The following is a 56,530-nucleotide window of genomic DNA, read 5'->3' on the forward strand; positions in this document are numbered from 1 at the left end:
GGACAGATTGTAGAGGTTTCGGCCGCGCAACAGCATTTCGCCGCCCAGTTGGGCGCTCTGCTGAAAGCGGCCACCGGCGCCGCCCTGCTGATTGACTACGGCCGTGATCAGGCGGAAGCCGGTGACACGCTTCAGGCGTTGTACAACCACCACAACACCGACCCGCTGACCGCGCCGGGCGAGCATGACCTGACGGTCTGGGCGGATTTTCCCGCGGCCACTGACGTTGGAAAAACATTTGTAAAACTTAGTAAAATCAAAACGCAATCCGAATTTTTGCATAGGCTCGGCATCTTGTCTCGTCGCGAAGCCTTGCAGGCAGCTCACCCCTCCCACGCCGAAAAACTGCGGCGGCAATACGACCGTTTGACCGCACCTGACCAGATGGGCACGTTGTTCAAGGTAATTGGCATGGCCTGGCCGGCCGCCCTGCCCCTTTTCGCGCTTGAAGACTGACCGTCTGGGGTCTACATCGCCGCCATGGCCGCACTTCCTCCCCGCATCCTGCACCCGCTGCTTGACCTTCCCGGCATCCAGCATGGCTTTTTTACCCGCCAGGGCGGGGCGTCGTCCGGCGTCTATGACTCGCTGAACATAGGCCTGGGTTCGAAGGACGATCCCGCCCTGGTTCAGGAAAACCGCCGCCGCGTTGCCGCCGCCTTCGATCGACCGGCCGACCACCTGCTCAGCCTTTATCAGATCCACTCCGCCACGGCGCTCGACGTCTCCGGTCCGTGGACGACCGACCGCCCCGAAGCCGACGGCCTGGTTACCACCACCCCCGGCCTGATCCTGTCGGCCCTGTCGGCCGACTGCGCCCCGCTGCTGTTCGCCGATCCCGATAGTCGCGTCGTCGGATCGTGCCACGCAGGCTGGAAAGGCGCGCTTTACGGTATGATCGAGGCTACGCTCGACCTGATGCAGGCCAAGGGCGCCGATCTGGCGAACATCCGCTGCGTCATTGGCCCCTGTATCGCGCAGGCGTCATACGAGGTCGGGGCCGACTATGCCGGGATTTTTGCCGACCACGATCCCGACAGCCCGCCCTATTTTGTGGCAGGGGCTACGGCTGACAAGCGCATGTTCGACCTCCCAGGCTATTGCCTGATGCGGCTGAAACGCGCCGGCGTGACGCAATGCGCCGCCACCGGCCACGACACGTGCGCCGATGAAGCCCTGTTCTTTTCCAACCGGCGCAATTTCAAGCGGCAGTTGCCGGACTATGGTCGCCTGATCTCGGCCATCATGCTCAGAGCATAAAATTACATAATTGCGACGTTTCGCCCTTGAACCCTGTCGAACCCCTGCTAAAAGCCGCGCAAGTTATTAACGGGACATCGCCATGAAACTGCTCGCCGCCAACTCCAACCGGACCCTGGCCCAAGCCATCGGCGACTATCTCGACATGCCCTTGACCAAGGCGCGCGTGCAACGGTTTGCCGACAAGGAAATCTTCGTCACCATCGACGAAAACGTCCGCGGCGAAGACGTCTTCGTCATCCAGTCGACCAGCTATCCCGCCAACGACAACCTGATGGAACTGCTGATCTGCATCGACGCCCTGACGCGGGCCTCGGCGCGACGCATCACCGCCGTCATCCCGTATTTCGGCTATGCCCGCCAGGACCGCAAGACCGGCGGCCGCACTCCGATCTCGGCCAAGCTGGTGGCCAATATCATCACCCGCGCCGGCGCCCACCGTGTCCTGACCATGGATCTGCACGCCGGCCAGATCCAGGGCTTCTTCGATATCCCGACCGACAACCTGGTCGCCATTCCCTTTATGGCCAAGGATATCCAGGCCAACTACCAGGCCCCCCAGGAATTGATGATCGTCTCGCCTGACGTCGGCGGCGTTGTCCGCGCCCGCGCCCTGGCCGACCGCCTGGGCGGCGACCTGGCCATTGTCGACAAGCGCCGCCCGCGCGCCGGTGAATCCGAAGTCATGAACATCATCGGCGACGTCACCGGCCGCAACTGCATCCTGTTCGACGACATCGTCGATTCCGCCGGCACCCTGTGCAACGCCGCCAAGGCCCTGATGGACCGGGGTGCTTCGTCGGTCTCGGCCTATGTCTCGCACGGCGTGCTGTCGGGCGAAGCGATGAACCGGGTCGACAAGTCGGTGCTCAAGGAACTGGTCATCACCGACTCCATTGAGGCGACCGACATCATCCGCGACCATGCCAAGATCCGCATCGTCGGCGTCGCGCCGCTGATCGGTGAAGCCATCCGCCGCATTGCTAACGAAGAGTCCGTGTCGAAGCTGTTCGATTGAAAAAACGACAGAATCGCCATCAAAACTTTTTGATCACCTGCCGATAAAGAAGCCATAAATATCGCGGGTGCGGTAAGCTTTTGTCTTTCCACGATTTTGTAGTGCACGCTTCCGGCGAGGCGTCGCAGTTTGGCGACTTTGCGGCCACAATTTGGGCAAATTTTTTATCGATCACTTATGGCCAAGGCGTTCGCCTTGTGATGTAAAGACTTTGACGTCGGCGGGCGTCACGTTTCACAACAAAATCAGCATATTCTCCGAAGACGCGATGATCTCTGGACGCGCCTTCGGCACCTCGGGTAAAAAAGGGAGTAGCGTATGAAAATGGCAGTTGCGAAGGGCTCTGGCCTCAGCCTGGTTGCCCTCACTGTCGCCTTGGTTCTGGCCGGCTGCGCCACCGATGCGCCGCCACCACCGCCACCTCCCCCGGCCCCCGCCCCGGCCGGTCCTCCGGTTGCCTTGGCGACCCAGGTTTCCGACGCCGCCGCGGTCTATGTCGACTACATCACCACGGCGCGCAACATGCGGGCCAATTTCAGCGATGCTCAGGTCGTCCAGACCAAGCTCCAGGAAGGTGCGACCTACCAGCCGGACCAGCTGGCACGTGGCGTCGTCGCCTATGCCGCCATCGTCGCCATGCAGGAGCCCAGCTTCCGCTCGTCCCTGCGCGCCTACGCCGCCGATGAAACGGCGCGTGCAGAGCTGGTACGCAGGCTGACCTCCGACTACAATTACGCCGCCAGCCTGCCGTCAGCCGATATCGCCGCCCGCCGCGTCATCCTGGCACTGAGCTCGGACGGCCAGTCGGTCTACAATTCCGGCGCCGGCGTCAAACGCGCCGCCTATGACGTTCAACGCCAGAAGTGGTCCAAGGAAAAGGTCGCCGACCGCGATGGCCGCCTGGCCCAGACCAAGCAAAATTCGGTCGCCCTGCGCAGCGTCCACAGCGACGAAAGCTCCCGCCTGCTGGCCGCCGCCCTGACCGGCACCGGCCTGACCACCCAGGCGACGACCGGTCAGTCGACTGGTGGCTATGTCATCCAGGGCGATGGCGTCACCTTCACACCCGAGACCGAGACGGCCGCCACCACGACGGACGATCAAAGCGCCGTCACCGTGCCGGCGACCAAGAAATTGGCTAGCGCGCCGGCGGCGACCGACTCAGCGGTGCCGGCAGCGACCTTCGCCTCGACGACCAATGTCTTCGACCGCCCGGACCTGTTCAACACGCCCTATACCGGCGCCGTCAACCGCGCCCTGACCATCGCCGCCCTGGCCATATTGGGCGAAGCCGGCGACAGCCGCACCGAATACCTCAACTACCTGCTGGATGAGGTCGAGGGCGAACGCTGCTTCGACATGAGCAAGCTGAACCTGTATCAGTGCCTGGCTGTGGCGACGCCGCATTTCGAGGACGTCTTCTGCCTGGGTCAGCACGTGCTGATGGATACCGGCCAGTGCCTGGGCAAGATGTCGAGCAATGCGCTCAGCTTTGAGCCGGCCAAGATCGCTGCGACCTACGCCACCGCCGAGCCCTATATCAAGCCGGCTCCGGTCAAGAAGCCGGCCAAGAAGAAGGCGACCGGCAAGCACAAGAAGCGCAGATAAGGGAATCCCGCGAAGCTGCGGCCGTATGCATTTTCCCGGTTTTGCCGGTTGCATACGGCAGCGGCTTCGTGTATCACCCGCGCTCTTAAAAGTTTCCCTGCCGTGCCCAGGATGGATGCGCGGCCTTTTTATGTTCGAGGAAGAGGCTGATGGCCGAGATTGTTCTGGATGTCGAAGTGCGTGAACGCACCGGTACGGGCGGCGCCCGTGCAACCCGCAACGAAGGCAAGCTGCCGGGCGTTCTGTATGGTGGCGACAAGGGCCCCGTGCCGATCGCCGTCAACCTGAACGCCTTCCGCAAGTCGCTGTCGACCGGCAAGCTGAACGGCCACCTGGTCACTCTGAAGTACGGCGACGAGACCCAGAAGGTCATCGCCAAGTCGATCGACTTCCACCCGGTCACCGACGTGCCGGTCCACTTCGACCTGTACCGCGTCGACGAGCATGCCAAGATCCGCATCTCGGTTCCGGTGCACTTCAAGAACCACGAACTGTCGCCCGGCCTGAAGAAGGGCGGCGCCCTGAACGTGGCTTTCCACGAACTGGAAATCCAGGTTCCGGCCGACCACATCCCGGAAGACATCATCGTCGACCTGACGGGCCTGGAAATCGGCCAGTCGGTTCACATCTCCGACCTGAAGCTGCCGTCGGACGTGACCGCGGTTGCCAAGGGCGTGACGGTTGTGGCCTCGGTCACCGCTTCGGGGGCCAGCAAGAGCAGCGACGCCGAAGGCGCCGAAGCCTAAGCTTCCAGGCATTTCTGATACTGAAAACCCCGCGTCATCGACGCGGGGTTTTTGTTTTTAGCGGGTCTATTTCAAACTCGTCGGGCGGCGCTTTTTCCAGCTACCCTGGATGTGCTCGCGCATGGCCCGGGCCGCGCCCTCTCCGTCACGCTTCATGATGGCGTCATAGACCTGTTTGTGCGCCGCGTGGGTATCGCGGACATGGTCGACGTTCAGCTTGCCGGAATAGTTGATGTTTTTCAGCGCCTTGCCCTGGATCGAATTGATGATCGCCTCGGACAGGCGGTCCCCCGAGATGCGCATGATGATGTCGTGGAACTTCACATCCTCATGGACATAGCCCGCCGGCGTCCCCAGCAGACCGTCCAGTTTTTCCAATTGCGCCGTCAGTTCAGCGGCATCGTCCGCCGTCAGCCGTTCCGCCGCCTTGGCCGCCATTGAGGCCTCCAAAGCCGTGCGGATTTCGATCAGGTTGTCGAGGTAGTTGAGGCCGTCGTCGCGTTGGAACAGGGCTGCCAACACCATAGGGTCCAGCAGGCTCCAGTGCGCCGAATCCTGGACGATCGTGCCCCTGCCCTGCTGCGAAACCACAAGCCCTTTTTCGGTCAGAGCGGTGGTCGCTTCGCGGATCACGGTGCGGCTGACCTCGAACATGTCGCACAGCACGTTTTCTGGCGGCAGGGCCGAGCCCGCCGGATAGACCTCGGTGACGATAGCGGTCACCAGGTCCTCGACGACGGCGGCGGCCAGGCGGGGACGGCGGCGGGCATTGCGGGCGGAAAGAGCAGCGGAAGCGGTCAAGCGCGATAGTCCTTATGAAGTCAACGAATCCCGGGCGTTCACAGGCTTCGCGTGGCCAGTATGGGACGAACGCCCCACCGGCGCAAGTAGCGCTTGTCATGCCGGATGCCACATGATAGCATCATCATACATATTATCAATTTGAGTCACAAAGCGCCCGCGTATGAAGATCACCGGCTACCGCAGCCTCACCACCGTCAATAACTGGGGCCGGCCGATCGGCGATGTCAACGGCATCGTCAAATCCGGCGTCACGGACGTGCCGATCCTGTTGCTGACCACCGATTCGGGCCTGACCGGGGTCGGTTTGGGCGCCCATGGCGATATTGAGCGGATTTTTCCGGCGGTCGAAGGTGAAGATCCGCGCGCCGTCACCGCACTGTACGATCGCATGCTGGCTCACGTGTTCAAAAGTGGCCATGCCGGCGCGACCTTCGGGGCGATCGGCGCGGTCGACATGGCGCTTTGGGACCTGAAGGCCAAGATGGCCGACGAGCCGCTGTGGCGGACCCTGGGCGCCCGTGACCGGTTCGTACCGGGCTATGCTTCGGGCTTGTGCCAAGGGCTGGCTGATGATCAACTGGTTGATTTGTATAGCCAATGGGCCGACCTGGGCTTTACCGGCGCCAAGCTGAAAGGCGGCCGCGACCTCGACCGCGACCTGCGCCGGTTGATGGCCGTGCGCGACATCCTGGAGCGCAACACGCCGCGACCGGCCATGATGTTCGACGTCAACGAATCGTGGTCGCGTAAGCAGGCCATTCGCCATCTCGCCGAAATCGAGCGTCACATCGACCTGACCTGGATCGAGGAGCCGGTGCGGCGCTGGGACGCCGAAGGCCATGCCACCATTGCTCGCGCGTCGAAATGCGCCGTAGCGACCGGTGAGAATTTGACGGGGCTGGATCAGTATCTGCCCTTGTTCGAAGCCAAGGCCGTCGACATCGTGCAGGCCGGAATGGTGTGGGGTGTCACCCATTTCCTGCGGGTCGCCAACGCCGCCCACGCCCATAATCTGCCAGTCTCGCCAGTGGGTTATAACTGTAATCCGGTCGCTCATGCCGCCGCGGCCGTGCCCAACCTGCTAACCGTCGAAGTTCAGGATTTCAAGCCGCCTGTCGGGTTGAAGCTGGACCAGCAACTGGCGGATGGCGGCATCGTTTTGGGCGATACGCCGGGCCTGGGCATCGAAGTCGACGAGGCCCTGATCCTCAGCGAACGCCAGTCCGGGCAATGGTCTGTGCCCGGCGGACCGCATGTCCGGCCGGCGCGGGCCGGGCTGCGCCTGGTGCCCGAAGCCTGAACCATGCAGACCACCCGCCTCCCCCATGATGGGCCCGAGATTTCCGTGCTGGCGCTGGGCGCCGCCTCGCTGGGCAGCGTCTATTCCGAGGTGTCTCAGGCCAATGCCGACGCTACGGTGCAGACTGCGCTGGGCCTGGGCGTGTCGCTGATCGATGTCGCGCCCTATTACGGTTTGACCAAGGCGGAAACGGCGTTGGGCCTTGCTTTGCAGGGGGTTGAGCGCAGTCGCTATACCCTGGCGACCAAGGTCGGCCGCTATGGCGACAAAGCTTGGGACTTCTCGCGCGACGCCACATTGCGCAGTCTCGGTGAGTCGCTGGGGCGGTTGAAATGCGGCCATGTTGATGTCCTGCAATGCCACGATATCGAGCACGGCGACCTGAAACAGTTGGTCGACGAAGCCCTCCCTGCCCTGCGTGAGTTGAAGGCGCAAGGTGTGATCCGCTATGTCGGAATTACGGGTTATGACTTGGCCGTGTTGGAAAAGATCGCGGTCGAGCAGCAGGTCGATACGGTCATGGCCTATTGCAGTTTTACCATGCAGGATCAAAGACTTGGTCCGGTGGCGCAGCGGTTGAAAAGCCATGATATCGCCGTGTTCAATGCTTCGCCTCTGGGTATGGGATTACTGACGCGGAAAGGCCCGCCCGACTGGCATCCGGGTCATGAGACGGTCCATAAGGCGGCGGCGGAAGCGGCGCGAATTTGCGCCGAGGCGGGGTCGGATATTTCGCGGCTGGCGGTGCAGTGGGCATTGCAAAAGGCGGCGGAGCAAGGGATTGCGTCGACCGTCATAGGGTCGTCCAGCGCTGTTAATATGAGCGATAACGTGGCGGCATTGAATGTGCCGATTGATGCGGAATTGCTGGCGCGGGTCGAGGCTGTGCTGGCGCCGGTTCGGGATCTGGGGTGGGATGTGTTGCCCGGAAATGGCGGCAAGGCGGGGTCATGATCGACGCGCACACGCACTTCTGGGACCCGGCACGGCTGAGTTACGACTGGCTGAAACATGTGCCCGAAATCGCTCATGCCCACCTGCCGGAACACTTCGCGTATGCTGGAAGTGTTATTTTCGTCCAATCGGACTGTAGGCCCGATCAGGCTTTGCAGGAGGTCGATTGGATCCGACAGTTCGCAATAACGGGAACTGTAGCTTACGCGCCGTTGGAACTGGGTGCTGAGGTTCGTCCGTATCTGGCTGAGTTGGTTCGGCGGCCGTCGGTAAAGGGTGTTCGCCGTAATGCCCAGAATGAGGCCGACGGCTTTATGTTGGGCGCCTATACGGACGGCGTGGCCGCGGCAGCGGATGCCGGGTTAAGCATCGACATGTGCATCCGGGCGCACCAGATGGCGGAACTGGCCACTGTGTTGAAGGCCGTGCCGGAGGCGACGGTCATTCTCGACCATCTCGGCAAGCCCAATATCGCCGGTAGCGAATTCGATAGCTGGGAATCGCAGTTGAGCCGACTCGCGGAATTTCCAAACCTTTATTGCAAGCTGTCGGGGTTGCCGACCCAGGCCGACTGGAAGAGTTGGAAGCCGGAGCAATTGCTGCCGTACCTGGCGCATGCGATCGAGGTGTTCGGGCCGGAACGGTGTCTGTTCGGCGGCGACTGGCCTGTCGTGAATCTGGCCGGCGGTTATGAGCCATGGCGGAAGACGGTCGAGGCGGCGGTGGCCGGACTAAACGAAGACCAACAAGAACGGATCTGGTCGGGTACGGCCCGCGCCGTCTATAAATTATAACAAAGGAGACGCCATGACCGAACATGCACAGGGCGCCCGGCGCTGGACCTTGCTGATCTCGCTGCTGGTCAATAATTTCGTCTTGCTGGCGCTGTATTGCGGCGTGTTGGGCGTGCTGTTGCCCAACCAGATCGCCGCCATCGATCCCGACAACAAGACCGACAACCTGGCTTTGGTGTTTGCGGTGACCTCGATCTTCTCGACCCTGGCGACGCCGATCGCCGGTGCGCTGTCGGACCGGACACGGTCGCGCTGGGGCCGGCGGTCGCCGTGGATCGCCATCGGGGCATTGGTCGGCGCAGCGGCTCTGTTCGGCGTGTCGTTCATGACCTCGCTGGTGGCGATCACCGTGTTGTGGGTAATGGCCGCCATCGCGTTGAATTCGATGCAGCCGGCCTTGACGACTGTGGTGGCGGATCGTTTCCCCAAACAGGCGCGCGGCGTGGCTTCGGGCTTTGTCGGCGCCGGCATGACGGCCGGGATCGCGGCGGGCACCTGGGTGGCGGGACAGTTGGCCGATGATATGGTCGCGGCCTATGGTCTGTTCGCGGCGGCGATTGCCGCCTGTTGTATCGTGTTTGTAATTGTGAACCGTGAGGCGCCGTCGACAGGGCTGGTCGTAGAAAAATTCGACTTCGGCAGTTTCTTCGCCGGGTTCGCCCGGCCGTTCAAGTCGCTCGACTTCACCTGGGCGTTTGCGGGGCGGTTCACCATCTATCTGGGGTATCAGGGGATTGCCACCTATCTGCTGTTTATCCTGCAGGACTATATCAAGCTGTCGACCGGCGACGCCAACAAGATCATCGGCAATATCGCCGTCATCAACTTCGTTTTTGTCGTATTGTCGTCGCTGGTGGGCGGGTTGGCCAGCGACTGGCTGGGGCGGCGCAAGCCGTTCGTCTTCTTCGCCAGCCTGGTGATGGCGGCCGCCATGGCCGTGCCGTTGTTCCTGCCGACGATCGAGGGCATGTATGTTTATGCGGCATTGATAGGCATCGGGTATGGGGCGTTTATGAGCATCGACATGGCTTTGATGACCCAGGTCTTGCCCAAGACCGTTCAGGGTGACGCCGGTAAGGATTTGGGTGTTTTGACCACGGCGATCAATATCCCGCAGATCATCAGTCCGATCATGGCGGCTGTGTTGTTGAAGATGTCTGGCACCGACTATCGGGTGTTGTTCGTGGCGGCCATCGTCTTTGTGTTTGCCGGGTCGTTCTTTGTGTTGCCGATTCGATCCGTGAAGTAAGGAAGATACCCCTCCGCCGGCTTCGCCGGCACCTCCCCACTTCGTGGAGAGGAGGACTTATACCAACGACGGTTGGTTTTGACTCTTAAGAAAGGGCCCCTCCGCCAAACCCCATAAATGGAGAGGAAGACTTATATTTCAGCCGCAGAGTCAGATGACTCTGCGGCTTTTTCGTGCTTGGAGCTTTATTAACTCAGACAATTCATGTTTGATAGCATCATTTTTCATCATCAAATGATGTGTTTTCTCATTTTCAGATCACGATTGTGTTGAATCGATCACAGCGGAAGACGCCCGTTATCGTTGCAGGCCAAACCCTTTGGTGATATAGGAATGCGTTTTCCTCTCCCTCACCGTCAATCTTTTCGCGTCCGTTGACATGAGGTGATCCAAGGGGCTTAATCGTCTTTGAGGCATGAGCCGGTCCACCGGCCAGACAAGAATAAGAACGGTTACAGGGACTTACCAACTTACACTGGGCATCAAACCGGCTTTCACGGTCGGACTCTCCCATCCAGGCACCAGGATGCGAAAAGAAGCGGCATATTGTCAGACATATGATGATCATTTGACACACATATTACCATGCCGTAAAAACGGGTCATCAGCGCTCAAAATAGGGCGTAGACATAAGGAAGGAAACTCATGTCCCGGAAACTGATTCTACTGGCCGCCACAGCCATGACCGTCGCTACGCTGGCGCCTCACATGGCCGCCGCGCAGGACACCACAACCACCGCCGCCCCTGCCGCCGAAGACACTGTCGTCGAAGTTCGCGGTATCCGCCGCGGCATCCGCCAGTCGCTGGATATCAAGCGCCAGTCGATCGGCGTCGTCGACTCGATCGCCTCGGAAGACCTGGGCAAGCTGCCCGACCAGAACGTCGCCGAGTCGCTGCAACGCATCCCCGGCGTCACCATCGAACGTAACCGCGGCGAAGGCCGCTACGTCTCGGTCCGCGGCTTCGGCCCCAAGTTCAACGCCGTCACCGTCAATGGCCGCACCCTGGCCACCGACAATAACGGCCGTGAATTCTCCTTCGACGTCATCCCGTCGGAGGTCATCTCGGGCGCCGATGTCTACAAGTCGCCCCAGGCCAATGTGAACGGTGCCTCGATCGGCGCCACCATCGACGTGCGCACCCTGCGCCCGCTGGATCAGCCCAAGGCCTTCTCCGCCGCCGCCTCGATCGGCAGCACCTACGCCGAACTGGCCGACAGCTGGAACCCGGAAGCCGCAGGTGTGGTGAGCTGGCGTAATGACGCCCGCAACTTCGGTGTCGCGGTTGCCGCCACTTTCGCCGACCAGGAGGTCCGCGACGACGAATTCAACATCGGCGCCGGCCACGTCAAGCGCTCGTCGACCGACAGCTATTACAATGCCGGCGGTGTTGCCGGCGCGCGTATCGGTCCGAACGTCGCCCCCTTCTCCGGCATTTCGATGCCGTCCAACCTGTCGCCCTTCTTCTTCGTGCGGCAAAAGTCGATGGCCGGGTTGAACGGCGCGTTGCAGTGGAAGCCGACCGAACGCCTGACCATCGGCGTCGACGCCCTCTATGCCAAGGCCGAGATCACCGAAGACCAGACCGGCCTGGCCTATGACTTTTCGGGCGGCACGCTGGTCGAACAGGTCGTCCAGGGCAAGGAAGCGGTGTATCAGCGCTACCAGGGCGGTTTCGTCGACCAGATCCTGCAGCACGACACCCGCAACGTCACCACTACCTTGTTGGGCGTCAACGCCAATTACCGCGCCACCGATACCCTGACCCTGTCGTTCGACCTGTCGTCTTCGAAGGCGGAGCGCCGCGGCAAGGAAAACAACCACTTCACCACCATTCGCCGCAAGAACATGAACCTGTGGTTCGACCGCCGAAATGGTTCGCCGATCTATGACTACGGCTTTACGTCGCCGAATTACGACAACGCGTCGACCAACCCGGCCGGCATCACCGCCCACTACTACATCTGGGGCGGCGGCTCGGACATCGACGACAAGATCGACGAAGCCAAGTTCGACGCCAAGTGGGCGCCCGAAGGCGATGTCACCCTGTTTGCCGGCATCGCATCGCAAAAGCGCGTGAAGACCATCACCGCCTTCTCTACCCCCGGCGGCGAACAATGCGCCTATTGCGGTTCCGACCGGGTACTGCCGCAGTCGCTGTTCTTCAACACCGACATGAACTTCTTCGCCAGCCACGACGGCAATATCATCCGTGACTGGGTCGGCTATGATCCCCTGGCGGTGATCAAGCAGGTCGACGCCTTCGCCGCCCAGGACGGCAAGGCCTTCGATCCGGGCCGCTTCGATGCCGCCGGTTCGTCGGTCGTCGATGAGAAGGTCACGCTGGCCTACATCATGAGCGATATCCGCACGGACCTGGGCGGCATGCCGCTGTCGGTCAATGCCGGTATCCGCGTCGAAGACACCAAGTACACCTCGTCCGGCGCCTCGCGCACCGTGCTGTCGGCCGTGCCGAACGGTGCTGGCCAGAACATCATCACCTTGTCGCCGGTCATCCCGGTCAGCTTCGAAGGCAAGTATACCGACATCCTGCCGTCGCTGAACGCCAAGCTGGGCGTCACGGATGATCTGCTGCTGCGCTTTGCCGCCTCACGCGTCATCACCCGTCCGACGCTGTCCGACCTGTCGCCGCGCCAGACCATCCAGACCAACCCGGGCAACGAGACCATCCGCCGCGGTAATCCGGACCTGCAGCCCTTCCGCGCCTCGCAGATCGAAGGCGGTGTGGAATGGTACTTCGACCATCTGTCGCTGCTGTCGTTCGCCGCCTTCTACAAGAATATCGACAGCTTCGTGACCTTGACCACGACGCCGCAAAAGGTCGACCAGGTGACCTTCCAGGTGACCGTGCCGACCAACGGCAAGGGCGCCACGGTGAAGGGTTTCGAACTGGGTTACCGCCAGGTGTTCGGCAACCTGCCGGCGCCGTGGGACGGCCTGGGCGTGCAGACCTCGTTCACCTATGCCGAGTCGAACGCCAACTACACCAATGCGGTGGCCAATGTGTCCTACGGCCTGGAAGGGTTGTCGAAGTACAGCTACAGCCTGATCGGTTTCTATGAAAAGGGTCCGGTCCAGGCCCGCCTCGCCTATACCTGGCGCGACAAGTTCCTGGCGGTGGCTTCGGGCCGCAACGGCGAGCCGGAATATTTCGACGCCTACGGCCAGCTGGATGCCGGCGTTTCGTACGACGTGACGAGCAACTTCACGGTCTATCTGGACGGTCTGAACCTGACGGATACGAACGAGTTCATCTACTCGGTCACGCCTGACCGCACCAAGGAATACCGCACCACCGGCAAGCGGATCTCCGCGGGTGTCCGGTACCGGTTCTAAGTCCTGCCTGCTGTTATGTAACCCTGCCGGACCCGCATTTACCCGTTTGGGGGCCCGGGCGACAGTAAGCGTCTTGACCCGCAGTTCCTTCACCCGGAACTGCGGGTTCTTTTTATGGCTTGCCAGCGAGGCCGACAGATTGGCGGAAATACGGCTATGGCAGATGAACACACCGTTGGCGCAGGGGTGATGTTGAGCTATTTCAATGGCCGGTTGCCTGACCAACGAATCGAAGCTATGTTCCACATATGTTCACACCTTGCGACCGCTGGCTATTGTTCCTCACAACACCCAAACGACTAACTCCATGAAGCCGGTCCATATTGCCCTGCCTGACAATGTCATCAACCCGCACAGCGTGGTGATAAGGTCTGAACAGGCGGCCATGCCTGAACGGGCGCGGCATTATCCGGAGCTGCGTTACATGGGTTCGAAAACCCGTCTGCTGCCTTGGATTTTCGAGGTGCTTAGTCTGTATGATTTTGAAAGCGCGCTGGACCCATTCTCTGGAACAGGTAGCGTGTCCTATCTGCTAAAATCGATGGGACGCCGAGTTGCGTCGTCCGATTTTCTCAATTTCACGAGCACCGTCGCCCGTGCGACGATTGAGAATAACCACGTCCATCTCGAAGAACCGGCTGTCAAGCGCCTCCTAGCCCCCTACCCTGATGGTAGTCGTTTCATAGAGACGACGTTCAAAGGCGTCTTTTACAAGCCGGATGACTTGCGCTTCCTCGATCGCGTGTCGGGCAATATCCGGCAACTTCAAAATCCTCATCAGCGAGCGCTTGCTTACGCAGCCTTGTTCCGGTCCTGTCTGAAACGCCAACCGCGCGGGGTTTTCACAATTTCCGGCGACCTGTCTCACTACGACGACGGTCGTCGGGATCTTCGATTGTCCCTGGAGGAACACTTCCTGGAGCAAGTCGAAGTGTATAACGCTGCCGTATTTGACAACGGCCGGAAGAATCAATCCTTACAGTCGGACGTTTTTGACCTTCCACGGGAAAAAGTCGATCTGGTGTATCTGGATCCTCCGTATGTTCCCCGTTCCGATGACAATTGCTACGTCAAGCGCTATCACTTTCTCGAAGGACTATCCCAGTACTGGGAAGATTTACCGATAGATACATCTACAAAGGTGAAGAAAATCGCCAAGAAATATACGCCCTTCAGTTATCGACGAACGGCTGTAGATGCTTTTGATAGTATGTTTGAGCGTTTCAAGGATAGCAAAATTGCCTTGTCATACAGCTCAAATGGCTATCCGGATCTCAACATACTTGAAAGTCTGATGCAAAAGCATAAGAAAAGAGTGCGCACTTTCGAAAAGCCGCATCGCTATCACTTCGGCACGCATAAAGGCGTTGAGCGGGCTTCCGTCACAGAATATCTAATCGTCGGCTCCTGAATGCTGCAGAAATACCAGACGCTCGAGGAAGTGGTAGACGGCTTGAGTCCGCTAAATGTCGACTGGATGGACGAGATTGCAGCCAGCGCGATCGCGCGGCTAAGTGACTTGCCCAAAAAGGAGAGTTATGGACGCGAAGACATAGCCGCCCTTCTCAGTGGCAATTTTGACGAAGGCATACTCTGTGCCCGCCTGTTTTTGGCTCTGTCGAAAGATAGTATGGAAACTGAGCTCAAAAGCGAGCTGGGAGCAGGCGGAATAGGTGTCAAGCGCTATCAGTCAGAGCCTGAAGATTACCTCGCCGCACTGGAGCGGCTGCGCCTTCCCGAAGCCATGGCCAGCACCATCAACTACAGGCCCGTGTGGAGCGATATTCTTGCCGAACGTTTGCGGTCGGGCCGCGGCTCAGCCATTTCCGGTCAGCGGCGCGGCCGTGGATTGGAGGATTTCGCCGAAGCGATGGTCCGGGAAGTCTTCGAAGACCAATACGAAACCCGTTGTTCCTTTACAGGAGCAGACAACAAGACTGCCAAGTGCGACGTAGCTGTCCCCGACCGGATGCGGCCACGGATCGTTATTGAGGTGAAAGGGTATGGCGCGACAGGCTCCAAAATGACAGATATTATCGGCGACCTCGATGCCATCATCGATGCTATGCGCCGGGACACCTGGTTGCTCTTTGTCACCGACGGCATGACCTGGAAGTCGCGTCTCTCCGATTTGAAGAAAATCGTTGAACGTCAAAATCAAGGCAAAATTGCACGCATTTACACGACCAGCATGCGCGAGGAATTTCTCGCCGATTTGCGCAGCCTGAAACACATCATTGGTTAAGGCGGCTCCAACGTCTCAGACGTAAAGCTTTGGGGACTGGAATACAGGGTACGAGGACAGGAGCGCTATTCCCCACAAATTCGAAACCTGTGCTCGGCGGACTTGGAATGCCTTGGCGTTGTAGTCGTCTACTTTAGGGCCGGTTCATGCGACCAAGGCTCGAGTTCGATCGCAATATGGCTCGCCGTCATGAAACCTTGAACGCCCCAGGCTCCGTCCAAATCGAGTCGGTACACATCACCGGTCTTAGTGATTTCCAGGCCCATCAAGGCGTTCTGGTGGTTCCAGCCTTCAAGTTCGACGTCCTGGACGCCGGATAAGGTGAAGGTCACAAGACAGTGCAGGTCCAGGCGAAAATAGCCCTTCTCGTCCGTGTCGGCGTTCATTCGGAACGCACGGAGGCGAATAACGGAAGGCAACGGATCGCGACGCAGGTCGATGCTGACGACTTCGGAATCGTGGAACCCGGGCACATGCCCAAACCATTGAACAACCGGCGTCCAGTCAATTTCGTTCGTTTCTGTCACGCGGTTCCCTATGTCCGTTTTCCCAAATGATACCCACGCTCGCGAAAGCTATACTTTCGCTGCGCTTGCGCCGTAAACGGGATGGCAAATAAAGGTCAAGCCGAATTATGGTTGGCCTGAGACTTCGATGGTACCAAGACGTTTCCATCTCCGCAATTGGCGCCAGGAGGCTCAATACTGGTGCAAACGTGCATGGCAGGCTATTCATGCGCAGACGCGCACATTGATTGCAGCCACATGGGCAGTGTTTGATGAAGGTAAAGTCTTTCAGCGATTGGATCGTGGCCGCTCTCTATTGGCCGGTTGTAATCGCCGCGACTGCGGAGGTTGTGGGACTGCCGGTATGGCTCCTGTCCAACGGGCCTGATCGAGACCTTCTTTGGCTGGCGGTCAAGGGGCAGTTCGGTCTCGCCGCGATCCTGTTTGTACTGGCTTTATGCGACGGTGAAACACGTCGCGCCGTCAACCGCAATAATGCCATAGCTCACAGCGAGCGAAAGTCGCTCCCATGGTGGCGACACATCTTCCACCGCATCGGAGACCGCCGACTGCAGATATGCGCATTCAGCCTCTGGTGCGTTGTCATTATCACCATGTTTGTCAGGGATGAGGTTTATCGGACCTTGGCAGGCAGTGGCTTTTTCGTAACTCTTTTGATGATCCTGCTTACCCTCAAGTACCATCTGCCCGACGAGGACACGCAGCCAGTATAGCCGCGGCGCACGCGCGACATTCTGGCCGGCCGTGACGGTCAGGCTTTGTTGGCCGAGGGCAAGGTCTTCCAGCCCCACGGATCGCCGGACCGGGTTATGTAGTGCGAAACGACATAGCCCCAGGGGACGGCGGCATAGATAATGACCACAAGGCCGCACGCGAAGGCCGTCTCAGCCGTGGCTTTGTCCATCGCTCCACTCAGCCACAGAGGTATGGCCACCACAATCAGCCAGATCGTCTTCCAGACGATTTCCCAGAGCAGCAACGGCAGCATAAGGAGCGGATAGCGCAGGCCAAATGCGGACAAGGCGGTCAGCGCCCCCATCATGCAAATCACCACGCCTTCATTCATCCCCCACGCCTTGTCATGATGCAGGATCAGCGGCCAGATGTTCAGCCCCTGCGCCACGGTAATCAGAAGATAGATCGCCCGCAGCAGATACAGACGGAACCCGGACACATTGCTCATTATATTTCCCCTGGTACTTTCTTTGGGATTTGGATCGCCGCGACAAGCGGCGGTTATTCGACGTCTTTCAGGACCTTTTCGACCGCGGCCAGTTTCGTCTGGATCGCCGTCAGGGTATCGCCATAGGTCGAAAGTGTTTTCGCTGCGTCGGTCTGGGCAGCGATCGCCTGTGCCGCCAGCGCGCGATAGGCTTCATCCTGGGCAAGGCGAACACGCGCCTGAAGGATTTCGGAGACGTATTTCATAAAGAAAATTAGAACACCTGCCGCGGCGGGAAAGAAGAAGGCGGCATAAAAAACGTTTTCGGACATGGGAACCTCTAGGTTTCGGAATTGGATGTAAGGGAAAGCGCGGCCTGAGCTATTGTCTGCGGCGTTAGGACGAGGGCAAAATCGGTGACTTCGTAGTAGTTCAGCGCCTTGCCATCGCTCGACAGCTCAAGCTTGCTGGTGATCAGGCCGCTGCTTTCCAGTTTTTGGAGATGGAGGTGCATCAAGGGCCGGCTGATGCCGGCGTCCCGCGCCATCTGGCTGACGAAGTTTCGCCCGCCGGACGCCAGCGCCGCGATGATGCGCAACCGATGCGGATTGGCGAGCGCCGCCAGGGCTGCGAGTACCTGATCGCCATCAAGGACAGGCTTGTTTTCCGGCACAGGCACTATTTCACCACCATCGGCGGAAGGGCTTTGAGATCGACCTCCATGGCCGCCAGCTTCTCATCGGTGATGTAACCCTTCGAGTGCTTCTGGATTTGCCGCAGTGTCATCCCCCGCGCCATCCATAGCTGGCCGCTGTTGGCCACATACGGCAGATGCCTGACAAAGATCGCCTTGGCGGCCGGATTATCCAGCAACTGCCCGATCTTCGTGGTCTCAACGGACCATGCGACGGCTTTTACCGTTGCGGCGGCGATCGCCGGAGCGACCGGCAGCAGGACCGGAACGGACGTCAGCACAAGGGCAATCGAGAAGAGGGCTCGGCGTTTCATGAGGCTTCTACCTGTGAATGTCTGAGACGCTGTGCTGTGTGTTTGCGGCCCACAGCGCCACGGCGCGTCAGCCCTCACGACACACAACAAGTTGTCATGTGTAAGAAATATCTTACACATGAAAGCCTGTCAATAGACATTCCGTCTCGTGACAACGAGCGGTCGCAAAAAGTGGCAGAGCCACGATCCGGCATTTTCGCAGGGCGATGGACCTTCGCAAATTTATGTAGCGGCAATCTTACCAGAGGCCTTATCCGGCAACGGTTCGAGCACTATCGAAATATGACTGGCGGTTATGATGCCATCAACGCCGTAGGCCCCCTCCATACTGAGTTGGTGGGCGTCACTGACCTTCGGGATTTCCAAGCCCATCAGGGCATTCTGGTGGTTCCAGCCTTCAAGTTCGACCTCCCGAACGCCCTAATAGCCGAGCCCATGTTTCTTCACTTCATCTCGTAGAGCCGGGCATTGTCGATCTTCAGCTTCGGCAGTTCGGCTAAAACGGCTATCCGGGCGGTAGCGACATCGGGCACGATGCAAAAGATTTCCATGCTGCCGGAACCGGTCGATCCTCCGTCGACATGACCGAGACCAAGCCACCCAAGGCAATTGTCGAAGTAGGTTTGAAGCTTGTGACGGACATCGATGTCATCTTCGGCGCCGAAGCCGTCGATCGGCAACTCGATAACCAGTTGTCGATGGCGGGAGCGCGGCAGGGATGAAAATCCGGCCTGGCGCGCTCGGCGCTTTATGGCCTCCACGATTTTGTTTCCGGCCGTCAGGCTGTCGTAGTGATGAAGCAGGCTATCCCCTTCATGGCCGCACACGCCCCAATGTTCCGTAAGCTCACCGTCATGGGCCCAGGCTTCTTGATAGTGCAAGGCTTCGCCGTCGCGACGATACAGCTTGAAGGGACGCGGGCTTTCCGGCTCCCGTTTGGGCAGGCTTGCCGCGACGGCGGCGACGTTCTGCGGCAGCACCAGGATCGCGTCGGTCGACACGGCGAGGCCGATTGGCGGCTCTACGTCGAAGGCGATGGCCGGCCTGAGGCTGTCCTCGCTATACATCAGCTTCACCGGCTTCAGAGGCTTCAGATTGTCGGGCGGTGATCCAGAAACCGTCTCCTCCAGATGGTCGATCAGGCCCAGAATGGCTGTGCGCTCCGCCTCAGGCAGGCGCGTCTTCGCCACGCGTCCGATGGCGTCTTTCATGGCCGCAGCATAGCTCTGCGTTCGATGGTGCCAGTCCGGAACGACCCATCGATCGTAGTCGGCATTGGCGGCTATATAATATGTGCCCGTCGGTTTGTCATAGCTACCACGCCCGGGGTGCTGATCGCCTGCCAAAGGATTGCTGAGGCGAATGGAGACGACAAGGTTTCCGATGCGGCTGAGGCGAGTTGGCGCGTTGGCTGAGGCGTCGCCAAAGGCCTGTTCGACTTGGTCGAGCGCATCCCTCGTGTCGGGAAAGTAGGTGAAATTTCTTATGTCCAGCATCATTCCCCCTTTGGCAGCATGACCGAGCGTTCACCCATAAACGAGGCGAGCCAAGACAGGTCAAGCCAAACTTAAGAAGACCCCTCCGTCTCGACGCGTTTCGGCCCATAAGGGGCCTCACTTGCTCGCCACCTCCCCATCTTCGATAGGGAGGAGAAGAAAGAAAAGCCATTCGCGCTAACGGTTAAAGGCCAATGCCGTTTGTATAGTACGGGCCTAATTTAGCGGCGAGTAGTCCGTCGGTCTCATCTCGACCGAAACAACGCCGCCGGTGGCGGTGAGGATCGGGCCGTCCACCTGGCTGTCGGCGGCGACCTTCTTCCATGCCTCGTCAGCGCCAAAGGCGGCCCAGGCCGCGTTGCGCGCGGCCTTGTCGGGGTAGGCCATCAGGTAGACCAGCTTGTTGTCCATAGCCGGCTGGTCAGCGGTCGGGCGCCAGTAGAGCATGTTGGTCATGCCGTGTTTCGCGAAGAGGCCCAGCGTATGGTCGCGGAAGCGGGTGTGGAGATTTTCCAGCTTGCCGGGATTGGTGGTGTAGGTCCGTAGCTCGAAATAACGCGGTGGCGCGGCCGAGGTGAGGTCGAGGGCCGGAGAGTAGTCGGTCGGCACCAGGAACAGGCTTTCGATTTTGCTCGTGAGCGCGCCGTGGGCCTCGCTGGCGCCGCGCACTTCGCTCCATTCGGGGGCGGTGGCGAAGGCGCTCCATGCGGCGTCGCGCGCGGCGCGGTCCTTGTAGCCCATGAGATAGATAAGGCGGTGGTCGTCGGGATTTTCGGGATGGAAGAAGGCGATCGGCGTCATGCCGTGCTTGCGGAAAAGCCCGATCGTGTGATCGCGGAAGCGGGCGTCGAGCTCGGACATCTTGCCGTCGGCGGCCGTGTAGATGCGAAGTTCGTACAGGCCGACCTGAGGCGACGGGACGCTCTCACCGCGGGTGGCGCAGGCGGCAAAAAGGGCGATGGCCGCGACGATAATGATGGCGGCGGCGTGGCGCACGAAACGACCGCGACGTGGTTGGGTAAGGGACGTCATTTCCACCTGTCTTTCGGCCCGCATATGGGCCTTTGGTGGCCTGGACCGTCATCAGGGTTTCTAACGCAAAACCTGCACGCCGCATACAGGCTCGGTATCAGGCTGCAAAACGACCGGAATGTTCCGCCTCAAGGTCGGACGACAGCAGAATGATCAGGAAATTATCGCGCCGTGACGCCAGGTCCAACACCCGGGCCAGCCGCGAAACGACATCCTTGAGATCCGCGTATCCGAAGATATAGGCCATCAGGTTGAATTCAACATACCCGGTAAGCATTTCGATGCGGCGGCCGGAAAAGAAGCTGGGCCAGGTGGCGCGGCTGATGTCCACGAAAACCTGCGTGATGGCCGGATACGGGGCGCGCTCCGCGTCCAGGTCCGCCAGCAGCTGGGCAATAAGATTCTTTGTCACGGCATTCACCTGCACGGTAAAACAGAGTTAGGCCGGTGCAAGATTGGCGCCGGCGGTCAAGGATGATTTGCGCGAAAGATGGGCGGACAAAAACCCGTCAGCCGTCGCATCGCAGCCAGTTACCCTAAAATGGAGGCGCTTTATTACCAGGAACTTAAGAGATTCTTACGGTGCGGTCGTGATCGGTGTTCGCGGGCCACGATTTTGCAATTTGCCCTGTCACAAGGTAGAGCTGACCGCGTCTGTTTCCAGTCTGGCGCAAGATGCGTTTTGGCAGTATCAAAACCCCGTTCCAGATTGTTGTTTTGACGCGCAATTTTCCGAAAAGTGCTGCACACTTTATCGGATTGCGCTTTAGAGAGTCTGCCCAATATGCCGTCCTATGTTCGTACCCGCCTGCTGGCTGCGCGTGAATTTGCCATCGAGGAACTGGCCGAACTTCGGATGCATCATCCGGCCTATGACCAGGCGATCATCGAAAGCCTGCGCAAGATCATTCCGTTCGACTATTTCTTCTTCAGCGGGGTCGATCTCGACAATTGCCACACCGGCGCCAACATGGTGCTCATGAGCGACATGCCTGCGGCCGGGATCGCCGCCTATCACGCCTCCGGCCTGGTGCGCGCCGACCCGCTGCTGACCCTTGTGACCGCGGACAGGCCCGACCTGTCGTGGTTCGATGTGCCGGCGGATGTGAAGGCACGACCGGAGGTTCGCGCCTTGATGCGGTTGCTGGACGACCATCATATTCCGCCGCGGGTTATATTTTCACAATGGAATGCCGCGGGGGAACTTTATGGGACCGCCGGATACGCCCGCGCGGCGGCGTTCTCCGAAGAGGAAATGACGATTCTGAGCTGGTTTTCCCGCAGGTTTCACCTGGATTTGTGTGAGCCGGTGCTGGATGGCTTCAATCAGCAGATCGGGCTGACCTCCGGGGAGAAGGCCTGCCTGGACCTGGCCTCCCGCGGGCTGACGAGCGAAGAGATCGGCGAAAAGCTGGACCTCACGACCGAAACCGTGAACAGCTACATGAAGCTCATTACCCGCAAGCTGGGCGCGCGCAATCGCGGGCAGGCCATTGCCGATGCCTTGCGGCTGAACCTGATTCGATAGGGCCCAGTTTACCGGCCGCAGGGTTTGCAGAATTTTACAATGCGCCGACGCAGATCGTAATTTATCCTGAATATATTCGCATTTGCAATTTTTGCACGCAGACATACTTCGCTAAGCTTGCATTCACTATGCCCGTCAATGAATGTTACAACGGCGTAAGCATCAATTTACAAACGATTAGGAATTTACCCCCCATTTTCGAAGGCCGCGTTGGCAAGGCGCCGGCAGGGTTGAAAAAGGCGACGGGGCAAAATGTTTCGATTTCTGGACGGCTTTAACGCGAGTTTGAGCGTTGTCACACGTATGCGCGTTCTCAGCGTCATCGTGCTGGTCCCCGTTTGTGTGACGGCGTGGTTCCTTATCCAGGCGCACATGGCGGTTATGACGTTTGCTTCCAGCGAGCTGACGGGCACCGAAGCGCTGGTGCCACTGTGGAAGATGGTTGCGGCCGGCGCGACGGACGACTCCGTTCCGGCTTCGGACCTTGCGGCGCTGAAAAGTTTCGCGGACAAGCACGCCGATATAGCCGATGCCGGCGCGGTCTCCGAATTGGAAAACGCCAGTGGCCAGGCGCTCATGCAGGCTGGACACGACCTTATCCATCGGGTTGCCGACGGCTCCAATCTGACTCTCGATCCCGACCTCGACAGCTTTTACATGATGTACGTGCTGACGGCTAAGCTGCCCGACGTCATGATGGAAGGCTACAAACTCCGTAGCGCCGCGCCAGGAACGTCCGGGGACAGCAGCGCATTCCACAGCGCCGTCGGCGAGGTCATGGAAGACGCGGAAAGGTCCTCCAAGGGCCGGATGTACGGCAAGCCCGACGCAGACTTCGAAGCAAAGCTGGCGGCGTTTGACGCGGCAGCCAAGGCGTTCGAGACCGATAAGGGCGACGAGGGCTGGACGCGACTGGTCGCGGCTTCGGGCGAGCTTTTCGTCAGCGGCAACGCCGAACTCAGCGCTTTGTTGAACGCACGGATGGCGCGGACGAAAGCAACCATGTCGCTGCAACTCGGCTTTTCGTTCCTCGCCCTCCTGACGGCGGTGGGGCTTAGCCAGTTGATCGGCACCGGGCTGGCCAGGCGGCTGACCATTCTGTCCGGCCTGATGCAGAAGCTGACGCGCGGCGAGGACGTCGCGACCGTTCCCTTTCAGTCGGACCGGCATGAAACCGGCGTGATCGTACAGACGCTGTCGGCCTTCAAGGACACACTCGCCCAAACCGAACGGATGCGTTTGATCCAGCACGAAACCGAAGAGGCCGGTATCAATGCTCGACGTACCGCTATGTTGAACCTGGCTGACGAATTCGAGCGGACGCTGGGAACGGTCGTCGAGCGTCTGGCGCTATCGGCTCAAAGTCTGACCGGTTCCGCAGGCGAGTTGACCAGCGACGCCGATACGACGTCGCGTCGCAGCGCCGCGGCCGCGTTGCAACTGGAAGCCACCAGCATGAATGTTCAGTCGGTGGCTAGCGCGACCGAGGAAATGTCCGCATCTTCACAAACCATTGCCGCGCAGGCGCACATCGCCGCAGAGGCTGCCGACGTCGCTGCCGGTGAGGCCGAAGCCGCCATGCGCGTGGTTGACGAAATGAAGGTGGCGGCGGACCGCATCGGGAGTGCCGTCAGTCTGATTTCTACCATCACTTCGCAGACCAATCTGCTGGCGCTTAATGCAACGATCGAAGCCGCCCGAGCCGGCGAGGCCGGACGGGGCTTTTCCATTGTGGCGGCCGAGGTCAAGGCTCTGGCCGCGCAAACTGCCCGTGCCACGCAGGAAATCAACCTCCAGGTCAAGGGCGTGCAGGACGCGACAGCCCACGCGGCGGAGGTCATGGTCATCGTGTCCGATGGCGTTCTGCGGCTAAAAGAGATTTCGCAGGGCATCCTGGATTCCGTCGGTCAGCAATCCGCCGCCGTCAACGAGATATCGCAATCGACCCAGGAGGTTGCAACCTCGACGCGGGACATCGCCGATACGGTCGGGGACTTGTCCAAAATCGCCGGGCATACCGGTTTGAAGGCCGGCGAGGCACTCAACGAAATTCACCGTCTGTCTTCGCAGATGCAGGATTTGCAAGGCGCAGCCGGTGGCTTCCTCAACGGGATTCGCGCCGCATGACGGACAAATTCATACCTTCGACATCCTCCCCGGACACCGAGCCTCATCCGGTCGACGTCCACGTGGGCCAAAGGGTTCGCCTGCGCAGAAAGGCGCTGGGCGTCTCGCAGCAAGGTCTGGCGGCCCGTCTGGGGGTCAGTTTTCAGCAGTTGCAGAAATATGAGCGCGGCGTCAATCGCATCAGTGCGTCAAAACTTTATGAGATCAGCAAGGCGCTAGGTGTGCCGATTGACTATTGCTTCGAGGGGCTAACCCGCGGTTCAGCGCCCCTCACCACGGCATCGGATATGGAAACCAACACTGTTCTAACCGAGGAAGCGCAACTGCTCGACCACTTCCGCGGCCTGAAGGCCGAAGAGAGAAAATTTGTCATGAACGCCGTGCGGCGCATCTCTCGCCGAAAGGGCTAAGCCCAGAGCGAGCTGCATTCCCGCGTAAACGTGCTTTGCTTTCGGCGGACGCAGCCCATCCGAGGGCCACCTTTCGAAGTCTTCGCCGAATCCGGTCTTGCGCACCTCCAAATCTTCAGATAAATACTGAACCAAATGGTTCAGCATGTGACTCTCCTCGATGCCTCGTTCGCCGCGCTGTCGGATCACACCCGCCGTGGCGTGCTGGAGCAGCTCGGCCGGTCGGATGCCTCGATCACCGATCTGGCCGACCGGTTTCACATGACCCTGACGGGGATGAAAAAGCACGTCAGCGTCCTGGAAAAGGCCGGGCTGGTCACCACCGAAAAGGTCGGGCGCGTGCGGACCTGCCGGCTGGGGGGGCGCGCCATGGCGGAAGAAGCGGCCTGGATCGAGCGTCACCGCCAGATTTGGGCGCAACGGTTCGACGCGCTGGATGAGATTGTCGAAGAATTAAAGCAAGCGGAGAGACACCATGACCGACAAGGATAACCGCACGACAGCTGAACGGATCTCGGATCGCGAGTTCGTCGTAACGCGGACCGTCAACGGCCCGGCGCATATCGTCTTCAAGGCGTGGAGCGATCCCGAACTGTTCAAACGGTGGTGGACGCCCAAGTCGTTCGGCATGACCATATTGTCGTGCGAAATGGATGTGCGGACCGGCGGCGGCTACCGCCTGGTGATCAGTCACCCTGCCATGGGAGAGCCGATGGCCTTCTTCGGCAAGTATCTGGATGTCGTGCCGAACGAACGCATCGTCTGGACCAATGAAGAAGGCGACGAAGAGGGCGCCGTGACGACGGTGACATTTGAAAGCGGGGGCGATCTGACCCTGGTCACCTGGCACGACCTGTATCCGACCAAGGAAGCACTCGATGAGGCCCTGGTGTCCGGCGCCACAAGCGGGTTCGACGAACAGTTCGGTCAGCTGGAAGAGGTGCTGGGGACGTTCGGGACCGAGGCCTAGGTTCGGAGACCAGCAAACAAGTGCATGACGTGGTTCAAGGCGCGTCGTATAGTCTGAGGCATGACCCACCGGCGAAAAGCAAAGGGGAAACAGGATGCGGACGACAGGATGGGTGGCGGTCTTATGTTGTCTGGGCGGTTGCGCGACCGGGCCAGGGGACGCCGCCAAAGGCTTTCATGGGCTGTTCCTGCATGATGCCTGCGTCGGCGAGAATACAGCGCAGCCCGATACCTGTCTGCACGACCGGCGTCATGAGAGCTCGTTCGTCTTCGGCGGCAAGACCGGCGCCAGTTATGACGTGACCCTGCGCGTGCGCGGTCTCTTCGAGCCGACGACGATGGACGGCGGCGCGGTGGTCGATCCGGCGCATCCGTATTGGTATACGGGAGGACAGACCCGCACGCCGGATTATTCGCAATGGCGCATCGATGTGTCATCACCGCAGCAGAGTTATACGCTGAACAACTATCCGTCGGTGTCGCATACGATCTACAAGGAAGACTTTGAGGCGGTCATTCGGGTGGATGCGGGGGCGACCGTCACGGTCCTCGCCATCGACGGCAATGACCGGCAGATCGATAATGGCGCGGAGGGCCGGGCCGACCGACAGCAGGTGATCGAAGGCGTAACGGATACGCCCCTGCCCGGCCAGATGGTCAGGCTTGATGTGGTACGGGTGGAAGCACGATAAGCAGCGATGCCCGTTATTCGCTAGCTGAAAGATACCCCTCCGCCGGCTTCGCCGGCACCTCCCCACTTCGTGGAGAGGAGGGAGGTGGAGAGGAGGGAGCTTGTGCTTCAAGCTGCGATGGTCCTGCCATCAGCTGTCATAAAACTGTCATAAATCTAATCGACTCTTTGGGGCCGACCTGTCAAAGAAGCGCACCTTTCGTCGCCACGAGACGCACATGTTCGACGCTTCGACACAGACCGAAAAGCTGGCCCCCGCCCGGCAGGACCGACCACCGTCCAATGTCTGGATGTCGGGCGCCATCTTCCTGGTGCCGATCGTCCTGGGCCTGCTCTATGTCGGGTATAGCGTCCACGAAGACGCGCTGCGCATCGGCCAGCCCATCGCCATCGGGGCCTTCCTGTTCCTGGGGGTGGCGCTGCTGATCGCCTTCGGATTCGAGTTCGTCAACGGGTTTCATGATACGGCCAACGCCGTCGCCACCGTCATCTATACCCACTCCATGAAGCCGTTGACCGCCGTCGTCTGGTCGGGCGTCTTCAACTTTCTGGGCGTGATGGCATCGACCGGCGCCGTGGCCTACGGCCTGGTCCTGCTGCTGCCGGTCGAGCTTATCCTGGCCGTCGGCACGGCGGCCGGCTATGCCATGATTTTCGCCCTGCTGATTTCGGCCATCATCTGGAACCTGGGCACATGGGCGCTGGGGATTCCCAACTCGTCGTCGCATGCCCTGATCGGGTCGATCATGGGCGTCGGCATCGCCAACCAGCTGATGACTTCGGTCGTCAACGCCACCTCGGGCATCGACTGGAGCCAGGCCGCCAAGATCGGCAAGGCGTTGGTGTTTTCGCCGCTGATCGGGTTTGCCGCCGCGGGCCTGCTGCTCATCTGCATGAAGCTGCTTATCCGCATTCCCAAGCTTTACGAGGCTCCGGTTGGCGATGCACCGCCGCCGTTCTGGATCCGCGCAACGCTGATCGCCGCCTGCACCGGCGTGTCCTTCGCGCACGGCGGCAATGACGGCCAGAAGGGCATGGGCCTGATCATGATCATCCTGATCGGCGTAGCGCCCGCCACCTATGCGCTGAACCGTGGCCTGCCGGATGCGCGCCAGCCGGCCTACATGGCGACACTTCAGGCCGGCGAAGCCACCTTCACCGCCCATGCCAAGGGCACAAGCGTGCCGACGCTCGACATCGCCCGCAGCGCCGTCAATGCCGCGGTGCGCAACCGGCGGATCGACACGCCCGATCTGTTCGCCTGCCTGGCCATGATGACCGGCCAGATCGAGACGCAACTTCGCGCGCACGGTTCTTTGAAGAACGTGCCGACAGCGGAAATGTCTCAACTGCGCAACGACATGTACCTGGTCAACAGTGCGCTGGGGATCGTCAAGTCCAGCAAAACCGCCTTGCCCGCCGCCGAGGTCCGGGCGCTGGAGGGGCTGCAGGGGACGCTGAACGACATGACGCGCTACATACCGGACTGGGTCAAGGTCGCCACCGCCCTGGCACTGGGGCTGGGGACCATGGTCGGCTGGCGGCGGATCGTCGTCACGGTGGGCGAAAAGATCGGCAATTCGCGCATGACGTATGGCCAGGGGGCCGCCGCCGGCATCGTTTCCGCCGTGACCATCTTCGCCGCCGAGCGCCTGGGGCTTCCGGTATCGACGACCCACATCCTCTCGGGCGGCATAGCCGGTACCATGACAGCCAACCGCGCCGGGCTGCAGTGGGGCACGATCCGCGGCATCGCCCTGGCGTGGGTGCTGACCCTGCCGGCGACCATCGTCATTTCGGGCCTGCTGTACGTCCTGTTCCGGTATCTGTTCTGATGAATATGCCTTATCTCCAGGTCGGCGCCCTGCCCTATCGCGCGGACAGCGATGGCGGCGTCGAACTGCTCCTGGTCACGTCGCGCGGGACCGGACGCTGGATCATCCCCAAGGGCTGGCCGATGGAAGGGCTGAGCGATGCCCAGGCCGCCGCGCGCGAGGCCTATGAAGAAGCCGGGCTGATCGGGGAGATCGATGAGACGCCGGTCGGCAGCTTTACCTATGACAAGGTGCGCAAGGGGGTGGAGGCGCCTTCCCTGGTGAAGGTCGATGTCTATCTGCTGCGGGTCGAGCGGCAGTTGGCGTACTGGCCCGAAGCCGGCCAGCGCACCTTCGTGTGGGTGTCACCCGAGCAGGGGCTGACGATGCTCAGCGACGCCGGTTTGCGGGATTTGGTCGGCGGATTGCAGTTTCCGCTGACTTAGAGCGCGTTTCGACCCGGAAGAATCGGATCGGCGCTCTAAGTTTCTGTTTTGACGCGCATCTTTATCCAAAAAGTGCGTCACACTTTTTGGGATGCGCTCTAAAAGCAGGGCCTCCGGCGGCAAGGGGGCTAGCCCCCTTGACCCGAAACTTCGCGCCGGTGCCACGACCAGCCCAGGGTCATGCCGGCGGCGGCCAGCAGGATCACAGCCGCGCCCAGCCACTGCGTCCAGACAAGGCGGTGGCCGAAGGCGAGATAGTCGACGATGATCGCCACCACCGGGTAGATGAACGATAAAGTGCCGGCCAGGGTCGTTGGCAGCCTCTGCAAGGCGCCATAGAACAGGACGAACATCACCCCGGTGTGCAGGGCGCCCAGCGACACCACCATCGTCCAGGCCTGAGGGTTCATCGGGTTGTCGAACCGGGCGAACGGCAGGAACACCATCGTCCCGACCACCACCTGGATCAGCACGATCAGGTGCGGCGGAACGCCCTTCAGCTGTTTGGCCACCAGGGCGACCACGGCGTACAGGAACGCTGCGCTGGCGGCCAAAGCGATACCCAACAGATAATCGCTGCCGGCCTCACCGGGCTTGCCTTGCGCGATCAGAAGCACGCCGGCAAAGGCGGCGACCATCCAGCCCAGTTTGGACGCGGTCACCTTCTCGCCCAGAAACAAGGTGCTCAGGGCCACCAGCATGAAGGGCTGGGTGTTGTAGACTGCCGTAGATACCGAAATCGAGGCGCGGGAATAGGATTCGAACAGCAGCAGCCAGTTGCACACCACGGCAACGCCTCCGCCAGCCGCCAGGGCGGCCTGGCGCCAGGTGATGACGCCGGGCTTGAGCAGCCCCATGGCCAGGCACACCACCGTCAGGGTCACGGCGGCAAACAGCGAGCGCCAGAAGACCAGTTGCGGAATCGGCAGGCCCGATTGCACCACGAACCAGCCGATCGTTCCCGAAATCATCATCGCCGCCGTCATCTCGGCCGTGCCGCGCGTCTTCATATCCATAGCCAACTCCTTGAGCCACAGAATCTATAAGGTCAAGCCCATCACATCCATGGACAAGATTAGGCCAATTCGACATAATGCCTAATGATGTAAGCTTATGGATGCCTATTACCTATGATCGACGATATCGACCGCCGTCTGGTTTCCGTCCTGGCCGAAGATGCCCGCCTGTCCGTCAAGGACCTGGCTGCGCGGGTCGGGCTGTCGTCGCCCAGCGTGTCGGAGCGGTTGCGGCGGCTGGAGGAACGCGGAGTCATTCAGGGCTTTACGGTCGATGTCGCGCTGGAGTCGTTGGGCTATAGCCTGCAGGCCATCGTCCGGATCAAGCCCCTCCCCGGCAAGCTGTATATCGTCCAGAATCTGTTGGCCGAAATCCCCGAAGTCATCGAATGCGACAAGGTGACCGGGGATGACTGCTTTATTGCGCGGCTGGTTTTGCGGTCGATCGCACAACTGGACCAGATCCTGGACCGGATCACCGACAAGGCCGAAACCAGCACGTCGATCGTGAAGTCCCAACCGGTCAAACGCCGCTTGCCGCCGCTGTAGAACACCGCGATAGTGTCGCCATGGGAGGGCCCCGATGAGCGCATTCGAATTCTTTTTCAGCTTTTATGGCCTGTTGCTGGGGTTGTCGGTGGCGGTGCTGGCTACGGGTGCGGCGCGCGCCTTCAAGCACAGGCGGACGCAGCGCGTCGGATGGCTGACGCCGCTGCTGGCGGTGTTCGTGGCGCTGGATATCGCGACTTTCTGGGACGCCGCCTGGGTCAATTTCAGGACCTTGCCGTTCAGCTACGGCTTGCTGGTCGGGGGACTGGTCGTTGCGGTCGTGTACTTTATCGCCGCCGCCTTGGTTTTCCCCGACGAGAGCGACACGCCGGTCCCCCTGGACGAACATTTCTGGGCGAACAAGCGCTCGATTTTGTATCTGCTGATCGTGGCCAACCTGCTGGGGGGCGGGGCGCAAATAGCGGTTAATTTGACCCGTGACAACGCCGAGGCGCTGGCCACAGCCTATGGCGTTTCTTTGTCGATCTATGTCATCCTGATCGGCGCGGCTGCCTGGACAAAGCGGCGTTGGCTGATTGCCGCCGCGGTCGGGCTGCACATTGCGCTGTATCTCTACATCGCCGTCATGTCCGTCGCCTCACCGCCGCCTCCGGATACGGCGCTTGGCAAGGCCACAGCTGAGGCTCTGCCGTAATTTTAGGCCAGGCCGGCTTGACTTGGGAAGCTGTGACACCTAGAACAAATCATCATACGTATTATGTATAGGATGTGAGCTATGGGTCGTCTGAGCGGCAAAACCGCCCTTGTCACCGCGGCCGCCCAGGGCATGGGCCGGGCCGCTGCCGAAGCCTTTCTGCGCGAAGGCGCCACCGTCATTGCCACCGATGTGCGGCTGGATCTGCTGGAGGGTTTGGACGGCGCGGCGTTGCGGGCTTTGGATGTGACCGATCCGGCAGCGGTCGCCGCCATCGCGGCGGAGTTTCCCGATATCGACGTGCTGTATAACTGCGCCGGGGTGGTCCATGCCGGGACCATTCTGGACTGTTCCGATGCGGACTGGGAGTTTGCCTTTGTTTTGAACGTGACGGCGCAGTTTCGCATGATCCGGGCCGTCTTGCCCGGCATGCTGGCGCGCGGTTCGGGCTCGATCATCAACATGGCGTCGGTGGCGGCCTTGAAAGGCGTGGCGAACCGGCTGGCTTATGGGGCGTCGAAAGCCGCCGTCATCGGATTGACCAAGGCTGTGGCGGCGGACCACGTCAAGCAGGGCATCCGGTGTAACGCCATCTGTCCAGGGACGATCGATACGCCGTCTTTGCAACAGCGGATGCGGGATACCGGCGATTATGAAAAGGGCCGGGCGGTGTTCCTGTCGCGGCAGCCTTCGGGGCGGCTGGGCACTGCGGAAGAGTTGGCGGCGTTCGCGGTTTACCTGGCGTCGGACGAATCCACCTTTACCACCGGCCAGGCGCATATTATCGACGGCGGTTGGCTCAATTAAAGAAAGAAGGGTTGTCCACAGATAAGCCAGATAAGCCAGATGATCCGCGCCGGTGGCACGGACGGCTCTGAATTCTAAAGCTTTTTACTGACGCGCAAGGCGCGTCGATACGTGATTGGCAGGATTGGGCGTGAGAAACGCTGTCTATCTGGCTTATCTGGCTTATCTGTGGACAACCCTTCCTACAGCCGAAACCACAAACTCCTCAGTCCACAGGACCTCTCTATGAAACTGCTCCGCTTTGGCCCTACGGGCTCCGAGAAACCCGGCCTGCTCGACGGCGATGGCCAGATCCGCGACCTTAGCGGCCATGTCGATGATATAGCCGGCGGTGTGCTGTCGCCCGACGGGTTGGCGAAGATCGCCGCTATCGATCCGAGTTCACTGCCGCTGGCGCCGGAAGGCTCGCGCTATGGGCCGTGCGTTGGCCGTGTCGGCAAGTTCATCTGTATCGGGTTGAACTATGCCGACCATGCCGCCGAATCCAATCTGCCCGTGCCGGATGAGCCCGTCATCTTCATGAAGGCGACCTCGGCCATCGTCGGCCCCAATGACGAGGTGTTGAAGCCGCGCGGATCTACCAAGCTGGACTGGGAAGTCGAACTGGGCGTCGTCATCGGCACCAAGGCCTCCTACGTTTCCGAAGCCGAGGCGCTGGACTATGTCGCCGGCTATTGCACCATCAACGACGTGTCGGAGCGCAACTTCCAGATCGAACGCGGCGGCACCTGGGACAAGGGCAAGGGCTGCGATACCTTCGGCCCGATCGGCCCATGGCTGGTCACGAAAGATGAGGCCGGCGACGTCAACAACCTGTCGATGTGGCTGGATGTCAACGGCAAGCGGTTTCAGAATGGCAACACAGCAACCATGGTGTTCAAGCCGGCCTTCCTGGTCCATTACGTGTCGCAGTTCATGTCGCTGCATCCGGGCGATGTCATCTCCACAGGTACGCCGCCGGGCGTCGGGTTGGGCCAGAAGCCGGATCCGATCTATCTCAATGTCGGCGATGTCATGGAACTGGGCATCCAAGGGCTGGGGAGTCAGAAGCAAACGGTCGGAGCGGCCTGAGAAATCTTCGCTGACAGTAAACCCCTCCCACCGCTTCGCGGTCCCCCCTCCCCGTGAAGAACGGGGCGGGAGAAGAAAGTAAGAACCACTCAAATCTAAAAGGGCATCTTTGGGTGCCCTTTTTTATTGCGTCAGGTTTCTTTCCGTGCAAAATTCATCATACATCATATAAAAATAATCGGAGGAAGCCTATGCCGCGTATCGCTTGCCTGTTGTTGTCCGCGTCCCTCCTGGCTCTTGCCGCCCCGGCGCTGGCGGATATTCGCATCCATGTGTCACCTTCGGGTTCAGATAGTGGTGACGGCAGCGCGTCGCGGCCATTCCGCACCCTGCCCCGCGCTCAGGACGCCGTACGTGCCGTCAACGCCAAGGACGATGTCATCGTGACCTTGGCCGACGGGGTTTACGTGCTGGATAAGCCGTTGAATTTCCGCACGGCTGATGGTGGTCAGGGCAAGTTTACTGTGACCTGGCAGGCGGCATCCAAGGCCGACCCGCTGATTTCCGGCGGCATGACGGTCAACGGTTTCACGCTGTTTGATGCCGACAAGAACGTCTATGTCGCTGACACACCCAAGGGGCTTGATTCGCGTCAGTTGTGGATCAACGGCGTCACGGCCGAACGGCCCAAGATCGAGCTGAAGCGCGAGGATGTCGAGTTCACGCCGACCAGCCTGATCCTCAAGGATGCAGAGCATGGCTATATCGCCAAGCTGAAGCAGCCAAACCGGTTGGAGGTCGAATATACCGGCTTTTTCACCGACCGTTATGCCCCGGTGAAGGCGATCGACGGCGATACGCTGATCATGCAGCAGCCGTCGTGGGACAATAATACGTTCGGGTATGACACGATTTCGAGCCCGATCTTTCCGGACGATTCGCGGCTGTTCCTGGTCAATGCGCCGGAGTTATTCGGGGTGACCAATCAGTGGCACTCCAATTCTTACCAGTGGTACATCGATCCAGACGCCGGCAAGCTCTATATCCGCATTCCGCCCGACGCGGATGTTGCGACGTTGAGCGTGGTGTTGCCGCGGTTGGATCACCTAATCAGCATTGGTGGGACTTTGGATGCGCCGGTGAAGAACCTGAGTTTCAAGGGTTTGCATCTGTCGCATACCTCGTGGATGGGGCCGTCTCTGCCGACCGGGTATGCCAGCCAGCAGAGCGGCGCCTATCTGGTCGAGACCGCTGCGTCGCGGCCGGTCGATGCCTATAGGAGCTGCGGGTGGGGTTGCGTCGAGTTCGAGACCCTGCGTCAGAGGTGGAGCCAGATGCCAGCGGCGGTGCAGGTCTCGGCGGCGAAGAATGTGGTTTTTGACGGGATGAGCTTCACGCATCTGGGCCAGATCGCGCTGGGGATCGGCAATGACGACAATGCTCACGCCTCGGGTCAGGGCTTGGCGGCCGACGGCGTTACGGTGCGTAATTCGCGGTTTTCGATGCTGGGTGGCGGCGCGGTCATGGCCGGGGGCGTGCGGGAGCCGGCGCACCATCCGGACGATCCGCGGTTGGTCAATCGGAATATTGTGATTGAAAACAATGTTATAACGAATGTGTCACAGGACTATAAAGAGAATGCCGCGGTGCTGACGACCTATGTCGATGGCGCGAAGATCGTGCACAACGATATTTCCGAAGCGCCGTATGATGCGATCGATATCGGCTGGGGCTGGGGTTACAACGACGCCGGCGGCAATCCGAACTATCGCGAAAACCAGCGCGGTTACGAAGTCAACAAGGTCTATGACACGCCGACGACCTTGAGGAATACGATCGTCGCCAACAACCGGGTGCACGGTGTGAAGACCTGGTACAAGGACGGTGGGGCGATCTACAATCTGTCGGCCAATCCGGGCGGCGAAATCCGCGAGAACCATATCTCCGATATCGGCGGCGCCATCGGCATCTATGTCGATGAGGGTTCGAAGCATCTGCGGATCGAGCGCAATGTGGTGGAGACGCGTGGGTGGTGGCTGAACGCCAATACGGTGGGCAAGCAGTATAAGCGCGGGATCACCACCGACAATGTGGCGACCGGGAACTGGCACGACAGCAACCAGGTCGGCGGGCGGTGGAATGCCGAGTCGGGCAATAGTGTCGCTCAGGACAACCTGGTCACTGATAAGGACTGGCCGGCGGAAGCGCGCAAGGTGATGGAAAAGGCCGGGGCCGATCTGCCGGCAGCGCGGGAGAAGCCGCAGGTCAAACCGCAGCAGCAGAGCCAGGCGGAGACCTGTAACGGTCCGGGTAATCCCACTGACTACCCGGGCGGCAAGTGTCCCAAGTTCCACGTGCCGAGGAGCAAGCCGTAAACGCTTACGGTGGAATCAAACCACGGAAGGCACCGAAACCCCGCTGCGCGGCGACACGAAAGGCACGGAATTCCGGTAGCTGAATCTCCCGCGCGAAGCGCAATAATTGATATTGCCTCAAGTCATACTCCGTCCGTTCCTTCAACCGGAATTCCGTGACTTCCGTGCACGCCGCCACAGGCGGCGCTTCAGTGTTTTCCGTGTTCCTCTTAGAAGCCTCCGGTTTATCTGAGGCATTTAAGAGGAACACGGAACACACGGAGGCCGCTGCGCGGCGACACTGAAAACACGGAATTCAGGACACTCCGATACATGTGCGTCGTATCTTGCCCAAGGCAGGAAGGCGCTTCGCGCGGGCGTTTCAGCTACTGGAATTCAGTGCCTTTCGTGTCGCCGCGCAGCGGGGTTTCGGTGCCTTCCGTGGTAAAATTACACCGGCCTTGCTGATTATAAATTCCGGTTCACGCGCTCAGCCAGCAGGGTTTCGTTGATCTGGTCGATGCGCGTCACGCCGGTCAGGGCCATGGCCGTGCGCATCTCCTTGTCGATCAGGCCCAGCAGGTTGGTCACCGCCGCTTCGCCGCCCGTCGCCAAGGCGTAGATATAGGCCCGGCCCAGCAACACGCCCTTGGCGCCCAAAGCCAGCATCCGCACCACATCCAGCCCCGTCCGTACGCCGGAATCGGCCAAGATGGTCAGCTCGTCGCCCACCGCGTCGGCAATCGCCGGCAGGGCGCGCGTCGTCGACAGGGCGCCATCCAGTTGCCGGCCGCCATGGTTCGACACCACGATGCCGTCGGCGCCGAAACGGACGGCATCGCGTGCGTCTTCCGGATCGAGAATGCCCTTGATGATCATCGGGCCTTTCCAGAAATCGCGGATCCATTCCAGATCCTGCCACGAAATCGACGGATCGAAATTGGCCCCCAGCCAGCCGATATAGTCTTCCAGGCCCGTCGCCTTGCCCAGGTAGTCCGAAACATTGCCCAGATCGTGCGGCGTGCCGTTGACCCCGACATCCCACGCCCACTGCGGCTTGAACATCGCCTGGACCATCCGCCGGATCGGGCCGAAATCGCCGCTCATGCCCGAATGTTTGTCGCGATAGCGCGCGCCCGGCACCGGCATGTCGACGGTAAAGATCAGCTTGGTCACGCCCAGGCTCTGGGCACGTTCCAAGGCGTGCTTCATGAAGCCGCGGTCCTTCAGGACATAGAGCTGGAACCAGACATTGTGGCCGGACTTCTCGACAATCTCCTTCAGCGGGCACAGCGACACGGTCGAGATGATGTAGGGAATGTTGGCCTTTTTGGCCGCCTTGGCCACCTGGACCTCGCCGCGGCGGGCATACATGCCGCCCAGTCCGACCGGGGCGAGCGCCACCGGCATGGCCAGTTTTTCGCCGAACAGTTCGGTTTCCAGCGACAGGTCGGCGACGTTTTTCAGGATGCGCTGGCGCAGGGCCAGGCGCGACAGGTCGTCGACATTCGATCGCAGGGTCATTTCGGCGTAGGAGCCGCCGTCGAGATAGTCGAACAGGAAGCGCGGCAGCTTGCGCCGGGCGGCTTCGCGGTAGTCGGTGGCGGCGGAAATGATCATAGCAATCCCCTGTCGGCATCCAGGTGCAGGGTCAGGTCGGCCCGCACCGGCATTTCGCGCAGGATATAGCGGGTAAGGCGTTCATAGTGTTGGATAAAACGCGCGATTTCGGCGTCGGACATGACTTTTTTACCGGTGCGGCCCTCGTTTTCCAACATGCGGGACAGGTCGTGCTCCTGCTGGGTCCGCCAGGCCTGGACGACCTCGAAACCGGGCGCCGCGAGGAGGATAAGGCGGTCGATTCGGGCGAACAGGTCGTGGTACGGCCCGGCCAGTTGGTTGTTGACATGACGCCGCCAGATAGCGTCCGGGTCTTCCTTGCGTTCCAAGGCGTTGACCGGCGTGTCGAGTTCACTGTCGAACTGGTAGTTCGCGCCGACGCACCAGCCTTCGAACAGGATGATATCGGGCGAGGTCACCACGGGCCAGTCTTCGATGGGAAAAGGCCGATCGCTGGCCTTGTCGAAGCGCGGCAGGGCGGTCGGTTTACCGGCCAGCAGGCTATCGAAGGTTTGCATGCCCAGTTCGATGTCATGCGTGCCGGGGACACCGCGCGTGGCGAACAGCGGGTGGACATGTGTGGGCCGGTCTTCCGGCGCCAGGTACAGGTCGTCGAGCGAGATCAGGGCGACCTTCAGGCCTTCGGCTTCGAGCTGGGTTTTCAGGCCCAGGGACAGGGTCGACTTACCCGAGCCCTGGGCGCCACAGATGCCCAGGACGAACGGCCGGCCCGGCGTGCTCCATAGCACGACGGCGGCGTGGACACGGTCAAGCGACCCGGTCACCGACGGCCTCGCCGGCAAAGAACTGATCGACATTGCGTGCCGCCCGCATGCCCATGGCTTCGCGGGTCTCGACCGTGGCCGAGCCCAGGTGCGGCAGCAGCACGGCATTGTCCAGCGGCAACAGGGCGTCGTGGACGATGGGCTCGCGTTCGTAGACATCCAGGCCCGCCGCCCAGATGGTGCCGGCGGCCAGGGCCTCGGCGAGGTCGTCTTCCTTGACCACCGAACCGCGCGCCGTGTTGATCAGGATGGCCGAGCGCTTCATCAGGCTGAGCAGGCGGTGATTGACCATGTGGTGGGTTTCCGGCCCGCCCGGCGTGTGCAGCGACAGGACGTCGGCCTGGGCCGCCAGTTCGTCCAGCGAGGCGACGTAGCGCGCGCCGTGGGCGGCTTCGATGTCGGGGGCGGCCTGGCGGCGGCTGTAATAGGCGATCTCCATGCCCAGGGCCGTGCGCGCCTTGTGCGCTGTCGCCTGGGCGATGCGGCCGAACCCGACCAGGCCCAGGGTCTTGCCCTGCAGCGACTGGCCCATCAAGGCAGTGGTGCCCCAGCCTTTCCAGCCGCCGGAGCGCAGTTGCCGCTCGGCTTCCGAAGCGCGCCGCGACGTCATCAGCATTAGCATCAGGGCGATATCGGCGGTGGCTTCGGTCAGGACGTCGGGGGTGTTGGACACGACGATGCCGGCGGATTTGGCGGCGTCGATGTTGATGTGTTCGTAGCCGGCGCCGAAATTGCCGATCATCCTGACGCGGGTATTGGGGGTAGCGAAGACCTCCGGTGTCAGCTTGTCGGTGACGGTCGGGCACAGGGCGTCGTATTGCGTCATGGCCTCGGCAAGTTGCGCCGGCGTCAGGGGCGCGGCATCATTGACGGTGACGTCGTAGCGCGACTGCATATAGGCCTGCGCGCCGGCGGGCCAGGGACGGGTGATGAGGATCTTCGGCTTGGTCATGGGAGCTCGGTCGGGAAATGGGGAGCGTGTCGACGCAGACAGTGAAGATACCCCTCCACCGCTTCGCGGTCCCCCTCCCCAGCCTCGCCGGCAGGCAACGTGGAGAGGAGAGTTTGTTCTCTATCGTCTCTTGAAGAGCGGTGCACGCTTTTCCTTGAAGGCAGCGCGGCCTTCGCGGGCATCTTCGGTAGCGAAACAGATGGTCTGCAGGTCGCGTTCGTACTCCACCGCCTTTTCATACGGCATGGTGTGGGCAGCGCGCAGGTTCAGCTTACCGGTCTCGGCTGCGATGGGGGCGCGGGAAGCGACGGTTTGCGCAATCGCCCGGGCGCGCGGCAGCAGGTCGGCCAACTCGACCACTTCGGACACCAGGCCCCATTGCTCGGCCTTCTGGGCCGTGATCGGGTCGCCTGTCAAAATCATCAGCGCCGCATTGGACGCGCCGACCGAATGGACCAGGCCGGCCGCCATGCCGCCGCCGCCGATCCAGCCCAGCTTGATTTCCGGCGCGGCGAATTGGGCATTGGTCGAAGCGACGCGGATGTCGCACGACATGGCCGTTTCCAGCCCGCCGCCGAAGGCGTAGCCGTTGACCGCTGCGATGGTCGGTTTCAGGCACAGCCGGATAGCATCGCAATAGTCGTCGCGGTTACGGAACTGCCACGGCGTTTCGTAGTCGTCCAGGGTGCGGATATCCGAGCCGGCGCAGAAGGCGCGCTCGCCTGCCCCGGTGACGATGATGCAGCGGATGGTGTCCGACGCATTGCAGGTCGCGATGGCGTCTTCCAGGGCGTGGGCCATGTCGGGTGTCATGGCGTTCAGCTTGGCGGGACGGTTGATGGTGATGACGGCCACGTGGCCGTCCACCTCAAACAACAATTCATCACTCATAGGGTGGCCTCATACAGGGCGTTTACATCGTCGATCAGGTTGCGCGTCCGACCGTCGTAAAGCGCGTCACGCAGGCGCTGCGAGGCCGCGGTCTGAAACCGGATGGCGCCGTCATGGCGCGGGCGGACATAGGCGGCTTCCAGGGTGTCGAAGGTGTTGCGGTAGAAGTCGCCCCAGCGCCCATTGACGCCGTCATCGCGCCAGGCAGCGCGCAGCGAGGGTTGGCCATCATGGGCCGGAATAAACGCGATCTGGGCGTCCGGCGACATCAGCCAGCGCAGGTGATCCAGCAGTTCCGGCGTCAGTTCACATTTTTTGGAAATACCGATACCGGTGCCGCCCAGGGTGCTGCCGATACCGCCGGGACCTGACGGCGCATTGGCGAAGCGCAGGCGGGTGGCATAGTTGACATAGCCATAGACCAGCGGACACAGGGCGATGTCGTCGTGGTCGCAGAGGTATTGCAGGATGGCGATCGGGTTGGCGTCGCGAAGTCTGGCCGGGCTTTTGGCGGCAAGCCGGGCCAGCAGGTCGAAGGCCTCTTCGCCGGTATCGTGGCTGACGAAGCTGCGCCCGCCACAGCGGTCGCCCAGGCTGGCGCAGATCGACTGAAACGTCAGGGCGGCATGCGGTCCCGACAGCGACATGACCAGGGACGGCGCCGCCAGAACATCCTTCCAGGTTACCGGAACTGTCTCCATCAAGTCGGCGCGGCAGGCCATGACCTGGGTCGCCGCGTCCAGCGGCAAGGCCCAATGGCGGCCAGCATAGTGGTAGCTGGCCAGGGAGGGACCGATACAGTCGCGCGCCCAGCCGGCGATCTCTTCGGCGGTGAACACGTCTTCGAGCGGCTGCAAACAATCGGCGGCGACCGCTTCTCCGACATGGGGATGGTCCAGCACGACCAGATCGTAACGCGCGCACAGGTCGGCAATGGGGTGGGTTTCGAACCCTTCCAGACTGTGTTTGTCCCAGGTCAGGTCGAGGCGTTTCGACGCCGCGTCCAGCGCATTGAAGCCGCGCGGGTGGTCCCAAGTCAGGCCCTTAAGCATGTTGCAGTTCGGGCGCCTGGCGCACGGCACCGCTGCTCAACAGGGCGTCGATTTCGGCGTCGCTCTTGCCCAGGCTTTTGAGGACTTCGCGGCTATGTTCACCGATGCGCGGAGCGCCGCGTTCGATGGCCGAGGGCGTCTTGGAGAATTTGATCGGAAAGCCCGGCACCTTGACCCGGCCTTCGGTCGGGTGGTCGTATTCGACGAAGGTGCCGTTGTGGGCGATCTGGGGGTCGTTGACCAGGTCCTCATAGCCATAGACCGGCCCGGCCCAGATATCGACGGCACGGAACAGGGCCAGCCATTCCTCGGTCGTCTTGGCCATCAATCCTGCCTGGGTGCGGGCATAGATTTCGTCGCGATAGGTCCAGGAATCGGTCTGGTCCTGCAGGTGCTCAAAGAAGGGATCGCCCAGCAGTTCGCCCAGCAGCTTCAGCGGCGCCATGGCGATCGTGAGGTAAGAATCTTTGGTGCGGAACACGCCGTACGGGGCGCGGATATAGCAGTGGGCGTGCGGTTCGGCCGAACGCGCCTGGGGCTTGTGCCCGACGGTGAAGACCGACAGTTCCTGCATCTGAATGGTGGTGATGGCGTCGAGCATATTGACCTCGACCTTTTGTCCCTCCCCCGTCCGTTCGCGGTGAAACAGGGCCGCCAGGGCGCCTTCGAAGGCGGAATAGGCGGTGATGGCGTCGACCAGGTACTGGCCTGCCGGCGACGGCGGTTCACCGGCCCGGCCCGCCGACATCATGGCGCCGGACATGGATTGCAGCAGCAGATCTTGGCCGGGATAGTTCTTGTACGGGCCGTCTTCGCCATAGCCCGACATGGAGACATAGATCAGGCGCGGATTGATGGCCGAGAGAGTCTCGTAATCGACCCCCAGACGCGCCGCCACGCCGGGGCGATAGTTTTGCAGGAAGACATCCGCGGTCTTGACCAGTTCCAGTAGCAAAGCCTTGCCGTCGGGCGCTTTCAGATCGACGGCAAGGGAGCGTTTGTTGCGGTTCAGCGACAGGAAGGAGACATTGATCTCCTTGCCCCAGGCGCCGCCGGCCGGTGCGTGGCGCTGCCATTCGCCGGTGGTCGGCTCGACCTTGATAACGTCGGCGCCCATATCACCCAGGCGCTGGGCGGCAAACGGCCCGGCCATGGCGATGGAACAGTCGAGAACGCGGATACCTTTGAGAACGGACATCTTCATTTTTCCTTGGTCGCGCATCTATTCCAAAAAGTGCAATCGACGTTTCACGCCACTTTTTGGGATGCGCTCAGTGCATAACCCAGCCGCCATCGACATTCAGCGTCTGGCCGGTGATGAAACCCGTGTCTTCGGAGGCGAGGAAGGCGATGGCATTGGCGATGTCGCCGACATGGCCGCGCCGTTTCACCGCCTGGTGGTCGAGGACGAATTTGGTGTAGCCGTCGGGATCGGGATGGATCTTTTCGGCGTCGGTCGGGAAAGCACCCGGCGAGATGGCATTGACCGTAATCCCGTAAGCGCCGAATTCGCGCGCCCACGCCCGGGTCAGCCCGACCAGGGCGCCTTTCGAGGCGACATAGGGCGACAGCAGGGCCCAGCCGCCATAGAAGGTCACGCTGGCGACATTGACGATCCGGCCGAAACCGCGTGCCTTCATGCCGGGCAGCGCTTCCTGCACGGCGACGATGCCGGCGTCGACATTGACCCGCTGGACCAGCTGATGCTCTTCGACCGTATAGTCTTCGAACGGCTTGGATGGATAGATGGCGGCATTGTTGACGACGATGTCGAAGCCGCCGGTCTCTTCCAGCTTTTGCTTCAATCCGGCGCGAAAGCCGTCCAGGTCCGACATGTCGCTGTGCAGCAGCACCAGCCGGCCATTGGTGATCGGCGCCGCGGCCGAGGTCAGGGCGGCGATTTTCGCATCGTCATGGTCGACGGCCACCACCGTGGCGCCGCGTTCCAGGAAGCGCAGGGTGGTCTGGAGCCCCAGCCCGCCGGCCGCGCCGGTATAGAGGATGGTCTTGCCGTGCATGTTCATCCCTCCCGGACGATCTTGGGAAAAAGACCGGAGGGGACCGGGTAGTCCGCCTCCGGCGCAGGTGTGACGTCCGCGATGCGGGAGCAATAGGTGCGGACGGCGTCGGCATCAGGGAGGATGCGTAAGGTCGTGTCGTAGCGGCGTTCCTGCCCGTGTTCGAGCCAGATCAGCTCATCGCGTTCACGGGCGAATTGTTTGCCGTAGACATGGTTGGTGGAGGGCTCGATGCCCAAAGCGTAGTGGCCGGCCTGCAGGTTCTGCCATTCGTACATGGCCGGAAACTGCGACTTCAGGGTTTCGACCGCGAAGCCGAAACCGATGGCGTCATTGACCAGGGCGACCCTGACCTTGCCGTCGGCGTCCGGCGCCATGTCGTGCTGCCAGACCTGTTCGTGGAAGTTCATCTGCGGCGCCGGCAAGGTGCGATAGCCGACATTTTGATTTTGGTAGGTGTCGGCGTGGGCGGCCCAGACGACATCACGGATCGGCGCGACGTAGCGGGCGCCTTCAGCCAGGATCGGGTGGCCGACATTGATGTGATAGCAGTACATGTGCGGCGTGCGGTAAAAGCCGTGATTGACCACCCGGTCAGTCAGGCGGATATCGTCACCGCCGACGGTGGCTTCGATGCGGCGGATCAGGTGCAGGTCTTCGCCGAACACGGTCGATTGCGCCACGATGCCTTCGGCCCACAGGATGCATTCATCGCCGTCCCACGCCTCGCCGTAGCCGGTCAGGCGCGCCGGAATGGTGCTAACGCGGCCGTGCAGCGACGACTTCACCGTCTTTTTGGGGCCGTAGTGATATTGCGCCGCGTCGTCTTCATCCATGAACAGGATGTGGTCCAGGCCGCAGGTCACGATCAGGCCGGACATGGCGCGGAACCAGGCCAGTCCGCCCTCGCCTTCGTACTGATGCAGGGCCGGGTTCTGGAAGCCCGACGGCGAATGCCAGCCGACGGCGCGGCCATTGTGTTCGCAGTCGGCAATGTCCATGGCGCGATCGACCATGACGGTGAAGCGCAGGCCGCTGCCGGTGCGGAATTCCAGCATGCGCACGCCGCGTTCGACCCCGTCGTCCAGGGTCATCAGGCGGACACCGGCGAACTGCGACAACTGCCCGGTGTGGGCCGCCAGTTCGCGACGGGTATAGGTGCGCTGATACAACTGCGCCATGTGAATTCCGAAGTCCCTGTAGGCTTATATTTTGCTGGTTACGAGTCATAGACGCATCGATGATGATGTCAATAGATCATCATACATCATACGTGTAATTTTTAATGAGGTGTGTGTAGATGTGATATTTTATTCCGTAAATTCAATATTATAGTCGTGATACGATGCGACGCACGCGGTTTCAGACGGGATCGATCACGATAAATCCGCTTGACAGACCGCCGGCGACGCGATGTATTTTGATGTATAACAGCGCTACATCAGAACCGGCGCGAACCTCCCGGAGGAGACCCATTTGGCCGATCGCGCCACCCTGATCGACATCGCCCGCCAGGCCGGTGTGTCGACCGCCACGGTCGACCGCGTGTTGAACCGCCGCCCCGGCGTGCGCGACCGTACCCGCGACATCGTCTTCCAGACCGCCACCAAGCTGGGCTACATCGCCCAGTCGCCCGATGCCGGGATCAGCCGGGCGCCCGTGGCGCTCGATTTCCTGCTGCCCAGCGGCAGCAACAGCTTCATGCAGAACCTGGCTACTGCCCTGGAAGAGGTTGCCGCGGATCGCGGCGATATCGAGTTGCGGCTGCACTTCATCCAGGGCTTCGATCCTTATGCGTTGGCGGATACGTTGTTGAAGCTGGCCGGGAAATCGCGGGGAGTCGGGGTCATCGCCCTGGACCATCCGCTGGTGCGCGAAGCGCTGCGCCAGGTGCGTAATGCCGGCACCCATGTGGTGACGCTGATTTCCGACATCTCCAACGTGCCGCGCGAATCCTATGTCGGCATCGACAACCGCGCCGCCGGGCGTTTGAGTGGGTATTTGCTGGGGCGTCTGCTGCCCAAGGGGCCGGCCAAGCTGGCCCTGTTTGCCGGATCGCTGTCCTATCGCGGCCACGAAGAGCGCGAGATGGGCTTCCGCCACATCCTGCGCGAGGACTATCCCGGCCTGTCGATCGTCGAACTGCGCGAAGTCCAGGACAATGACGAACGCGCCTATGAGGAATGCCGGCTGTTGCTGCGGCAATACTCGGAACTGGCGGGGATCTACAATATCGGCGCCGGTAATCGCGGCATCGCCAAGGCTTTGGAAGAGACCGGCATGGCGCGCAAGGTCGTCTTCATCGGCCATGAATTGACCGAACATACGCGGCGGTTTCTGCTGAACGGCGTGATGGATGCGGTGATCGACCAGAACCCGCGGGTCGAGGCGCGCGAGGCGATCGATCAACTGGCGCGGATCGTGCGCGGCGAGGCCTTGAAGTCGCATATCCCGATCCGGGTGCAGGCCATCTTCAAGGAGAACATTCCCGAATGACGAGTTCAAAATGAAAGGGGGGCGCAAAGTCTTTGCCGTCGACCTGTACGACGATGGCGACCGGATTGAACGGTACAAGGCATGGCACGCGGCTGGGGTTGTGCCGGCGGCCGTGACGGCGGCTATCCGGGCGGACGATATCCGCGAGCTGGAAATCTGGCTGGTCGGCGACCGCATGGTGTTGATCATGGAACAGGGGCCGGACTTCGATCCCGTGGCCAAGGCTGAACGGGATGGCGATAATCCGGACGTCGCGGCCTGGGATGCGCTGATGCGGACGTTTCAAAAGCCTTTGCCGTTCGGTCCCGAGGGATCAACCTGGCTGGAGATGGAACGGATCTATAGTCTGGCCGAGCAGGTTTAGTTCAATATGGCCGTCCTGTGTATCCGGACAGGCCCAATACATAACCGAGGAAATGCCACATGAAGCTGTCCCGCCGCGGGTTGATGACCGCCGCCGCCCTCACCTCCGTTGCCTCTGCCGCGCCCGCCCTGGCCCAGACCGGGCTGACCGTGCACAGGCTGCAGGCCAACAGCCTGACCAATCCGCTCGGGCTAGACGATCCTGCTGTGCGGCTGTCGTGGCAACTGGCCTCGCCCCAGCGCAAGACGCTGCAGGTGAAGTACCGTGTGCGGGTAGCGTCTTCGAATGAAGTGCTGGCCGGCGGTCAGGCCGACCTGTGGGATTCCGGCGAGGTCGAGTCGGACAAATGCTTCGATGTGACCTATGCCGGTAAGCCATTGGCGTCGCGTCAGAGAGTCTTCTGGGATGTCCTGGTCACCGACAACCACGGCAACACGTCGCGCAGCGCGCCAGCCACCTGGGAAATGGCGTTGCTGCAGCCATCGGATTGGTCGGCCAAATGGATCGCCGCCGAGGACGAAGGCTCACGCGCCGACCGCGAAACCGGCCTAAACTGGGTCGCCGGCAGCCGCGCGCCCAACCAGGCACCGCGTCAGTTTCGTCTGAAGTTCAGCTTGCCGGAAGCGGCTGAGACGACCTTGGTCACCATCGCCAACAACAGCTACCGCCTGTGGGTCGATGGCAAGCCCGTCTCACTGCCTGATGACAGCGCTCCGCGTTTTGGCAAGAGCGAGGTGGCGGAATCGACCGTGTCGCTGGGCAAGGGCGAACATGTCGTCGCCATCGAGGTCAAGGATCCCGACGGCTTCCTGGCCATGTATCAACCCGAAAACGCCATGGCGATCCTGATTCGCGCCCGGTTCAAGGACGGTCGCACCCAGCGGTTTTCGAGCGTCGGGACGCGCACGGCTTTGGTCAGCGATGCCGGATGGATGTTGCCGGCGTTCGACGACGCGACATGGGCGATGGCCAAGACAGCCGACTACCAGATGGAGGCCCTGCCCGGCAAAGGCGCCTATCTGCTGCGCAAGGCGTTTTCGGCCGATAAGCCGGTAGCGCGGGCACGGTTGTACGCCTCGGCGCTGGGCGGTTATGAAACCTGGATCAATGGTCAACGGGTCGGTGATGCCCTGCTGACGCCGGAGAGCACGGACTTCCGCGAAAGCGTGTTATACCAAACGTATGACGTTGCAAAATTGGTGAAAGCGGGCTCTGCCAATGCCATCGGCGCCATTGTCGGCGACGGATGGTATGGTAGCTACAATGCACCGGCCGGACGTTTTGCCTACGGGCCGCCGCCGTTGCGCTACCTGGCGCAGCTCGAAATCACCTATACCGACGGCAGTCAAACGGTCGTTGTGACGGATGAATCGTGGCGGATTACACCCTCGCCTATCGTGATGAGCGAAATCTATAATGGCGAGACCTATGACGCCCGCAAGGAGATCGCCGGGTGGTCCGAGGGTGGGCTTGACGAGTCCGGATGGAAGGCTGTGGGGTTGGCGCCTCTGCCAGTCGGGGCGCTGAAGGCGCAGGACTCGCAGCCCATCCGTCAAACCCAGTCCCGTGTCAGCAACAGCATTTCCGAGCCTAAGCCTGGAGTCTATGTCTATGACTTCGGGCAGAACTTCGCCGGCTGGGTAAGGCTGATCGCGCGCGGCAAGGCCGGCGATACCGTCACCCTGAAATTCGCCGAATACCTGCTGCCGTCGGGCGAGGTCGACCAAGCCAATCTGCGCGCCGCCAAATGCACCGACACCTATATTTTGAAAGGCGGCGACTACGAACGGTGGGAACCGCGCTTCACCTATCATGGCTTCCGCTATGTCCAGGTCGAAGGCTATCCCGGCACGCCCAATGCCAAGGATATCGTCGGCCAGGTCATCCACAGCGACCTGCCCGAAACCGGCCATCTGCGCATCGGCAATCCGGTGATCCAGCAGTTGTGGCAGAATACGTTGTGGTCGCAGCGTTCCAACTTTGTCGGTTTGCCGACCGATTGCCCGCAACGCGACGAGCGGTTGGGATGGATGGGTGATGCCGGCGTGTTCTGGGATGCCGCGGCCTTCAATATGAACGTAGTCGCCTTTACGCGGCGGTTCATGAACGATGTCCGTGACGCCCAAACCAAGGACGGCGCTTTCCCCGATTTCGCGCCCAATGCCTGGGACGAAGCCTGGGGTGAGCATGGCGCTTCGCCCGGCTGGTCCGATGCCGGCGTTATCCTGCCGTGGACGGTGTGGCGGCGCTATGGCGACACCAGCGTCATCGATGAGAACTGGGACGCCATGATGCGCTATATGCGCTTCCTTGAGATCAATAACCCGGAGTATCTGTGGCTGAACAAGCGCGGCCACGACTATGCCGACTGGGTGGCGCTGGACGCCAAGGAGCCCGGCGATCCGACCACGCCGAAGGACCTGGTCGCTACGGCCATGTGGAAGATGTCGCTGGATATGATGGCCGCGATGGCGCAGGCGAGCGGGCGGACGGCCGAGGCGGCAGGATATCGCGCGACGGCTTCGAAGGTACGCGCGGCCTATGTGAAGGCGTTCGTGCGGGCGGACGGGACGGTCGGCAACGGATCGCATACCGGCTATATCCTTAGTTTGAAATATGACCTGGTGCCAGCGGGCCAGCGCGCGGCGACGGCGGCGCATCTGGTCGCCGAAATCAAGCGCCGCGGCATGTTGCTGACCACGGGCTTTCTGGGCACGCCGAGCAGCCTGGATGTGCTGGCCGACGCGGGGTATTCCGACATCGTCTATAACCTGCTGCTGCGGACCGAGTTCCCGTCGTGGGGCTACATGGTGGCCAAGGGCGCCACGACGATCTGGGAGCGTTGGAACGGCGATGTCGGCGACGTGTCGATGAATTCGTTCAACCACTATGCGTTGGGTGCCGTGACAGGGTTCGTCTTCCGGCGGATTGCCGGGATCGATCCGGTGGAACCGGGCTTCCGGCGGTTCCGTTTCGATCCCGTGCTGGACGGGCGGGTGACGACGGGCGGCGGCGATTACGACAGTGTGTTGGGCCGGATCTCGACCCAGTGGGAACAGACCGCCGGCGGTTTCAACCTTTCGCTCACTGTGCCCGCCAATGCCATCGCCGAAGTGGTTTTGCCTGGTACCTCCGTCACCGAAAGCGGCAAGGGTTTGCCGCGCGAGGTCAAGGTGCTGAGCCGCAAGGATGGCAAGGTGACCTTGGAAGTTGGGTCGGGGGAATATCGCTTCACCGCCAAAGCCTAGCGCCGTCAGAACCCCCTCTCCCTGTTCTTTCACGGGGAGAGGTTAGGGTGAGGGGCTTGGTCAGCGTCGGTGCACGGTCGCCTTCTGAAGGCCCCTCACCCGATCGCGTTCACTTCGCTCCGCTCTCGTCCTCTCCCCGCAGGCGGGGAGAGGGGATTTTTGAGCCTCATCCGATCTTGTCGGTATAGCTCCACATCACTTGGTCGGTAATGTCGCCGGCAGTGGCTTCGATGACGTTGTCGCCGTCCTTTAGCTCGATCTTCCAGGTGGCCATGTGGTCCACCACCGGCTGGACGGCGAGATCGACACCGTTCAGGCGCAGGCGCACTTCAGCCGCATTGGAATAGACCTTTACCGTCACCTTGCGGACGCGCTTGGGCGTGTCGCGCGAGCTGGTGATATGTACCATCGGCTTGTCCGACCAGTTGGCCTGGTACCAGTAATAGGCGTCCTTGCGTACCTTGCGGTCCTCGGTCACCAGGCCCTTGTCGTTGATCGCCGGACGGTCGCCTTCGTTGCGGCGGAAGGATGGAAAATCGAACGCCACCCAGATGAAGTTCGACCACAGGTACGGCCGCGCCTTCAAAACCTTCCAGTTGGCCTCGTGATAGGCCGACTGATACTGCTCCGGGTGCCAGTAGGCCTGCGGGACGGTGCGTTTGGGCAGGTCCTCCTGATGCAGGATCGAGGCGCCGGCGCCGTATTCCGAAATCCCGATGACGCGGTTGGGCAGCTTGGCATGGACTTCATCGGCCCACTTGCCGATGTCCTCGAACTCGCCCCAGTACCAGCCGAAATATTTGTTGTAGGACACGATGTCGCTGTGCAGGGCAACCGGATCGTCGTCGGCCAGGCAGCAGTGGGCGTAGGCGGTCGGGCGCGAGGTATCCATGGCCTTGGCGGTGGATTGCAAGGCCGCCAGGACCGGGTTGGGATCGGGATCGTTGGAGCGGATCTCATTGCCCAGCCCCCACACCACGACCGAAGGGTGGTTATAGTTCTGGGCGATCAGTTCCTGCATCTGCTGGACGGCATTGGCCTTGAAGGCGTCCGAGGCGTCGATGAAGTCGACCAGGGGCGCTTCGGTGCTGATCAGGATGCCGCGGCGGTCGGCCTCTTCGTAGACGCGCGGATGATGCTGCATATGGGCCAGGCGCAGGGCGGTGACGCCCATCTCGTCCATGATCTGCATGTCCTCGTCGATCTCGGCGTCGGACACGGCCGTGCCCTTGCCGTAGCGGCCCGGCTGCTGCATGTTGGCGCCATACACGGCATAGGGTTTGCCGTTCAGTAAAACGCCATTTTTGACGTCGATGGTGAAGGTGCGCACGCCCAAGGGGACAGTCACTGTGTCGCTGCCGGTCTCGATTTTGACGGTGTAGAGGTAGGGGGCACTGCGGCCGGCCCAAAGGCGCGGCTTTTTCACGGTCAGGTTGGTTTCGGTCGGGACGGTCGTGTTGGCGGCGACGGTAAAGGTGGTGGTCGACTGCGCCACGGTCTTGCCGGAAGCATCGAGGATGGTGGTGCGCACCTTGACCGGCGCCGACGTCGCCGTATCGTTGCGGATCAGGCTTTTGACGTGGATGTCGGCCGAGGCGTTTGTGATGGTCTTCGTGGTGGCGTAGACGCCCGGTCCGCCATGGTCCATCAGGTCGACATGGATGCCATCGGCGGTGACCAGCCAGACATTGCGATACAGGCCACCGAAGACGTTGAAATCGCCGGTCAGCGGCGCGATGTGGTTGACGCGGGTATTGTCGACCTTGACGGCCAGGACATTGCGGCCGCTCTTCAACGCGTCGGTGATGTCGAAGCGGAAGGTGGCATAGCCGCCGTCGTGACGGCCGACGGATTTGCCGTTGAGATAGGCTTCGGTGATGAGGGCGGCGCCTTCGAATTGCAGGAAGTAGCGCTTGCCTGGCTGGGGCGTGACAGTCAGATCGCGGCGGTACCAGGCCGGGCCCCGGTAGTAGACGCCCTCCTCTTCGCCGCGCGCCTTGTCGCCACCGGCGCCGGCATCCGACGCATTGTAGGTGTGCGGCAGCTCGATCGCCTGCCAAGTGTCGGCTTGGAAGTTCGGATCGGAGGCTGTGGGGACATCGCCTTTGTGGAACATCCAGGCAGCGTTGAGCGAGGCCTTCTCGCGGGCTATGGCGGCGTTCGGCAAAGCGAGAGCCAGGGTTAGCAGCAAGCCGAGGAGAAGTTTGGGCATCGGGCATTTCCTGTGATTTTAAATACATCATACATGTGATGATTTGAATCGCAAGCCTGGAAGCATGTGAGCCGCCTCTCTGATCGTAACTACCCCACCACCGCACCTCACTCGCTTCGACCTTCGGTCTTTGACCTCAGGTCTCCACTCACTCGAGCGGTCCCCCTCCCCAACAAGTGGGGAGGAGCAAGGAAATGTGTTTCGGTTCAGATAATTGGATGAGGAGCTACTGCAGGTTCACAAACAGGCCGCCGTCGGTCAGGACCGAGGCGCCGGTGACGTAGCTGCTCAGGTCCGAGGCCAGGAAGACAACCACCTTGGCGATGTCGTCCGGGTGGCCCAGGCGGCCCAGCGGGATGCGCTTTTCCATGTAGGCGCGCTTGGCCGGATCGGCCAGGTCGTCCTTGTTGATATCGGTCGCAACCGTCCCCGGCATGACCGAGTTACAGCGGATGCCGTGCCGGCCCAGCGCAATCGCCGTCGATTGCATCAGCGAATGCACCCCGGCTTTGGTCGGGGTGTAGTGGGTTTGCAGTTCGCCGCCGACCAGGGCCGAGATCGATGACACCGCGATGATCGAGCCCCCCCCGCCTTGTTCGACCATCTGGTTGGCAGCCGCCTGGCACATGTAATAGGCGCCGGTATAGTTGACGTTCAGGGTGCGCAGGAAGACATCCTGCGGCATGTCGAGGAAGCTGTGGAACGGGCAGATGCCGGCATTGGACACAAAGGCTGTCACCCCGCCCAGGGCCGCGGCTGCGCCCTTGACGAAGGCCGGGGCCGACGCGGCATCGGCGACGTCGCCGTCATAGACAAAGGCCTTGCGCCCCAGGGCTTCGATTTCGGCGACGACGTCTGCGGTCGCTTCGGCGTCCTTATAGACGTTCAGGCCGACATCGGCGCCGTGACGGGCGCACATGATCGCCGTCGCCCGGCCGATACCGCGCGACGCCCCTGTGATCAGAACCTTTTGTCCTTCCAAAAGCATTTTACTTCCCCGATTATTTTAAGTGTTTCTCGCTCCAGCCGAATTCGGCGGAGATGGCGCGCACCGTGGCCAGAACGTCCTGGGTCAGGGCCTTCATGCGCGCGTCGTCCATATATTGCGCCGCCGATGACACGCTGATCGAGCCGATGATGCGGTTGGCGGCGTCACGGATCGGGGCTGCGACGCAGCGGATCCGGTCTTCGTTTTCTTCCAGGTCCAGGGCATAGCCAGCCTGCCCGTAGGCCTTCATGCGGTCGAGCCAGTCGCCTTCCGATACCCGATAGCCGGGAAAGTCGCGTGATTCTCGGGCATAGAGGTCGCGCAGGAAGCTTTCGGGTTCGTCCAGCAGCAGGGCCTTGCCGATGCCGGTCGATCGCAGGGGCTGGCGTTCGCCAATGCGCGAGCTGATTTCGATGCGCCGGGTGCCCAGGACCTTGTCGAGATAGAGAGCGCGGCCGTTGTCGAGGATGCCGAGATGGACGGTGTCGCCGGTCTGTTTGGCAAGATTGACCAGTTCGTCGTGGGCGACCCGGGCCAGGTTCATCTGGCGCGAGGCGAGATAGCCCAGTTCCAGCAGGCGCGGCCCCAGGCTGTAGCCGACCCGCGGCGTGAAGTTGAGAAAGCGCTGTTCGACCAGGGTGGTGGCCAGGCGGTGAGTGGTCGAGCGGGTCAGGCCAAGGGCTTCGGACAGTTCCGGCAGGTTCTTGCCGCTGTCGGCCACCGCCATGAGCACGTCCAGGCCGCGCACAAGGGTCTGCGCGCCGGCGAGCGACTTCGGTCCACTCGCCTCCTCGCTGCCCTCCGGCAAATTGTCCGTTGACGCTGCTGGTTTCATTCTTTAGAACTCATATTTAAATTGTGGGACGAACACAATGCCCAATCATAAAGGTGGGGCCGAATCCCAAAGATATGTCCCAAATGGTGAGACTATGTCAAAATATTCTAAAATCAAGCAAATTCGCGCATCTGTGATCAAGGGCGGCGAAGGCGGCGGCGGTGCCGATTATCACGACCAGGGCGAAGGCCATTGGATCGACAATCATATCGCTACCTCGATGGGACGCTACCCGGAATATCGCCAGAGTCGCAAGTCGTTTGGGATCAACGTTTTGGGAACGCTGGTCGTCGAGATCGAATGCGAGGACGGCACAACGGGATTCGCCGTCACCACCGGCGGCGAGCCGGCCGCCTATCTTGTCGAAAAGCACTTCGCGCGTTTCCTGGAAGGCCGCGATCCGTTCGATTACGAGACCATCTGGGACCAGATGTATTTCGCCTCGCAATATTACGGCCGCAAGGGCATTGTGGTGAACGCCATTTCCGGCGTCGACCTGGCCTTGTGGGACCTGATGGGGCGCCTGCGCGGCGAACCGGTCTATCATATGCTGGGCGGCGCCGTGCGTAATGAGTTGCAGTTCTACGCCACCGGCGCGCGGCCGGACCTCGCCAAGCAGATGGGTTTTATCGGCGGAAAACTTCCGTTATTACACGGGCCGGTCGAAGGCGACGAAGGTCTGAAGAAGAATGTCGCCATCCTGGCCGATATGCGCGCCAAGTGCGGCGACGACTTCTGGCTGATGTATGACTGCTGGATGGCGCTGGATGTGAACTATGCCACCAAGCTGGCCCATGCCTGTGCGCCGCATGGGTTGAAGTGGATCGAAGAAGCGATTTCGCCGGACGATTACTGGGGCTACGCCCAGCTTAAGAAGAATGTTCCGGCCGGGATGCTGGTCACCACCGGGGAGCACGAAGCCACCCGCTGGGGCTTCCGCATGCTGATGGAAATGGATTGCTGCGACCTGATCCAGCCCGACGTCGGCTGGTGCGGTGGGGTGACCGAACTGCTGAAGATCTCGGCCATGGCCGACGCCCGCGGCATTATGGTGGTGCCGCACGGATCGTCGGTCTATTCGTATCACTTCGTCATTACGCGCCACAACTCGCCGTTTGCGGAGTTCCTGATGATGGCGCCCAAGGCCGACCATGTCGCGCCGATGTTCCATCCTCAGTTGTTGGGTGAGCCCGTGCCGGTCAATGGCCGCCTGAACGTCTCGGCGCTGGACAAGCCCGGCTTCGGCGTCGAGCTCAATCCGGACGTCAAGCTGTACCGGCCCTATACGCACTAACCTCCCCTCCTCACGGACTTTAAGACTATGAAACTCTGCCGTTATGGCCCCAAGGGCTCCGAAAAACCCGGCGTCGTCGATTCCGACGGCAACATCCGCGACCTGTCGGGCGTCATCTCCGACCTGACCCCCGACACGGTCCGTCTGTCTCAACTCGCCAAGCTGACCGCGCTGGACATCGCGTCGCTGCCGGTCGTTGGTGGTTCGCCGCGTTACGGCGTGCCGGTCAACCACATCGGCAAGATCATCGCCGTCGGCCTGAACTATGCCGACCACGCCGCCGAATCCAACCTGCCCGTCCCGCCCGAGCCGATCTTCTTCACCAAGGCCATCACCTCGCTGACCGGCCCCAATGATGAGGTCATGAAGCCGCGCGACGCCACCAAGATGGATTGGGAAGTCGAGCTGGGCGTGATCATCGGCAAGACCTGCCGCTATGTCGAAGAGTCCGAAGCCCTGTCTCATGTCGCCGGCTACGTGCTGGTCAATGACGTGTCGGAACGCGCCTTCCAGAAGGAGCGCGGTTCGCAGTGGGTCAAGGGCAAGGGTTGCGACACGTTTGCGCCCACCGGTCCGTGGCTGGTCACGCCGGACGAGGTCGGCGACGTCCATAACCTGGACATGTTCCTGGACGTCAACGGCCAGCGCATGCAGACCGGCAATACCAAGACGCTGATCTTCAATGTCGCCCACTGCATTTCGTATATTTCGCGCTTTATCACCCTGCAGCCGGGCGACCTGGTCATCACCGGCACCCCGCCCGGCGTCGGCGAAGGCAAGAAGCCGAACCCGATCTATCTCAACGCCGGCGACACCATGCATCTAGGCGTCTCGAAGCTGGGTGAACAACGCCAGACCGTGGTGCCGTTCTCGCTCGAAGGCCAGGAGATCGTGGGATGATCTACGCAGGACGTTTTGCGGGCCGCAGCGCCATCATCACCGGCGCCGCCTCAGGCCTGGGCAAGGCTGCGGCCGCGCGCATCACCGCCGAGGGCGGCCGGGTCGTGTTGTGGGACCTGAACGCCGAGGCTTTGGAAGCGGCGAAGGCCGAGACCGGCGCCGTGGGCGTGGTGGCCGTGGATGTGTCGGATCATGCTGCGGTCGCCGCCGCGGCCAAGACCAGCCATGAGATGCTGGGCAAGATCGACATCCTGATCAACTCGGCCGGGATCACCGGCGCCACCGTGCCGCTGTGGGAGTTCCCTTTGGATTCCTGGCAGAAGGTGATGGATATCAACCTGAACGGCCTGTTCTATTGCTGCCGTGAGGTTATCCCCTTCCTGATCGACAACGGCTACGGCCGTATCGTCAATGTTGCTTCGGTGGCCGGCAAGGAAGGCAATCCCAACGCTTCGGCCTATTCGGCATCGAAGGCGGGTGTGATCGGTTTGACCAAGTCTTTGGGCAAGGAACTGGCGACCAAGGGCGTCATCGTCAATGCTTTGACTCCGGCGACGTTTGAATCGCCGATCCTGGCGCAATTGCCGCCGAGCCAGGTCGACTATATGCGGTCGAAGATCCCGATGGGCCGGTTGGGTATCGTGGATGAGTCGGCGGCGACGGTGTGCTTCATGGCGTCGGAAGAGTGCTCGTTTACGACGGCGTCGACCTTCGACACGTCGGGCGGGCGGACCACTTTCTAAGGATCAATCTCCCTGATCCGAAAACTGACCCGGCGGGGCAACTCGCCGGGTTATTTTTATGGATTGAGTGGCCTGGTCGGCGTCCGGTGCATAATCGTCTTCTTAAGGCCCCTCACCCGATCGCGTTCACTTCGTTCCGCTCTCGTCCTCTCCCCGCTTTGGCGGGGAGAGGGGATTTAGAATGGCGTCGGGCTATGGAATTGCGTCATCTCGCCGGTCAGTGGATGCGGTACGGCCAGGCGTTCAGCGTGCAGCAGCATCCGTGGCGCCGGAAGGTCGGGACGGTACAGCTCATCCCCGACAATCGGATGGCCGATGGCCAGCATATGCACCCGCAACTGATGCGACCTGCCAGTCACCGGTTCCAGTTCGACGCGGGAGGTCGTGTCGTCGCGGCTTATCGTGCGATAGCGGGTCAGGGACGGTTTGCCGATGGCGTGGTCGACCTTCTGGCGCGGGCGGTTGGGCCAGTCGGTGATCAAAGGCAAATCGACTTCGCCTGTATCAGGCAAGTGCCCATGGACGACGGCAATATAGAGTTTCTCGGTCCGGCGGTTTTCAAACGCCAGCGACAAGGCGCGTTGAGCATCGGCGCCGCGGCCTAGCACGATCAGGCCAGAAGTCGCCATGTCCAGGCGATGCACGGTCAGGGCATCGGCATAGGTTTCGCGCACACGGGCTACGAGGCAGTCTTGCCGGTCTGGTCCCCGGCCCGGCACGCTGAGCAGACCCGCCGGCTTGTCGGCGACCACCATGGCGTCATCGGCGTAAAGAATCATCGCGCGCGACAGAGCCAGATATTGGCATGACCGCACTGCGGATCGCCGGCGACATGGTGCACCAGATCGAAGCCATTTTCGTCCAGCAAGGCGCGATACGCCGCGGCATCCAGACTGCCGTGGTACAGGGGTTCGCCGCGCCATTCGCCGACGTGGCCGCCGTGGACAATGCCAGAGGTGAACATCAAGGCTGTCCCAGGCTTCGCATGATTCCGAAAAATGGGAAATATTTTCATCTGATCGTCGGGCGTCAAATGGAACAGGCTGTGCCAGGCGATAATCCCGTCGAAGGCCTTGCCCAGATTAAGTTCACGCATATCCGACACCACCCAGTCGGCGGCGGGAAACTTGTCGCGGCAGATGGCGATCATGTTGGCGCCGGAGTCGACGCCGGTCAGGTCATATCCGCTCTCCAG

The 56,530-nt window shown here is 61.3% G+C and carries 55 protein-coding genes (2 of these 55 cut by a window edge); 32 read left to right on the plus strand and 23 right to left on the minus strand.

All coding sequences use genetic code 11. The features are described 5' to 3' along the window. The 5 genes from ABAC460_RS41150 to ABAC460_RS41170 form a co-directional block, all read left to right on the plus strand. Window positions 1-456 carry the final stretch of a class I SAM-dependent methyltransferase gene (locus tag ABAC460_RS41150; RefSeq protein ID WP_023454636.1) on the plus strand. 591 nt of this gene lie to the left of the window's left edge, so the window shows 456 of its 1,047 coding nt (coding positions 592-1,047); its start codon lies off the left edge, out of view; the stop codon is at window positions 454-456. Window positions 457-480: 24 nt separating this feature from the next. Next, the gene (gene pgeF / locus ABAC460_RS41155; RefSeq protein WP_023454637.1) at window positions 481-1,260 is read left to right on the plus strand and encodes a peptidoglycan editing factor PgeF; all 780 of its coding nucleotides are present in this window, start codon (window positions 481-483) and stop codon (window positions 1,258-1,260) included. 82 nt (window positions 1,261-1,342) lie between these two features. Next, window positions 1,343-2,278, plus strand: a complete 936-nt coding sequence (locus ABAC460_RS41160; protein WP_023454638.1) for a ribose-phosphate pyrophosphokinase — start codon at window positions 1,343-1,345, stop codon at window positions 2,276-2,278. Between the two features lie 318 nt (window positions 2,279-2,596). Further along, window positions 2,597-3,886, plus strand: a complete 1,290-nt coding sequence (locus tag ABAC460_RS41165; RefSeq protein WP_023454639.1) for a hypothetical protein — start codon at window positions 2,597-2,599, stop codon at window positions 3,884-3,886. A 149-nt stretch (window positions 3,887-4,035) separates the two neighbouring features. Then, window positions 4,036-4,632 (plus strand): 50S ribosomal protein L25/general stress protein Ctc, encoded by a 597-nt coding sequence (locus ABAC460_RS41170; RefSeq protein WP_023454640.1) that lies wholly within the window; start codon window positions 4,036-4,038, stop codon window positions 4,630-4,632. A 66-nt stretch (window positions 4,633-4,698) separates the two neighbouring features. Here the strand turns inward: ABAC460_RS41170 and ABAC460_RS41175 are convergent, their stop codons facing one another. Next, entirely contained in the window at window positions 4,699-5,433 is a 735-nt protein-coding gene (locus ABAC460_RS41175) for a FadR/GntR family transcriptional regulator (protein WP_023454641.1), read from the minus strand. 163 nt (window positions 5,434-5,596) lie between these two features. Between ABAC460_RS41175 and ABAC460_RS41180 the strand changes: the two genes are divergently transcribed. From ABAC460_RS41180 to ABAC460_RS41210, 7 genes are all read left to right on the plus strand, one after another. After that, window positions 5,597-6,736, plus strand: a complete 1,140-nt coding sequence (locus ABAC460_RS41180; protein WP_023454642.1) for a mandelate racemase/muconate lactonizing enzyme family protein — start codon at window positions 5,597-5,599, stop codon at window positions 6,734-6,736. A gap of 3 nt (window positions 6,737-6,739) precedes the next feature. After that, a complete protein-coding gene (locus ABAC460_RS41185) occupies window positions 6,740-7,690 on the plus strand; it encodes an aldo/keto reductase (protein ID WP_023454643.1) in 951 nt (316 codons plus the stop codon). Next, complete coding sequence (locus tag ABAC460_RS41190; RefSeq protein ID WP_023454644.1) at window positions 7,687-8,484, plus strand: amidohydrolase family protein; 798 nt, start codon at window positions 7,687-7,689, stop codon at window positions 8,482-8,484. The genes ABAC460_RS41185 and ABAC460_RS41190 overlap by 4 nt, the downstream gene beginning before the upstream one ends. A gap of 13 nt (window positions 8,485-8,497) precedes the next feature. Further along, window positions 8,498-9,733, plus strand: a complete 1,236-nt coding sequence (locus ABAC460_RS41195) for an MFS transporter (RefSeq protein ID WP_023454645.1) — start codon at window positions 8,498-8,500, stop codon at window positions 9,731-9,733. Window positions 9,734-10,378: 645 nt separating this feature from the next. Next, window positions 10,379-13,090 (plus strand): TonB-dependent receptor, encoded by a 2,712-nt coding sequence (locus tag ABAC460_RS41200; protein ID WP_023454646.1) that lies wholly within the window; start codon window positions 10,379-10,381, stop codon window positions 13,088-13,090. A gap of 307 nt (window positions 13,091-13,397) precedes the next feature. Beyond that, window positions 13,398-14,501 (plus strand): DNA adenine methylase, encoded by a 1,104-nt coding sequence (locus ABAC460_RS41205; protein ID WP_023454647.1) that lies wholly within the window; start codon window positions 13,398-13,400, stop codon window positions 14,499-14,501. Beyond that, a complete protein-coding gene (locus tag ABAC460_RS41210; RefSeq protein ID WP_023454648.1) occupies window positions 14,502-15,335 on the plus strand; it encodes a DpnII family type II restriction endonuclease in 834 nt (277 codons plus the stop codon). 128 nt (window positions 15,336-15,463) lie between these two features. Here the strand turns inward: ABAC460_RS41210 and ABAC460_RS41215 are convergent, their stop codons facing one another. Further along, window positions 15,464-15,862: an Imm50 family immunity protein gene (locus tag ABAC460_RS41215; RefSeq protein ID WP_023454649.1), complete on the minus strand. Its 399-nt coding sequence runs from the start codon at window positions 15,860-15,862 to the stop codon at window positions 15,464-15,466. Window positions 15,863-16,113: 251 nt separating this feature from the next. Here ABAC460_RS41215 and ABAC460_RS41220 point away from each other — a divergent pair, with 251 nt between their 5' ends. Beyond that, complete coding sequence (locus tag ABAC460_RS41220) at window positions 16,114-16,575, plus strand: hypothetical protein (protein WP_023454650.1); 462 nt, start codon at window positions 16,114-16,116, stop codon at window positions 16,573-16,575. Between the two features lie 38 nt (window positions 16,576-16,613). On the opposite strand, the gene ABAC460_RS41225 is transcribed toward ABAC460_RS41220, so the two are convergent. The 7 genes from ABAC460_RS41225 to ABAC460_RS41245 form a co-directional block, all read right to left on the minus strand. Continuing rightward, the gene (locus tag ABAC460_RS41225) at window positions 16,614-17,045 is read right to left on the minus strand and encodes a hypothetical protein (protein WP_023454651.1); all 432 of its coding nucleotides are present in this window, start codon (window positions 17,043-17,045) and stop codon (window positions 16,614-16,616) included. Window positions 17,046-17,098: 53 nt separating this feature from the next. Then, a complete protein-coding gene (locus tag ABAC460_RS0124955) occupies window positions 17,099-17,356 on the minus strand; it encodes a hypothetical protein (protein ID WP_023454652.1) in 258 nt (85 codons plus the stop codon). Between the two features lie 8 nt (window positions 17,357-17,364). After that, complete coding sequence (locus ABAC460_RS41230) at window positions 17,365-17,697, minus strand: ArsR/SmtB family transcription factor (protein ID WP_031237147.1); 333 nt, start codon at window positions 17,695-17,697, stop codon at window positions 17,365-17,367. 5 nt (window positions 17,698-17,702) lie between these two features. Beyond that, window positions 17,703-18,032, minus strand: coding sequence for a hypothetical protein (locus ABAC460_RS41235; protein ID WP_023454654.1), 330 nt, complete (start codon window positions 18,030-18,032; stop codon window positions 17,703-17,705). 443 nt (window positions 18,033-18,475) lie between these two features. After that, window positions 18,476-19,531, minus strand: coding sequence for a hypothetical protein (locus ABAC460_RS48490; RefSeq protein ID WP_155914701.1), 1,056 nt, complete (start codon window positions 19,529-19,531; stop codon window positions 18,476-18,478). A 213-nt stretch (window positions 19,532-19,744) separates the two neighbouring features. Beyond that, on the minus strand, window positions 19,745-20,560 hold the full coding sequence (locus tag ABAC460_RS41240) for an NIPSNAP family protein (protein WP_023454657.1): 816 nt from the start codon (window positions 20,558-20,560) through the stop codon (window positions 19,745-19,747). A gap of 97 nt (window positions 20,561-20,657) precedes the next feature. Continuing rightward, entirely contained in the window at window positions 20,658-20,972 is a 315-nt protein-coding gene (locus tag ABAC460_RS41245; protein ID WP_155914702.1) for a hypothetical protein, read from the minus strand. A gap of 372 nt (window positions 20,973-21,344) precedes the next feature. Here ABAC460_RS41245 and ABAC460_RS48495 point away from each other — a divergent pair, with 372 nt between their 5' ends. From ABAC460_RS48495 to ABAC460_RS41285, 8 genes are all read left to right on the plus strand, one after another. Further along, window positions 21,345-22,088 carry a helix-turn-helix transcriptional regulator gene (locus tag ABAC460_RS48495; protein ID WP_023454659.1) on the plus strand — a complete coding sequence of 248 codons (744 nt, stop codon included), beginning with the start codon at window positions 21,345-21,347 and terminating at the stop codon, window positions 22,086-22,088. Window positions 22,089-22,340: 252 nt separating this feature from the next. After that, window positions 22,341-24,215: a methyl-accepting chemotaxis protein gene (locus tag ABAC460_RS41255; RefSeq protein ID WP_031237150.1), complete on the plus strand. Its 1,875-nt coding sequence runs from the start codon at window positions 22,341-22,343 to the stop codon at window positions 24,213-24,215. Next, window positions 24,212-24,625: a helix-turn-helix domain-containing protein gene (locus ABAC460_RS41260; protein WP_023454661.1), complete on the plus strand. Its 414-nt coding sequence runs from the start codon at window positions 24,212-24,214 to the stop codon at window positions 24,623-24,625. The genes ABAC460_RS41255 and ABAC460_RS41260 overlap by 4 nt, the downstream gene beginning before the upstream one ends. Before the next feature lie 135 nt (window positions 24,626-24,760). After that, a complete protein-coding gene (locus ABAC460_RS41265; RefSeq protein WP_023454662.1) occupies window positions 24,761-25,117 on the plus strand; it encodes an ArsR/SmtB family transcription factor in 357 nt (118 codons plus the stop codon). Beyond that, window positions 25,101-25,595 (plus strand): SRPBCC domain-containing protein, encoded by a 495-nt coding sequence (locus ABAC460_RS41270; protein ID WP_023454663.1) that lies wholly within the window; start codon window positions 25,101-25,103, stop codon window positions 25,593-25,595. Before ABAC460_RS41265 ends, ABAC460_RS41270 begins: the two co-directional genes overlap by 17 nt. Window positions 25,596-25,689: 94 nt before the next feature. After that, window positions 25,690-26,286 (plus strand): hypothetical protein, encoded by a 597-nt coding sequence (locus ABAC460_RS41275; RefSeq protein WP_023454664.1) that lies wholly within the window; start codon window positions 25,690-25,692, stop codon window positions 26,284-26,286. A 217-nt stretch (window positions 26,287-26,503) separates the two neighbouring features. After that, complete coding sequence (locus ABAC460_RS41280) at window positions 26,504-28,120, plus strand: inorganic phosphate transporter (RefSeq protein ID WP_023454665.1); 1,617 nt, start codon at window positions 26,504-26,506, stop codon at window positions 28,118-28,120. Continuing rightward, window positions 28,120-28,545, plus strand: a complete 426-nt coding sequence (locus ABAC460_RS41285) for an NUDIX hydrolase (RefSeq protein ID WP_023454666.1) — start codon at window positions 28,120-28,122, stop codon at window positions 28,543-28,545. The genes ABAC460_RS41280 and ABAC460_RS41285 overlap by 1 nt, the downstream gene beginning before the upstream one ends. A gap of 128 nt (window positions 28,546-28,673) precedes the next feature. Here ABAC460_RS41285 and ABAC460_RS41290 read toward each other — a convergent pair whose 3' ends face one another. Continuing rightward, complete coding sequence (locus ABAC460_RS41290) at window positions 28,674-29,561, minus strand: DMT family transporter (RefSeq protein WP_023454667.1); 888 nt, start codon at window positions 29,559-29,561, stop codon at window positions 28,674-28,676. Between the two features lie 114 nt (window positions 29,562-29,675). On the opposite strand from ABAC460_RS41290, the gene ABAC460_RS41295 reads away from it, so the two are divergent. The 5 genes from ABAC460_RS41295 to ABAC460_RS41315 all read left to right on the plus strand — a co-directional run bounded on the left by ABAC460_RS41295 (window position 29,676) and on the right by ABAC460_RS41315 (window position 34,958). Next, on the plus strand, window positions 29,676-30,110 hold the full coding sequence (locus ABAC460_RS41295; protein ID WP_023454668.1) for an Lrp/AsnC family transcriptional regulator: 435 nt from the start codon (window positions 29,676-29,678) through the stop codon (window positions 30,108-30,110). Window positions 30,111-30,144: 34 nt separating this feature from the next. Then, the gene (locus ABAC460_RS48500) at window positions 30,145-30,765 is read left to right on the plus strand and encodes a hypothetical protein (RefSeq protein WP_023454669.1); all 621 of its coding nucleotides are present in this window, start codon (window positions 30,145-30,147) and stop codon (window positions 30,763-30,765) included. An 81-nt stretch (window positions 30,766-30,846) separates the two neighbouring features. Further along, window positions 30,847-31,572 (plus strand): SDR family oxidoreductase, encoded by a 726-nt coding sequence (locus ABAC460_RS41305; protein ID WP_023454670.1) that lies wholly within the window; start codon window positions 30,847-30,849, stop codon window positions 31,570-31,572. Between the two features lie 225 nt (window positions 31,573-31,797). Then, entirely contained in the window at window positions 31,798-32,643 is an 846-nt protein-coding gene (locus tag ABAC460_RS41310; protein WP_023454671.1) for a fumarylacetoacetate hydrolase family protein, read from the plus strand. Window positions 32,644-32,834: 191 nt separating this feature from the next. Then, entirely contained in the window at window positions 32,835-34,958 is a 2,124-nt protein-coding gene (locus ABAC460_RS41315; RefSeq protein ID WP_023454672.1) for a right-handed parallel beta-helix repeat-containing protein, read from the plus strand. Between the two features lie 447 nt (window positions 34,959-35,405). Here ABAC460_RS41315 and lldD read toward each other — a convergent pair whose 3' ends face one another. From lldD to ABAC460_RS41355, 8 genes are all read right to left on the minus strand, one after another. Further along, a complete protein-coding gene (lldD, locus tag ABAC460_RS41320) occupies window positions 35,406-36,557 on the minus strand; it encodes an FMN-dependent L-lactate dehydrogenase LldD (RefSeq protein WP_023454674.1) in 1,152 nt (383 codons plus the stop codon). Further along, window positions 36,554-37,375 carry a kinase gene (locus ABAC460_RS41325; protein WP_081716628.1) on the minus strand — a complete coding sequence of 274 codons (822 nt, stop codon included), beginning with the start codon at window positions 37,373-37,375 and terminating at the stop codon, window positions 36,554-36,556. The genes lldD and ABAC460_RS41325 overlap by 4 nt, the downstream gene beginning before the upstream one ends. After that, a complete protein-coding gene (locus ABAC460_RS41330; protein ID WP_023454676.1) occupies window positions 37,326-38,294 on the minus strand; it encodes a 2-hydroxyacid dehydrogenase in 969 nt (322 codons plus the stop codon). The genes ABAC460_RS41325 and ABAC460_RS41330 overlap by 50 nt, the downstream gene beginning before the upstream one ends. A 120-nt stretch (window positions 38,295-38,414) precedes the next feature. Then, the gene (locus ABAC460_RS41335; protein ID WP_023454677.1) at window positions 38,415-39,185 is read right to left on the minus strand and encodes an enoyl-CoA hydratase/isomerase family protein; all 771 of its coding nucleotides are present in this window, start codon (window positions 39,183-39,185) and stop codon (window positions 38,415-38,417) included. Then, window positions 39,182-40,237, minus strand: coding sequence for an extracellular solute-binding protein (locus tag ABAC460_RS41340; RefSeq protein ID WP_023454678.1), 1,056 nt, complete (start codon window positions 40,235-40,237; stop codon window positions 39,182-39,184). Before ABAC460_RS41340 ends, ABAC460_RS41335 begins: the two co-directional genes overlap by 4 nt. Then, window positions 40,230-41,435, minus strand: coding sequence for a CaiB/BaiF CoA transferase family protein (locus ABAC460_RS41345; RefSeq protein ID WP_031237155.1), 1,206 nt, complete (start codon window positions 41,433-41,435; stop codon window positions 40,230-40,232). The genes ABAC460_RS41340 and ABAC460_RS41345 overlap by 8 nt, the downstream gene beginning before the upstream one ends. Before the next feature lie 73 nt (window positions 41,436-41,508). After that, window positions 41,509-42,255 carry an SDR family NAD(P)-dependent oxidoreductase gene (locus ABAC460_RS41350; RefSeq protein ID WP_081716633.1) on the minus strand — a complete coding sequence of 249 codons (747 nt, stop codon included), beginning with the start codon at window positions 42,253-42,255 and terminating at the stop codon, window positions 41,509-41,511. Window positions 42,256-42,257: 2 nt separating this feature from the next. After that, window positions 42,258-43,436 (minus strand): aldose 1-epimerase family protein, encoded by a 1,179-nt coding sequence (locus ABAC460_RS41355; RefSeq protein WP_023454681.1) that lies wholly within the window; start codon window positions 43,434-43,436, stop codon window positions 42,258-42,260. 295 nt (window positions 43,437-43,731) lie between these two features. Between ABAC460_RS41355 and ABAC460_RS41360 the strand changes: the two genes are divergently transcribed. From ABAC460_RS41360 to ABAC460_RS41370, 3 genes are read left to right on the plus strand one after another with little or no spacing between them, the layout of a single operon-like run. Continuing rightward, window positions 43,732-44,751, plus strand: coding sequence for a LacI family DNA-binding transcriptional regulator (locus ABAC460_RS41360; RefSeq protein WP_023454682.1), 1,020 nt, complete (start codon window positions 43,732-43,734; stop codon window positions 44,749-44,751). A 10-nt stretch (window positions 44,752-44,761) separates the two neighbouring features. Next, entirely contained in the window at window positions 44,762-45,115 is a 354-nt protein-coding gene (locus ABAC460_RS41365; RefSeq protein WP_023454683.1) for an L-rhamnose mutarotase, read from the plus strand. A gap of 59 nt (window positions 45,116-45,174) precedes the next feature. Beyond that, window positions 45,175-48,363 (plus strand): alpha-L-rhamnosidase, encoded by a 3,189-nt coding sequence (locus ABAC460_RS41370; protein ID WP_023454684.1) that lies wholly within the window; start codon window positions 45,175-45,177, stop codon window positions 48,361-48,363. A gap of 166 nt (window positions 48,364-48,529) precedes the next feature. Here ABAC460_RS41370 and ABAC460_RS41375 read toward each other — a convergent pair whose 3' ends face one another. The 3 genes from ABAC460_RS41375 to ABAC460_RS41385 form a co-directional block, all read right to left on the minus strand. Beyond that, a complete protein-coding gene (locus ABAC460_RS41375) occupies window positions 48,530-50,575 on the minus strand; it encodes a glycoside hydrolase family 2 protein (protein ID WP_023454685.1) in 2,046 nt (681 codons plus the stop codon). Window positions 50,576-50,801: 226 nt separating this feature from the next. Then, entirely contained in the window at window positions 50,802-51,563 is a 762-nt protein-coding gene (locus ABAC460_RS41380; protein ID WP_023454686.1) for an SDR family NAD(P)-dependent oxidoreductase, read from the minus strand. Between the two features lie 13 nt (window positions 51,564-51,576). Continuing rightward, complete coding sequence (locus ABAC460_RS41385) at window positions 51,577-52,398, minus strand: IclR family transcriptional regulator (protein WP_031237157.1); 822 nt, start codon at window positions 52,396-52,398, stop codon at window positions 51,577-51,579. A 94-nt stretch (window positions 52,399-52,492) separates the two neighbouring features. Here ABAC460_RS41385 and rhmD point away from each other — a divergent pair, with 94 nt between their 5' ends. From rhmD to ABAC460_RS41400, 3 genes are read left to right on the plus strand one after another with little or no spacing between them, the layout of a single operon-like run. Further along, window positions 52,493-53,692 (plus strand): L-rhamnonate dehydratase, encoded by a 1,200-nt coding sequence (gene rhmD, locus ABAC460_RS41390; protein WP_031237159.1) that lies wholly within the window; start codon window positions 52,493-52,495, stop codon window positions 53,690-53,692. Between the two features lie 27 nt (window positions 53,693-53,719). Then, window positions 53,720-54,592, plus strand: coding sequence for a fumarylacetoacetate hydrolase family protein (locus tag ABAC460_RS41395; RefSeq protein WP_023454689.1), 873 nt, complete (start codon window positions 53,720-53,722; stop codon window positions 54,590-54,592). Continuing rightward, a complete protein-coding gene (locus ABAC460_RS41400) occupies window positions 54,589-55,335 on the plus strand; it encodes an SDR family NAD(P)-dependent oxidoreductase (protein ID WP_023454690.1) in 747 nt (248 codons plus the stop codon). The genes ABAC460_RS41395 and ABAC460_RS41400 overlap by 4 nt, the downstream gene beginning before the upstream one ends. A gap of 176 nt (window positions 55,336-55,511) precedes the next feature. Here ABAC460_RS41400 and ABAC460_RS41405 read toward each other — a convergent pair whose 3' ends face one another. Together ABAC460_RS41405 and ABAC460_RS41410 are read right to left on the minus strand one after the other, a co-directional pair. Next, a complete protein-coding gene (locus tag ABAC460_RS41405; protein WP_023454691.1) occupies window positions 55,512-56,114 on the minus strand; it encodes an RluA family pseudouridine synthase in 603 nt (200 codons plus the stop codon). Then, a protein-coding gene (locus tag ABAC460_RS41410; protein ID WP_023454692.1) for a class I SAM-dependent DNA methyltransferase crosses the window boundary here: on the minus strand, window positions 56,111-56,530 show its 3' portion. Its footprint extends 180 nt past the window's final position; 420 of the gene's 600 nt are visible here — the last part of the coding sequence; the start codon falls outside the window, past its right edge; its stop codon occupies window positions 56,111-56,113. The genes ABAC460_RS41405 and ABAC460_RS41410 overlap by 4 nt, the downstream gene beginning before the upstream one ends.

Origin of the sequence: Asticcacaulis sp. AC460 (assembly GCF_000495795.1) — a bacterium.
Taxonomy (GTDB): Bacteria; Pseudomonadota; Alphaproteobacteria; order Caulobacterales; family Caulobacteraceae; genus Asticcacaulis.

Bases quoted from the DNA above. Each gene is read 5' to 3' on its own strand.
- ABAC460_RS41380 (WP_023454686.1), bottom strand. From the start codon at position 51,563: ATGCTTTTGGAAGGACAAAAGGTTCTGATCACAGGGGCGTCGCGCGGT.
- ABAC460_RS41315 (WP_023454672.1), top strand. From the start codon at position 32,835: ATGCCGCGTATCGCTTGCCTGTTGTTGTCCGCGTCCCTCCTGGCTCTT.
- ABAC460_RS41325 (WP_081716628.1), bottom strand. From the start codon at position 37,375: ATGTCGATCAGTTCTTTGCCGGCGAGGCCGTCGGTGACCGGGTCGCTT.
- ABAC460_RS41260 (WP_023454661.1), top strand. From the start codon at position 24,212: ATGACGGACAAATTCATACCTTCGACATCCTCCCCGGACACCGAGCCT.
- ABAC460_RS41255 (WP_031237150.1), top strand. From the start codon at position 22,341: ATGTTTCGATTTCTGGACGGCTTTAACGCGAGTTTGAGCGTTGTCACA.
- ABAC460_RS41210 (WP_023454648.1), top strand. From the start codon at position 14,502: ATGCTGCAGAAATACCAGACGCTCGAGGAAGTGGTAGACGGCTTGAGT.
- ABAC460_RS41385 (WP_031237157.1), bottom strand. From the start codon at position 52,398: ATGAAACCAGCAGCGTCAACGGACAATTTGCCGGAGGGCAGCGAGGAG.
- ABAC460_RS41180 (WP_023454642.1), top strand. From the start codon at position 5,597: ATGAAGATCACCGGCTACCGCAGCCTCACCACCGTCAATAACTGGGGC.
- ABAC460_RS41160 (WP_023454638.1), top strand. From the start codon at position 1,343: ATGAAACTGCTCGCCGCCAACTCCAACCGGACCCTGGCCCAAGCCATC.
- ABAC460_RS41170 (WP_023454640.1), top strand. From the start codon at position 4,036: ATGGCCGAGATTGTTCTGGATGTCGAAGTGCGTGAACGCACCGGTACG.
- rhmD (WP_031237159.1), top strand. From the start codon at position 52,493: ATGTCAAAATATTCTAAAATCAAGCAAATTCGCGCATCTGTGATCAAG.
- ABAC460_RS41195 (WP_023454645.1), top strand. From the start codon at position 8,498: ATGACCGAACATGCACAGGGCGCCCGGCGCTGGACCTTGCTGATCTCG.
- ABAC460_RS41370 (WP_023454684.1), top strand. From the start codon at position 45,175: ATGAAGCTGTCCCGCCGCGGGTTGATGACCGCCGCCGCCCTCACCTCC.
- ABAC460_RS41190 (WP_023454644.1), top strand. From the start codon at position 7,687: ATGATCGACGCGCACACGCACTTCTGGGACCCGGCACGGCTGAGTTAC.
- ABAC460_RS41330 (WP_023454676.1), bottom strand. From the start codon at position 38,294: ATGACCAAGCCGAAGATCCTCATCACCCGTCCCTGGCCCGCCGGCGCG.
- ABAC460_RS41185 (WP_023454643.1), top strand. From the start codon at position 6,740: ATGCAGACCACCCGCCTCCCCCATGATGGGCCCGAGATTTCCGTGCTG.
- ABAC460_RS0124955 (WP_023454652.1), bottom strand. From the start codon at position 17,356: ATGTCCGAAAACGTTTTTTATGCCGCCTTCTTCTTTCCCGCCGCGGCA.
- ABAC460_RS41375 (WP_023454685.1), bottom strand. From the start codon at position 50,575: ATGCCCAAACTTCTCCTCGGCTTGCTGCTAACCCTGGCTCTCGCTTTG.
- ABAC460_RS41340 (WP_023454678.1), bottom strand. From the start codon at position 40,237: ATGCTTAAGGGCCTGACTTGGGACCACCCGCGCGGCTTCAATGCGCTG.
- ABAC460_RS41205 (WP_023454647.1), top strand. From the start codon at position 13,398: ATGAAGCCGGTCCATATTGCCCTGCCTGACAATGTCATCAACCCGCAC.
- ABAC460_RS41220 (WP_023454650.1), top strand. From the start codon at position 16,114: ATGAAGGTAAAGTCTTTCAGCGATTGGATCGTGGCCGCTCTCTATTGG.
- ABAC460_RS41350 (WP_081716633.1), bottom strand. From the start codon at position 42,255: ATGCACGGCAAGACCATCCTCTATACCGGCGCGGCCGGCGGGCTGGGG.
- ABAC460_RS41400 (WP_023454690.1), top strand. From the start codon at position 54,589: ATGATCTACGCAGGACGTTTTGCGGGCCGCAGCGCCATCATCACCGGC.
- ABAC460_RS41335 (WP_023454677.1), bottom strand. From the start codon at position 39,185: ATGAGTGATGAATTGTTGTTTGAGGTGGACGGCCACGTGGCCGTCATC.
- ABAC460_RS41395 (WP_023454689.1), top strand. From the start codon at position 53,720: ATGAAACTCTGCCGTTATGGCCCCAAGGGCTCCGAAAAACCCGGCGTC.
- ABAC460_RS41295 (WP_023454668.1), top strand. From the start codon at position 29,676: ATGATCGACGATATCGACCGCCGTCTGGTTTCCGTCCTGGCCGAAGAT.
- lldD (WP_023454674.1), bottom strand. From the start codon at position 36,557: ATGATCATTTCCGCCGCCACCGACTACCGCGAAGCCGCCCGGCGCAAG.
- ABAC460_RS41405 (WP_023454691.1), bottom strand. From the start codon at position 56,114: ATGATTCTTTACGCCGATGACGCCATGGTGGTCGCCGACAAGCCGGCG.
- ABAC460_RS41310 (WP_023454671.1), top strand. From the start codon at position 31,798: ATGAAACTGCTCCGCTTTGGCCCTACGGGCTCCGAGAAACCCGGCCTG.
- ABAC460_RS48500 (WP_023454669.1), top strand. From the start codon at position 30,145: ATGAGCGCATTCGAATTCTTTTTCAGCTTTTATGGCCTGTTGCTGGGG.
- ABAC460_RS41275 (WP_023454664.1), top strand. From the start codon at position 25,690: ATGCGGACGACAGGATGGGTGGCGGTCTTATGTTGTCTGGGCGGTTGC.
- ABAC460_RS41270 (WP_023454663.1), top strand. From the start codon at position 25,101: ATGACCGACAAGGATAACCGCACGACAGCTGAACGGATCTCGGATCGC.
- ABAC460_RS41165 (WP_023454639.1), top strand. From the start codon at position 2,597: ATGAAAATGGCAGTTGCGAAGGGCTCTGGCCTCAGCCTGGTTGCCCTC.
- pgeF (WP_023454637.1), top strand. From the start codon at position 481: ATGGCCGCACTTCCTCCCCGCATCCTGCACCCGCTGCTTGACCTTCCC.
- ABAC460_RS41235 (WP_023454654.1), bottom strand. From the start codon at position 18,032: ATGAAACGCCGAGCCCTCTTCTCGATTGCCCTTGTGCTGACGTCCGTT.
- ABAC460_RS41355 (WP_023454681.1), bottom strand. From the start codon at position 43,436: ATGGCGCAGTTGTATCAGCGCACCTATACCCGTCGCGAACTGGCGGCC.
- ABAC460_RS41365 (WP_023454683.1), top strand. From the start codon at position 44,762: ATGAAAGGGGGGCGCAAAGTCTTTGCCGTCGACCTGTACGACGATGGC.
- ABAC460_RS41280 (WP_023454665.1), top strand. From the start codon at position 26,504: ATGTTCGACGCTTCGACACAGACCGAAAAGCTGGCCCCCGCCCGGCAG.
- ABAC460_RS41345 (WP_031237155.1), bottom strand. From the start codon at position 41,435: ATGTCCGTTCTCAAAGGTATCCGCGTTCTCGACTGTTCCATCGCCATG.
- ABAC460_RS41305 (WP_023454670.1), top strand. From the start codon at position 30,847: ATGGGTCGTCTGAGCGGCAAAACCGCCCTTGTCACCGCGGCCGCCCAG.
- ABAC460_RS48495 (WP_023454659.1), top strand. From the start codon at position 21,345: ATGCCGTCCTATGTTCGTACCCGCCTGCTGGCTGCGCGTGAATTTGCC.
- ABAC460_RS41265 (WP_023454662.1), top strand. From the start codon at position 24,761: ATGGTTCAGCATGTGACTCTCCTCGATGCCTCGTTCGCCGCGCTGTCG.
- ABAC460_RS41290 (WP_023454667.1), bottom strand. From the start codon at position 29,561: ATGGATATGAAGACGCGCGGCACGGCCGAGATGACGGCGGCGATGATG.
- ABAC460_RS41200 (WP_023454646.1), top strand. From the start codon at position 10,379: ATGTCCCGGAAACTGATTCTACTGGCCGCCACAGCCATGACCGTCGCT.
- ABAC460_RS41285 (WP_023454666.1), top strand. From the start codon at position 28,120: ATGAATATGCCTTATCTCCAGGTCGGCGCCCTGCCCTATCGCGCGGAC.
- ABAC460_RS48490 (WP_155914701.1), bottom strand. From the start codon at position 19,531: ATGATGCTGGACATAAGAAATTTCACCTACTTTCCCGACACGAGGGAT.
- ABAC460_RS41225 (WP_023454651.1), bottom strand. From the start codon at position 17,045: ATGAGCAATGTGTCCGGGTTCCGTCTGTATCTGCTGCGGGCGATCTAT.
- ABAC460_RS41240 (WP_023454657.1), bottom strand. From the start codon at position 20,560: ATGACGTCCCTTACCCAACCACGTCGCGGTCGTTTCGTGCGCCACGCC.